The 55558-nt window shown below is 67.5% G+C and carries 55 protein-coding genes and 1 tRNA gene (1 of these 56 cut by a window edge); 27 read left to right on the top strand and 29 right to left on the bottom strand.

The features are described 5' to 3' along the window. Positions 1–270: 270 nt before the first annotated feature. The 3 genes from CVM50_RS10885 to ychF all read right to left on the bottom strand — a co-directional run bounded on the left by CVM50_RS10885 (position 271) and on the right by ychF (position 2626). Positions 271–918, bottom strand: a complete 648-nt coding sequence (locus CVM50_RS10885; protein WP_085888972.1) for a hypothetical protein — start codon at positions 916–918, stop codon at positions 271–273. Further along, positions 915–1124 (bottom strand): hypothetical protein, encoded by a 210-nt coding sequence (locus CVM50_RS10880; RefSeq protein ID WP_085888973.1) that lies wholly within the window; start codon positions 1122–1124, stop codon positions 915–917. Before CVM50_RS10880 ends, CVM50_RS10885 begins: the two co-directional genes overlap by 4 nt. Before the next feature lie 404 nt (positions 1125–1528). Further along, positions 1529–2626 carry a redox-regulated ATPase YchF gene (gene ychF / locus CVM50_RS10875; RefSeq protein WP_085888974.1) on the bottom strand — a complete coding sequence of 366 codons (1098 nt, stop codon included), beginning with the start codon at positions 2624–2626 and terminating at the stop codon, positions 1529–1531. Between the two features lie 127 nt (positions 2627–2753). On the opposite strand from ychF, the gene CVM50_RS10870 reads away from it, so the two are divergent. Continuing rightward, the gene (locus tag CVM50_RS10870; protein WP_085888975.1) at positions 2754–3155 is read left to right on the top strand and encodes a VOC family protein; all 402 of its coding nucleotides are present in this window, start codon (positions 2754–2756) and stop codon (positions 3153–3155) included. A 531-nt stretch (positions 3156–3686) separates the two neighbouring features. Here CVM50_RS10870 and clpB read toward each other — a convergent pair. Then, a complete protein-coding gene (gene clpB / locus CVM50_RS10860) occupies positions 3687–6308 on the bottom strand; it encodes an ATP-dependent chaperone ClpB (protein ID WP_085888977.1) in 2622 nt (873 codons plus the stop codon). Between the two features lie 212 nt (positions 6309–6520). Here clpB and CVM50_RS10855 point away from each other — a divergent pair, with 212 nt between their 5' ends. After that, positions 6521–6853: a hypothetical protein gene (locus tag CVM50_RS10855; RefSeq protein ID WP_143515625.1), complete on the top strand. Its 333-nt coding sequence runs from the start codon at positions 6521–6523 to the stop codon at positions 6851–6853. Between the two features lie 87 nt (positions 6854–6940). Further along, positions 6941–7654, top strand: a complete 714-nt coding sequence (pyrF, locus tag CVM50_RS10850) for an orotidine-5'-phosphate decarboxylase (protein WP_085888979.1) — start codon at positions 6941–6943, stop codon at positions 7652–7654. 30 nt (positions 7655–7684) lie between these two features. On the opposite strand, the gene CVM50_RS10845 is transcribed toward pyrF, so the two are convergent. Continuing rightward, positions 7685–8152 (bottom strand): NUDIX domain-containing protein, encoded by a 468-nt coding sequence (locus CVM50_RS10845; protein WP_085888980.1) that lies wholly within the window; start codon positions 8150–8152, stop codon positions 7685–7687. Positions 8153–8199: 47 nt separating this feature from the next. Here CVM50_RS10845 and CVM50_RS10840 point away from each other — a divergent pair, with 47 nt between their 5' ends. After that, on the top strand, positions 8200–9465 hold the full coding sequence (locus tag CVM50_RS10840) for a DNA polymerase IV (RefSeq protein WP_085888981.1): 1266 nt from the start codon (positions 8200–8202) through the stop codon (positions 9463–9465). 19 nt (positions 9466–9484) lie between these two features. Here CVM50_RS10840 and CVM50_RS10835 read toward each other — a convergent pair whose 3' ends face one another. Next, on the bottom strand, positions 9485–10351 hold the full coding sequence (locus CVM50_RS10835) for an N-formylglutamate amidohydrolase (RefSeq protein ID WP_085888982.1): 867 nt from the start codon (positions 10349–10351) through the stop codon (positions 9485–9487). 191 nt (positions 10352–10542) lie between these two features. Here CVM50_RS10835 and CVM50_RS10830 point away from each other — a divergent pair. From CVM50_RS10830 to CVM50_RS10820, 3 genes are all read left to right on the top strand, one after another. Further along, positions 10543–10617, top strand: a tRNA-Val gene (locus tag CVM50_RS10830). A gap of 78 nt (positions 10618–10695) precedes the next feature. Then, the gene (ykgO, locus tag CVM50_RS10825; protein WP_012177066.1) at positions 10696–10821 is read left to right on the top strand and encodes a type B 50S ribosomal protein L36; all 126 of its coding nucleotides are present in this window, start codon (positions 10696–10698) and stop codon (positions 10819–10821) included. Positions 10822–10949: 128 nt separating this feature from the next. Beyond that, entirely contained in the window at positions 10950–11186 is a 237-nt protein-coding gene (locus tag CVM50_RS10820) for a hypothetical protein (RefSeq protein ID WP_085888983.1), read from the top strand. A 19-nt stretch (positions 11187–11205) separates the two neighbouring features. Here CVM50_RS10820 and CVM50_RS10815 read toward each other — a convergent pair whose 3' ends face one another. The 9 genes from CVM50_RS10815 to CVM50_RS10775 all read right to left on the bottom strand — a co-directional run bounded on the left by CVM50_RS10815 (position 11206) and on the right by CVM50_RS10775 (position 20349). After that, on the bottom strand, positions 11206–12441 hold the full coding sequence (locus CVM50_RS10815) for a phenylacetate--CoA ligase family protein (RefSeq protein ID WP_085888984.1): 1236 nt from the start codon (positions 12439–12441) through the stop codon (positions 11206–11208). A gap of 37 nt (positions 12442–12478) precedes the next feature. Then, on the bottom strand, positions 12479–13315 hold the full coding sequence (locus CVM50_RS10810) for an ABC transporter ATP-binding protein (protein WP_085889263.1): 837 nt from the start codon (positions 13313–13315) through the stop codon (positions 12479–12481). A gap of 94 nt (positions 13316–13409) precedes the next feature. Further along, complete coding sequence (locus CVM50_RS10805; protein WP_085888985.1) at positions 13410–14705, bottom strand: ABC transporter substrate-binding protein; 1296 nt, start codon at positions 14703–14705, stop codon at positions 13410–13412. 138 nt (positions 14706–14843) lie between these two features. Further along, entirely contained in the window at positions 14844–15920 is a 1077-nt protein-coding gene (locus CVM50_RS10800) for a branched-chain amino acid ABC transporter permease (protein WP_085888986.1), read from the bottom strand. A 3-nt stretch (positions 15921–15923) separates the two neighbouring features. Beyond that, a complete protein-coding gene (locus CVM50_RS10795; protein ID WP_085888987.1) occupies positions 15924–16133 on the bottom strand; it encodes a hypothetical protein in 210 nt (69 codons plus the stop codon). Further along, positions 16130–16345: a hypothetical protein gene (locus CVM50_RS10790; RefSeq protein WP_085888988.1), complete on the bottom strand. Its 216-nt coding sequence runs from the start codon at positions 16343–16345 to the stop codon at positions 16130–16132. The genes CVM50_RS10795 and CVM50_RS10790 overlap by 4 nt, the downstream gene beginning before the upstream one ends. 92 nt (positions 16346–16437) lie before the next feature. Beyond that, the gene (locus tag CVM50_RS10785) at positions 16438–17424 is read right to left on the bottom strand and encodes a branched-chain amino acid ABC transporter permease (protein WP_085888989.1); all 987 of its coding nucleotides are present in this window, start codon (positions 17422–17424) and stop codon (positions 16438–16440) included. 100 nt (positions 17425–17524) lie between these two features. Continuing rightward, positions 17525–18376 carry an ABC transporter ATP-binding protein gene (locus tag CVM50_RS10780; protein WP_085888990.1) on the bottom strand — a complete coding sequence of 284 codons (852 nt, stop codon included), beginning with the start codon at positions 18374–18376 and terminating at the stop codon, positions 17525–17527. Then, positions 18373–20349, bottom strand: a complete 1977-nt coding sequence (locus CVM50_RS10775) for an AMP-binding protein (RefSeq protein WP_085888991.1) — start codon at positions 20347–20349, stop codon at positions 18373–18375. Before CVM50_RS10775 ends, CVM50_RS10780 begins: the two co-directional genes overlap by 4 nt. A gap of 263 nt (positions 20350–20612) precedes the next feature. Here CVM50_RS10775 and CVM50_RS10770 point away from each other — a divergent pair, with 263 nt between their 5' ends. Both CVM50_RS10770 and CVM50_RS10765 read left to right on the top strand, forming a co-directional pair. Continuing rightward, positions 20613–22529, top strand: coding sequence for a PAS-domain containing protein (locus CVM50_RS10770; protein WP_232618220.1), 1917 nt, complete (start codon positions 20613–20615; stop codon positions 22527–22529). Continuing rightward, a complete protein-coding gene (locus tag CVM50_RS10765) occupies positions 22526–23230 on the top strand; it encodes a response regulator transcription factor (protein ID WP_085888993.1) in 705 nt (234 codons plus the stop codon). Before CVM50_RS10770 ends, CVM50_RS10765 begins: the two co-directional genes overlap by 4 nt. A 37-nt stretch (positions 23231–23267) precedes the next feature. On the opposite strand, the gene CVM50_RS10760 is transcribed toward CVM50_RS10765, so the two are convergent. Beyond that, positions 23268–24464 carry a hydantoinase/carbamoylase family amidase gene (locus CVM50_RS10760; protein WP_085888994.1) on the bottom strand — a complete coding sequence of 399 codons (1197 nt, stop codon included), beginning with the start codon at positions 24462–24464 and terminating at the stop codon, positions 23268–23270. 153 nt (positions 24465–24617) lie between these two features. On the opposite strand from CVM50_RS10760, the gene CVM50_RS10755 reads away from it, so the two are divergent. Next, positions 24618–25676, top strand: a complete 1059-nt coding sequence (locus CVM50_RS10755; RefSeq protein ID WP_085888995.1) for a saccharopine dehydrogenase — start codon at positions 24618–24620, stop codon at positions 25674–25676. Then, positions 25673–26830, top strand: coding sequence for a saccharopine dehydrogenase family protein (locus CVM50_RS10750; protein ID WP_085888996.1), 1158 nt, complete (start codon positions 25673–25675; stop codon positions 26828–26830). Before CVM50_RS10755 ends, CVM50_RS10750 begins: the two co-directional genes overlap by 4 nt. A gap of 120 nt (positions 26831–26950) precedes the next feature. Here the strand turns inward: CVM50_RS10750 and CVM50_RS10745 are convergent, their stop codons facing one another. The 5 genes from CVM50_RS10745 to CVM50_RS10725 form a co-directional block, all read right to left on the bottom strand. Beyond that, the gene (locus CVM50_RS10745; protein WP_085888997.1) at positions 26951–27277 is read right to left on the bottom strand and encodes a DUF3775 domain-containing protein; all 327 of its coding nucleotides are present in this window, start codon (positions 27275–27277) and stop codon (positions 26951–26953) included. Positions 27278–27360: 83 nt separating this feature from the next. Beyond that, the gene (locus tag CVM50_RS10740; protein WP_085888998.1) at positions 27361–28596 is read right to left on the bottom strand and encodes a DNA recombination protein RmuC; all 1236 of its coding nucleotides are present in this window, start codon (positions 28594–28596) and stop codon (positions 27361–27363) included. Further along, positions 28593–30554, bottom strand: a complete 1962-nt coding sequence (mutL, locus tag CVM50_RS10735; protein ID WP_085888999.1) for a DNA mismatch repair endonuclease MutL — start codon at positions 30552–30554, stop codon at positions 28593–28595. The genes CVM50_RS10740 and mutL overlap by 4 nt, the downstream gene beginning before the upstream one ends. 389 nt (positions 30555–30943) lie before the next feature. Continuing rightward, complete coding sequence (locus CVM50_RS10730) at positions 30944–31279, bottom strand: hypothetical protein (protein ID WP_085889000.1); 336 nt, start codon at positions 31277–31279, stop codon at positions 30944–30946. A 44-nt stretch (positions 31280–31323) separates the two neighbouring features. Further along, positions 31324–32544, bottom strand: coding sequence for a urate hydroxylase PuuD (locus CVM50_RS10725; protein WP_085889001.1), 1221 nt, complete (start codon positions 32542–32544; stop codon positions 31324–31326). A gap of 315 nt (positions 32545–32859) precedes the next feature. Between CVM50_RS10725 and CVM50_RS10720 the strand changes: the two genes are divergently transcribed. Then, positions 32860–33240, top strand: coding sequence for a rhodanese-like domain-containing protein (locus CVM50_RS10720; RefSeq protein WP_085889002.1), 381 nt, complete (start codon positions 32860–32862; stop codon positions 33238–33240). A gap of 140 nt (positions 33241–33380) precedes the next feature. Here the strand turns inward: CVM50_RS10720 and CVM50_RS10715 are convergent, their stop codons facing one another. Further along, on the bottom strand, positions 33381–34715 hold the full coding sequence (locus tag CVM50_RS10715) for an ammonium transporter family protein (RefSeq protein WP_085889003.1): 1335 nt from the start codon (positions 34713–34715) through the stop codon (positions 33381–33383). Positions 34716–34746: 31 nt separating this feature from the next. Next, entirely contained in the window at positions 34747–35085 is a 339-nt protein-coding gene (locus CVM50_RS10710; protein WP_085889004.1) for a P-II family nitrogen regulator, read from the bottom strand. A 266-nt stretch (positions 35086–35351) separates the two neighbouring features. Here CVM50_RS10710 and CVM50_RS10705 point away from each other — a divergent pair, with 266 nt between their 5' ends. After that, positions 35352–37562 carry a transglycosylase domain-containing protein gene (locus CVM50_RS10705; protein ID WP_085889005.1) on the top strand — a complete coding sequence of 737 codons (2211 nt, stop codon included), beginning with the start codon at positions 35352–35354 and terminating at the stop codon, positions 37560–37562. 104 nt (positions 37563–37666) lie between these two features. On the opposite strand, the gene CVM50_RS10700 is transcribed toward CVM50_RS10705, so the two are convergent. Further along, a complete protein-coding gene (locus tag CVM50_RS10700) occupies positions 37667–38278 on the bottom strand; it encodes an MlaC/ttg2D family ABC transporter substrate-binding protein (RefSeq protein WP_085889006.1) in 612 nt (203 codons plus the stop codon). Further along, positions 38268–39116 (bottom strand): MlaA family lipoprotein, encoded by an 849-nt coding sequence (locus tag CVM50_RS10695; RefSeq protein WP_085889007.1) that lies wholly within the window; start codon positions 39114–39116, stop codon positions 38268–38270. The genes CVM50_RS10700 and CVM50_RS10695 overlap by 11 nt, the downstream gene beginning before the upstream one ends. A gap of 512 nt (positions 39117–39628) precedes the next feature. On the opposite strand from CVM50_RS10695, the gene CVM50_RS10690 reads away from it, so the two are divergent. The 7 genes from CVM50_RS10690 to CVM50_RS10660 all read left to right on the top strand — a co-directional run bounded on the left by CVM50_RS10690 (position 39629) and on the right by CVM50_RS10660 (position 46586). Further along, positions 39629–41368, top strand: a complete 1740-nt coding sequence (locus CVM50_RS10690; protein ID WP_232618219.1) for a type I secretion system permease/ATPase — start codon at positions 39629–39631, stop codon at positions 41366–41368. After that, a complete protein-coding gene (locus tag CVM50_RS10685; protein ID WP_085889009.1) occupies positions 41365–42675 on the top strand; it encodes an HlyD family type I secretion periplasmic adaptor subunit in 1311 nt (436 codons plus the stop codon). Before CVM50_RS10690 ends, CVM50_RS10685 begins: the two co-directional genes overlap by 4 nt. A gap of 238 nt (positions 42676–42913) precedes the next feature. Further along, on the top strand, positions 42914–43378 hold the full coding sequence (locus tag CVM50_RS10680; RefSeq protein WP_085889010.1) for a RidA family protein: 465 nt from the start codon (positions 42914–42916) through the stop codon (positions 43376–43378). A 1-nt stretch (position 43379) separates the two neighbouring features. After that, positions 43380–44147: a glycerophosphodiester phosphodiesterase family protein gene (locus tag CVM50_RS10675; RefSeq protein ID WP_085889011.1), complete on the top strand. Its 768-nt coding sequence runs from the start codon at positions 43380–43382 to the stop codon at positions 44145–44147. A 32-nt stretch (positions 44148–44179) separates the two neighbouring features. Further along, a complete protein-coding gene (locus tag CVM50_RS10670) occupies positions 44180–45418 on the top strand; it encodes a GNAT family N-acetyltransferase (RefSeq protein WP_085889012.1) in 1239 nt (412 codons plus the stop codon). Next, positions 45415–45711 carry a 4a-hydroxytetrahydrobiopterin dehydratase gene (locus CVM50_RS10665; protein WP_085889013.1) on the top strand — a complete coding sequence of 99 codons (297 nt, stop codon included), beginning with the start codon at positions 45415–45417 and terminating at the stop codon, positions 45709–45711. Before CVM50_RS10670 ends, CVM50_RS10665 begins: the two co-directional genes overlap by 4 nt. 2 nt (positions 45712–45713) lie before the next feature. Beyond that, a complete protein-coding gene (locus CVM50_RS10660; protein WP_085889014.1) occupies positions 45714–46586 on the top strand; it encodes a mechanosensitive ion channel family protein in 873 nt (290 codons plus the stop codon). 117 nt (positions 46587–46703) lie between these two features. On the opposite strand, the gene CVM50_RS10655 is transcribed toward CVM50_RS10660, so the two are convergent. Beyond that, complete coding sequence (locus tag CVM50_RS10655) at positions 46704–47339, bottom strand: winged helix-turn-helix domain-containing protein (RefSeq protein ID WP_085889015.1); 636 nt, start codon at positions 47337–47339, stop codon at positions 46704–46706. 196 nt (positions 47340–47535) lie between these two features. Between CVM50_RS10655 and CVM50_RS10650 the strand changes: the two genes are divergently transcribed. Continuing rightward, the gene (locus tag CVM50_RS10650) at positions 47536–48051 is read left to right on the top strand and encodes a protein-tyrosine phosphatase family protein (RefSeq protein WP_143515626.1); all 516 of its coding nucleotides are present in this window, start codon (positions 47536–47538) and stop codon (positions 48049–48051) included. A 257-nt stretch (positions 48052–48308) separates the two neighbouring features. Here CVM50_RS10650 and CVM50_RS10645 read toward each other — a convergent pair whose 3' ends face one another. After that, positions 48309–48794: a peroxiredoxin gene (locus CVM50_RS10645; protein ID WP_085889017.1), complete on the bottom strand. Its 486-nt coding sequence runs from the start codon at positions 48792–48794 to the stop codon at positions 48309–48311. Positions 48795–48878: 84 nt separating this feature from the next. On the opposite strand from CVM50_RS10645, the gene CVM50_RS10640 reads away from it, so the two are divergent. Beyond that, the gene (locus CVM50_RS10640; RefSeq protein ID WP_085889018.1) at positions 48879–50090 is read left to right on the top strand and encodes an NAD(P)/FAD-dependent oxidoreductase; all 1212 of its coding nucleotides are present in this window, start codon (positions 48879–48881) and stop codon (positions 50088–50090) included. Continuing rightward, positions 50087–50647 (top strand): 16S rRNA (guanine(966)-N(2))-methyltransferase RsmD, encoded by a 561-nt coding sequence (rsmD, locus tag CVM50_RS10635; RefSeq protein WP_085889019.1) that lies wholly within the window; start codon positions 50087–50089, stop codon positions 50645–50647. Before CVM50_RS10640 ends, rsmD begins: the two co-directional genes overlap by 4 nt. Before the next feature lie 176 nt (positions 50648–50823). Here the strand turns inward: rsmD and map are convergent, their stop codons facing one another. Both map and sfsA read right to left on the bottom strand, forming a co-directional pair. After that, entirely contained in the window at positions 50824–51642 is an 819-nt protein-coding gene (map, locus tag CVM50_RS10630) for a type I methionyl aminopeptidase (protein ID WP_286200624.1), read from the bottom strand. A gap of 211 nt (positions 51643–51853) precedes the next feature. Continuing rightward, a complete protein-coding gene (gene sfsA / locus CVM50_RS10625) occupies positions 51854–52561 on the bottom strand; it encodes a DNA/RNA nuclease SfsA (RefSeq protein WP_085889021.1) in 708 nt (235 codons plus the stop codon). 49 nt (positions 52562–52610) lie between these two features. Here sfsA and CVM50_RS10620 point away from each other — a divergent pair, with 49 nt between their 5' ends. The 4 genes in view from CVM50_RS10620 to CVM50_RS10605 are tightly spaced (at most 16 nt apart) and all read left to right on the top strand, a layout consistent with a single transcriptional unit that may run on beyond the window. Further along, entirely contained in the window at positions 52611–53330 is a 720-nt protein-coding gene (locus CVM50_RS10620) for a competence/damage-inducible protein A (protein ID WP_085889022.1), read from the top strand. Continuing rightward, positions 53327–54082, top strand: coding sequence for a GNAT family N-acetyltransferase (locus tag CVM50_RS10615; protein ID WP_306372316.1), 756 nt, complete (start codon positions 53327–53329; stop codon positions 54080–54082). Before CVM50_RS10620 ends, CVM50_RS10615 begins: the two co-directional genes overlap by 4 nt. A gap of 16 nt (positions 54083–54098) precedes the next feature. Continuing rightward, complete coding sequence (locus tag CVM50_RS10610) at positions 54099–54662, top strand: peroxidase-related enzyme (protein WP_085889023.1); 564 nt, start codon at positions 54099–54101, stop codon at positions 54660–54662. Continuing rightward, positions 54663–55558, top strand: the 5' portion of a protein-coding gene (locus CVM50_RS10605; RefSeq protein WP_085889024.1) for an OmpA family protein. Its footprint extends 133 nt past the window's final position; the window shows 896 of its 1029 coding nt (coding positions 1–896); it begins with the start codon at positions 54663–54665; the stop codon falls past the right edge of the window. It begins immediately after the preceding gene.

The following is a 55558-nucleotide window of genomic DNA, read 5'->3' as shown; positions in this document are numbered from 1 at the left end:
CGCGGCGCCCCTTCGCATCTTGGCTGGCACCGCAGATTGCGAGAACGTCCAACGGGATCTTTGGATCCTCGACCACTGGCCGGCCAGCAATCGAGATCTGGCCCGTGCCTTCCTCGATCAAAACCTCGAGGCCGGGCCACGTCAGGCCCGCGCGCCGTAGGCACGCGCGCAGGCGGAAGAGGCTGTGTGTGCGGAATTGCTCCGGCATATGCTCGGCCGTGAGTGCGCCAAGAGCCGCGATCGAACCAACGCATTGAAGACAAGCCTGCATCAGAGATCCCCCACTTGTGCGAGAGGTTGGATGCGATCGAGAGGCACCCATGAAGGCGCCGGGACACGGCCATCGACGGCGCGCGGCTGCACTCGCACAAAGCGCGCGCCGGCCATATCCTCCGATCGGGCCACCACCGCGCCGCAAAGGGTCGTCACGCGGTCCCGCACCCACGCACCAAACTCGGGGCCCTGAATATCGCCGGCCACGGCGCGCGCATCTGCCGGATCCTCCACCAGACCAGCGCGCGCCCGAGCTTGCGAAAGCGTGACCAGCCGCACCGGACAAGGGGCGCTGATCCGCTTCGGCCAGTGATCGGCCGGAGCGGCAACGTGCAGGGCACCGGGCCGGACCTCCCCTCCGAAGCGCCAGCCCATGACCACGGAGACCAGATCCAGGCGAAAGGCGAGATCCTCATAGTCGATCCCCTCGAGACGCTGGCCGAGGCGGGCGGCGACAGCAACAGGAGAGACCAGAACAAAAGCCGGCATCCGCATCAAAGCCGCCGCCTCGATCGCCTCGGGCGCATCCATCACGCGGCGACCGATCTCGAAGGCGAGGCCAAGGGCCTCCTGATAGCGACCGCAGTTATGCGCCACATCGCGGGCGTGCCGCAGTTCCTCGATCGAGGGCAAAGAGCGCGTCATTCGTCGCCCCCCTTCTGCTCGCCTGCGGTCTCAGGATGCTCGGCCGCGAACGCCGCCACCTGCTCGATCGAGCCGCGAAGCTCCTCGGCCGCCTCGGCCATCTTCACCGCTGCTGCCTCAAGGCCATCCGCCACCGCCCCGACCGCAGCCAGAAAGGCCGGGTCAAAGCTCGGATTGATACGAAAGTCGTAAGTTGCTGCCGCCATGTCCTAGCACCCCATGTTGAAATCGGATGCGGAAAGACTGGCGCGGCAAACGTGCGCGAAACGTGCGCGCGCAAACTGGCGCGCAACTGGCGCACCATTTCCGGAAAGGCCCAGCAAATATTTGATTTTATGGGATTAAATCGGGAAATTCGTTTCCCTTAGCAGGGGAGCGCCTTCGACCACTCGGCCACGTCTCCGCCGACGCGTATATCCAAGCAAACCCGGAGAGTACAAGGCGAAAGTGCCGCGATTGGCAAAAAGTCCCGGGTGCCGAAAAGAGGGGCCGGCAGCAGTCGTAGGCAGGGGCCAGGGACAGACGCCAGGGGCCGGAAACGACGAAGCCGCCCCGGGGCGGGGCGGCTCGTGATATTGCAGGACCTGAGGGCGCGGACCGGTGGAGGTCCTCAGGTGTTGAAGAGGAAATGCAGGACGTCGCCGTCCTTCACCTCGTAGGCCTTGCCCTCGGCGCGCATCTTGCCCGCTTCCTTGGCGCCACTTTCGCCCTTGCAAGCGACGTAGTCGTCAAAGGCGATGGTCTCGGCCCGGATGAAGCCTTTCTCGAAATCACCGTGGATGACGCCGGCGGCCTGGGGCGCCAGGGTGCCCTGCCTGATCGTCCAGGCGCGCGCCTCCTTCGGACCGACGGTGAAGTAGGTTTCCAGGTGCAGCAGATCATAGCCGGCACGGATCAGACGGTCGAGACCAGCCTCTTCCAGCCCCATCTCACCCAGGAACATCTCCGCTTCCTCGGCGTCGAGCTGGGAGATCTCCTCCTCGATCCGGGCGGAGATCAGAACGGTGCCGGCGCCCTGGGCGGCGGCCATCTCTTCCACGGCCCTGGAGAAGGCGTTGCCTGCGGCCGCGTCTTCCTCGTTCACGTTGCAGACGTAGAGGACGGGCTTGGTGGTCAGCAACTGCAGGCCCTTCCAGGCCTTCAGGTCCTCGGCGTCCACCTCGACCACGCGGGCGGGCTTGCCGTCTTCCAGCGCGGCCTGGGCGGCGGCCAGCAGGCGGTCCTGCTGCTGCGCTTCCTTGTCGTTGCCCTTCAGCTTGCGCACCAGGTTGGCGCGGCGCTTCTCGATGCTTTCCAGGTCCGACAGCATCAGCTCGGTCTCGATCACCTCGGCATCGGCCACCGGGTCCACCCGACCGTCGACGTGGGTGATGTCGCCATCCTCGAAGCAGCGCAGCACATGGGCGATCGCATCGGTTTCGCGAATGTTGGCGAGGAACTGGTTGCCCAGGCCTTCGCCCTGGCTGGCCCCCTTCACCAGGCCCGCGATGTCGACGAAGGTCATCCGCGCGGGAATGATCTGTTTCGACCCGGCGATCTCGGCCAGCGTGTCCAGACGGCGGTCCGGCACGTTCACCTCGCCCACGTTCGGTTCGATCGTGCAGAAGGGGAAGTTGGCGGCCTGGGCCGCGGCGGTCTTGGTCAGCGCGTTGAACAGGGTCGACTTGCCGACGTTCGGCAGCCCCACGATGCCCATCCTGAAGCCCATGGCGTTACTCCAATCTAAGGTTCCTGCGCCTCATAAGACCCAAGGGGCTTTGTCGCAAGCCGATCCGTGATATGATGGGCCTTGTTGGGGCTCTCTCCGTTGCGGAGACGAGACCGGGATTTTTCAGATGTCCATTTACCTGTTCTTCAACGGCCAGGCGCGCAGCGCGTTGAATTTCTATGCCGAAGTGCTCGGCGGTGAGGTCGAGCATGTGCTGACCTATGCCGACATGCCGGAACCTCCGCCCCTGCCCCGGGAGAAGCATCACTGGCTGATGCACGGCCACATGACCTCCTCCTACGCCGAGATCATGGTCTCGGACCGGGACGGTCCCGAGGCGGCGGTCGACTACATGGGGTTCGCGATCGAGATCGACGACGAGGACCCCGGCATCGCCCATCACCTGTTCCTGCGGCTGTCGGACCGGGGCGAGGTGATCCTGCCCTTCGCCCCGAATTTCTGGGCCCAGGGGTTCGGCACCTGCCGGGATCGCTTCGGCGTGCCCTGGATGATCAACTGTGATCGCTGAGGCCGTCGATAAAGGCATGATAGCGGCGTGACGCGGAGTCTGCGGCGCGGCCACGTCACTGGCGACGCCGGAGGCCCGGCGGTCTTCGGAAATATGGGCCATCCCGGCGGCCAGGCGTTTCTGGGTGGTCCAGTCGGTGACCTTGCGGTTGTGGTGGCGTTCAGCCCGTCCGTGGGCCTCGACAGACCCATCAGCAGGTTGACCGGCTCGGACTGGCCGTTTCCTTCGACGCCCACCACGGCGACGGACTCGCCCTCCGTGCAACGTCAGGTCCAGAGGGCCCAGGCGGTGACCACCGTCCAAGGTCACGCACGTCGAGGATCAGCGCCCCCCTTGCGGCGCGCGGTCCGGCAGCCCCTGTTCCTGCGGGGCGAGCAGACCTTCGTGGTCTCCGCCTTGGAGGCCGTGCCGATGGAGGTGCTGCGCGACGCCTGACCGCCCGTCCCCACCGGGCACCGGCGCACATCATCCTGCCAAAGAAAGGGGCGGCCCCAGCGGAGTCGCCCCTTCCTGTTTCAGTTTGCCGCCGGATCAGTGCAGCGTGGCCTCGTCCGGCGTATCCCGCTCCGAGGTGCCGACGCGGTTGCCGATGATCAGCCCCTCGGCCCCGGCAGTGACCGGCACCACGGCGCCATCGCCGATCTCGCCGGCCAGCAGGGCCTCGGCCAGCGGATCCTGCAGCGCGCGCTGGATCACCCGTTTCAGCGGCCGGGCGCCGAACACCGGGTCGTAGCCCTCGTCGGCCAGCCACTTGCGGGCATCCGCGTCCAGTTCGAGCCGGATCTTCCGGCCGGCCAGGCGTTTCTCCAGCCGCGACAACTGAATATCCACGATGCCGCTCATGTCCTGCCGATGCAGGCGGTCGAAGACGATGATCTCGTCCAGCCGGTTCAGGAACTCGGGGCGGAAGTGCGCCCGCACCGCGTCCATCACGTCACGTTTGGCATCACCGCTGTCGGCGCCGTCGGGCAGCATCGACAGGGCCTGGGCGCCGAGGTTCGACGTCAGGATGATCAGCGTCTGCTTGAAGTCCACGGTACGGCCCTGACCATCGGTCAGCACACCGTCATCCAGCACCTGCAGCAGCACGTTGAACACGTCCGGATGCGCCTTCTCGACCTCGTCGAACAGCACCACCTGGTACGGGCGCCGCCGTACGGCCTCGGTCAGAACACCGCCCTCGTCATAACCGACGTAGCCCGGCGGGGCCCCGATCAGACGGGCGACGGAGTGTTTCTCCATGAACTCGCTCATGTCGATGCGCACCATGGCGTTGTCATCATCGAAGAGGAACTCGGCCACGGCCTTCGTCAGCTCCGTCTTGCCGACGCCGGTCGGCCCGAGGAACAGGAAGGACCCCAGCGGGCGGTTCTCATCGTTCAGACCGGCACGCGCCCGGCGGACGGCATTGGACACCGCCTTCACGGCTGCGTTCTGGCCGATGACCCGGTTGTGCAGGCCGTCTTCCATGCGCAGCAGCTTCTCGCGCTCGCCCTCCAGCATCTTGGCCATCGGGATGCCCGTCCAGCGTTCGACGACCGACGCGATCTGCTCGGGGCGCACGGCCTCTTCGACCATGACCTCACCCTCGGCTTCGGCGGCTTCCGCCTCGCCCAGCTGTTTTTCCAGCTGCGGGATCACGCCGTAGGACAGTTCCCCGGCCTTCGCCAGATCGCCCTGCCGCTTGGCAATGTCCAGATCGGCCCGGGCGCGGTCCAGCTGTTCCTTCAGCTCGCGCGCACCGGCCAGCTTGTCGCGTTCGGCCTGCCAGCGCGCGGTCAGCGCGTCGGCTTTCTCTTGCAGATCGCCCAGCTCCTTCTCCAGCGCCTCCAGCCGGTCCTTCGATGCAGCGTCGTCCTCTTTCTTCAGGGCCTCGGCCTCGATCTGAAGTTGCAGGATATGCCGATCGAGCTGGTCCAGTTCCTCGGGCTTGCTGTCCACTTCCATCCGCAGACGGCTGGCGGCCTCATCGACCAGGTCGATCGCCTTGTCGGGCAGGAACCGGTCGGTGATGTAGCGGTTCGACAGCGTCGCCGCGGCCACCAGGGCACTATCCGAGATCCGCACACCATGGTGCAGCTCGTATTTCTCCTTGATGCCCCGCAGGATCGAGATCGTGTCCTCGACCGTCGGCTCGTCCACCATGACGGGCTGGAACCGGCGGGCCAGGGCGGCGTCCTTCTCGACGTACTTGCGGTACTCGTCCAGCGTGGTGGCGCCGACGCAGTGCAGCTCCCCACGGGCCAGGGCAGGCTTGATGAGGTTGGCGGCATCCATGGCGCCATCGGTTTTGCCGGCGCCGACCAGGGTGTGCATCTCGTCGATGAACAGGATGATCTCGCCCGCGGCGGCCTCGATCTCCGACAGGATGGATTTCAGCCGTTCCTCGAACTCGCCCCGGTATTTCGCCCCGGCGATCAGCGCGCCCATGTCCAGCGCCAGCAGGCGCTTATTCTTCAGACTCTCGGGCACGTCGCCGTTGATGATGCGCAGGGCCAGGCCCTCGGCAATCGCGGTCTTACCCGTGCCGGGCTCACCGATCAGCACCGGGTTGTTCTTGGTCCGGCGCGACAGCACCTGCATGGCGCGGCGGATCTCGTCGTCGCGGCCGATGATCGGGTCGATCTTGCCTTCCTCGGCGGCCTTCGTCAGGTCGCGGGCATATTTCTCCAGCGCCTCGAAGGTGTCTTCGGCGCTGGCCGTATCGGCGGTGCGGCCCTTGCGGATCTCATTGATCGCGGCGTTCAGTTTCTGCGCACTCAGGCCGCCGGCCTCCAGCGCGGTCTTGGCACCGGATTTCACCAGCGCCAGCGCGGTCAGCAGCCGTTCGACGGGCACGAAACTGTCCTTGGCCTGCTTGGCGACCTTCTCGGCCTCCGACAGAACCTTGACGGTGGCATTGTCCATGTAGGTCTGGCCGGCATCGCCGCTGACCACCGGGATCTTCGACAGGGCCAGGTCACAGGCCTGGGTCACCGCCGCCGGGTCGCCGCCCGCCTTGCGGATGAGGTTGGCCGACAGCCCCTCGTCATCGTCCAGCAGTGCCTTGAGGATGTGTTCCGGGACCAGGCGCTGATGGCCTTCCCGAATGGCAATGGTCTGGGCCGCCTGGATGAACCCCCGCGACCGCTCCGTGAACTTCGACAAGTCCATGGCATTTCTCCTTTTCCCAAGCGTCCCGAGTCGTTTCGCACCCTCTTCGAGGCATGCACAGGTCCGGGACCTCACGAGAATGAGATGGGGATGCGTATGGCCTTGTTCAAGCGGGATTACGCCCATTCCGGCGCAAAAACGGAACCCGGCGCCCGCGCCCTTCGTTTCTTCTGCAAGCGCGCCGGATGTGGCGCCGGATGAAGGAGGCCCAGATGCCCAAGATGGAAAAGGACCAGCCCACCCCCGACTACCTGACCCGGATCGCCACGATCCGCTACAACCCAGCCTCGCGCGCCTTCGAGGCTGCGGTGGCGCTGCATGACGCGGGCGAGGTCTTCACCTACCCTGTCTCCCTGCGGGCCCCGATGGACGCGGATTATGAAACGGTGACGCGCAGCCTGGCCGAGATGGCCTGCCGCCATCACGCCCGGGGCCGGACGGAGTTTCGCGCTCAACGCCGTGAGCAGCTTCTCGATCATGTCCCGCCCAAGGTGCAGGCCGCGACGTCTGCCTTGTGGGATCGGCTGCTCAACCGCGCGGCCTGATCGCGGCGCGCGGTCGCGCTGCGGGCCCTGCATGGCTTGACCTGCGCCGCCCTCTGGCCCAACAGGGGGAAAATCGCGGAGACAGCCATGACCCAGACCCAGACGCCCGCCGACGACCGCCTGATCGTCGCCCTCGACGTGCCCAATGCCCTACAGGGGCTGGAACTGGCCAAGACAATCGGCGACGCGGTCTCCTTCTACAAGATCGGCCTCGGCATGCTGACCGGCGGCGGCATGGCCCTGGCCAACGAGCTGAAGCAGGAACATGGCAAGCGCATCTTCCTGGACATGAAGCTGTTCGACATCGGTCAGACGGTGGAGAACGCGGTGCGCGGCATCGCGCAGTTCGACCTCGATTTCCTGACCGTCCATGGGGACCCCCACGTGGTGCGTGCCGCCAAGCAGGGGGCCGCCGGCAGCAACCTGAAGATCCTGGGCGTCACCATCCTGACCTCGCTTGACCGCGCGGATCTGGACGACGGCATGATGGTCGCCGGGGATGTGCCCGACCTGGTGGTGGAACGCGCCGACCGCGCGCTGGAGGCGGGCGCCGACGGCATCATCTGCTCCCCCAACGAAGCGGCGGCGATCCGCGCCCTGCCCTCCTCCGACGGTCGGCTGATCGTGACCCCCGGCGTGCGCCCGGCGGGCAGTGCCTCGGATGACCAGAAACGCATCGCCACCCCGGCCTCCGCCGTGGCCGCCGGTGCCGATCACATGGTGGTCGGCCGCCCCGTCTGGCGCGCCGAGGATCCCCGGGCCGCGGCCCAGGCCATCGTCTCGGAACTGCGCGGGCTCTGAGTCCCCCCTACGGCCAGATGCGGTGGCGCCTCAGCCGAGGTCGCCCCGCCCCTGCCAGCCCAGATAGAGGCGCAGCCGGGCGCCCAGGGTGGGGATGTGCCGGGGGTGGGACAGGAAGGCCTCGGCACTCATCAACTGCCAGGCCTGCCCTTCATCGCCCAGCCTGAGGTCCGCCGCCCGCCCGGGGGCGAGATGGGCGGCAAAGAACCACACCTCCTGACCGCCGCTGCTTTCGTGCATGGCCCCGTAGTACAGATCACCGGGCACCAGATCCAGCGCCAGTTCCTCCTGCGCCTCGCGGATCACGCAATCCACCGCGCTTTCCCCCGGATCGCGACCACCGCCGGGCAGATCCCACATGGCGGGATAGGGGATGTCGGGCCGGTCGTCGCGCAGCAGCACGGCCATCTGGCCGCCGAAGAAGACCGCCGCCTTGGCCCCCGAGAAGGCCCTTGCGCGATCCAGCGCCGCCGCGGGAATGGCTGTTTCGCTCGTCATGGTGGCGGTCTATCATCTTCCCTCATCCCGTCCCAGCCGAGTCCGCCATGGATGTCCTCTGTCGCGATTGCCTGCACAGTTTCACCGCCAGCGCCTCGGGGCGGCTGCGCTGCCCGGCCTGCGGCTCGCCCCGTTGCCTGGGCCATGAGGAGCTGTTCTCGCTGTCCATCGCGCATATGGATTGCGACGCCTTCTATGCCTCGGTCGAGAAACGCGATGATCCCTCTCTCGCCGACAAGCCCGTGATCATCGGCGGCGGCAGGCGCGGCGTCGTATCGACCGCCTGCTACGTCGCCCGCATCCGCGGCGTCAGATCCGCCATGCCGATGTTCCAGGCGATGAAGCTCTGCCCGGACGCAGTGGTCATCCGCCCGCGCATGGCCCGCTACGTCGAGGTCTCGCGCCAGATCCGCGCGATGATGGAGGAGCTCACACCCGCGATCGAGCCGCTGTCGCTGGACGAGGCCTTCCTCGACCTGACCGGCACCGCCCGGCTGCATGGCACGCCGCCCGCCGTACAACTGGCGCGACTGGTCAAACGCATGCGCGACGAGCTGGGGGTGACCGGCTCCATCGGGCTGTCGCACAACAAGTTCCTGGCCAAGATCGCCTCGGATCTCGACAAGCCGCATGGCTTCGCGGTGATCGGCAAGGCGGAAACGATGGACTTCCTCGGCCCGAAACCCGTCAGCCTGATCTGGGGCGTGGGAGCGGCCGGCCAGGCCTCGCTGGACCGCGCCGGCATCCACACGATCGAGGATCTGCGACGCTGGGAGCATACGGACCTCGTGGCTCGTTTCGGCTCCATGGGCACGCGGCTATACCACCTGTCGCGCGGCGAGGACCGCCGCCGCGTGTCGCCGCATGCGCCGGTGAAATCCGTGTCGAACGAAACCACCTTCTTCGAGGACATCGGTGATCCGGATCTGCTGGACGGGCACCTCTGGCGGCTGGCCGAACAGGTCTCCGACCGGCTGAAGGCGAAGGAGATCGCGGGCCGGACCGTGGTGCTGAAGCTGAAGCGCGCCGATCACTCGCTTCTGACCCGCCGCACCGGGCTGCGTGACGGCACCCAGCTGGCCGACCGGATCTACCGCGAGGCGCGCGGGCTGTTCGACAAGCTGACCGACCGTGGCCCCTACCGGCTGATCGGCGTGGGCGTCACCGACCTGGGCCCTGCCGCCGATGCCGACCGCTCGGGCGACCTGCTGGACCCGGATGCAGGCCGCCGCACTGCCGCCGAACGCGCCTCGGACCAGATCCGCGCGCGATTCGGCAAGGATGCGATCCGCAAGGGCCGGGCGCTGCGCTAAGCGTAGGAGGTGGCGAAGGCTATTCGGCGGCCAGGGGCATGTCGCGCCGGCCCAGTTCCGCCAGATCCGCGATGACACTGCGAATTACCTCGGCGAAAGCGTCGAAATCCGCGCGCGGCTCGATCCGCGCCTCGTCCATGTAGAGCGCGCGGTCGATCTCCACCTGAACGGCATGGCGCCGCCGCGCCGGACGCCCGTAATGCTGCGCCACGTAGGCCCCGGCGAAGGGCGCGTTGCGGATCACCGTCAGCCCGGCGCCGACGAAAGCGCCCTCGATCCGGTCCACCAGCTGGCTGTCCGCCGAGGCGCCGAAGCGGTCGCCGATCACCACGTCGGGCCGCCGGCGCGAATTGCGCCGGATCGAATCAAGCGCCTCATGCGGCATGGAATGGCAATCGATCAGCACCGCCTCGCCAAACCCGCGATGCACCTCCGCCAGAAGGGTCTGCAAGGTGGCATGATAGGGGTGCCAGCAGCGATCCAGCCGCGCTTCGGCCTCCTGCAGGGAGATCTTGCCCTGATAGATCGGCCGCCCGCCCGCCACGACACGGGGAATCACTCCCAGACCGGAGGCGATGCGCGGATTATGCCCGCGCCGCCTGGCGCCTTCGACCAGGGCCGGGTCCAGTTCATCCGCGGAGCGGTTCAGGTCCACATAGGCCCGCGGCACCCGCGCGCACAGCAGCGCCGCCCCATAGTCTACCGCCGGCGTGAAGAGCCGGTCGACGAAGGCATCCTCCGAGCTGCGGATCATCCTGGCGTCCAGCCGGGTTCGCGCCATAAGGTCCGCCGGGTAGTCGCAGCCCGAATGGGGCGAGGCGAAAACCACGCTGGTCGTCAGCCTTTCGGGCCGGTACAGCGCGTAGGATGACGGGTGTTCGGACACGGGCGGGGCACCTCCTGGGCAATGCCGGGAATAGTAGCGCAAAAAAGGATTGCCAAAAGCCCCTTGATCCCCCCGCCGACTCCTTTTATAGGACGCGAACCGGCGCGGTTATCCGCGCTTCTTCTTTGTCAGAGCGGCCCGGAAATGGGTCGGACCGGACCGGGCAGAAGCAAAGATTTTCGAGCCAGTGTGGGCGATTAGCTCAGCGGTAGAGCACTTCGTTGACATCGAAGGGGTCACAAGTTCGATCCTTGTATCGCCCACCATTCTATTCATCGGGACGCCTCCGGGCCTCCCTGCACGAAACCTGGCGCTAGCCGCGCCGCGACATGAGGAGAGAGGCCATGAAGGTCAAGAACTCGCTCCGCTCGCTGAAGCAGCGCCACCGCGATTGCCGCGTCGTGCGCCGCAAGGGCCGCGTCTATGTGATCAACAAGACGCAGCGCCGCTTCAAAGCCCGCCAGGGCTGAGAGCTGCCAGAGCTTTACGCGAAAAGGGTCGCCTTCGGGCGGCCCTTTTTGCGTTCGGGAATCGCGCGCACGGCGACATCTTGCCGCCGCCCCTTTCGCGTCCCGCAGCCCAAGCCTACCCTGTCCCCATGACAGATGAAGAGATTTCCCGCCTGCGCGCCGCGCTGGCCGAGAGGGAGCCGGGCCCTTTTCATTTCCGCGACATCTGCGCGAGCTTCGATGAGATGTGGATCGGCGACAAGGTGAAGGCGGGCCACGCCTTCCTCGATGCCGTCCGCGCCGGACGCCTGCCCGGTGTCAGCGATACGGGCACCAAGAAAGGGGGCGGACGGCTGTACCTCTGGTCGCCGGACCGCGCGCACTAGCCGCGGACCGGCGAAGGGGTCAGTCGTATTTGCGCCGATCCTCGATCACCAGCCCGTCGTTGGGCAGGCTGCCCGGCGACAGGACCTCGATTCGCGCCTTCAGCTTCAGCAGGTCGGTGGCGCTGGCGGCAAAGGCGGCTTCGTCGCCGCCCTCGGCCTCCACCTGCAGGGTCATCACGTCCATCTCGCCTTCGCGGTCGGCCACGACACGGGCGCGGGTGACCTCCGGGTGGCGGGCGACGAAATCGGCCACCTGCTCGGGGCGCACGAACATGCCCTTGATCTTGGTGGTTTGGTCGGCGCGGCCCATCCAGCCCTTGATGCGCAGGTTGGTGCGCCCGCAGGGGCTGATGCCCGGCAGCACCGCCGACAGGTCGCCTGTGGCGAAGCGGATCAGCGGGTAGTCGGGGTTCAAGGTGGTCACCACCACCTCGCCGACCTCACCCGGGGCAACCGGCGTGCCGGTGCCCGGGGTGACGATTTCCACGATGACGCCTTCGTCGACGATCATCCCCTCCATCGCGTCGCTTTCGTAGGCGATATTGCCCAGGTCCGCGGTGGCATAGCATTGCAGGCAGGCGATGCCGCGCTCGGCGTATTCGGCGCGCAGAGACGGGAAAAGCGCCCCGCCCCCCACGGCGGCCTTGGTGATCCGCAGCTCCATCCCCTGCGCCTCGGCGCGGTCCAGGATGACCTTCAGGAAATCCGGCGTGCCGGCATAGGCGGTGACGCCCAGGTCATGGGCGGCGCGGGCCTGCAGGTCGGTCTGGCCGGTGCCGGCAGGCAGCACGGTGGCTCCCACGGCGCGGGCGCCGTTCTCGAACATCATGCCGGCGGGCGTCAGGTGATAGCCGAAGCAGTTCTGCACCAGATCGCCCCGACCGATGCCCGCCGCATGCAGGAAGCGGCCCATGCGCCACCAGTCGTGGCTGGCGCCCCCCGGTTCATAGATCGGCCCCGGGCTCTGGAAGACATGGGCAAAACCCGTCAGCGGCAGCGCCGTCAGCCCGCCCAGGGGCGCCCCGGCCCCCTGCCGCTTCACCAGGTCCGACTTGCGGATCACCGGCAGATCGGCCAGCGCCGCGACGCTTGTCACCGCCCCCGCCTCGACATCGACCAGCGCGGGCGCGGCGCCCGGCAGGGACTGCGCATTGGCCACCTGGCGCGGCAGGTCGCGGGCGATCGCGGCCTCGCGTTCGTCCGGGCTGCGGGTTTCGAGCGCATCGAAATGATGGGTACGGGAATGGCGGGTCATCATGCTCTCCGGGGCGAGAATCGGGATAGGGGCAGGCTCAGCTCAGCCAACGCTTGCGGCGCCGGTAGGAGCGCACATCGCGGAAGGACTTGCGGCCCTCGTCGGACATGCCGAGGTAAAACTCCTTCACGTCGGGGTTCTCCCGCAGGGCGGCGGCCTCGCCATCCATCACCACGCGTCCCGATTCCAGGATGTAGCCATAGTGGGCGAACCGCAGGGCAACGTTGGTGTTCTGCTCGGCCAGCAGGAAAGTGGCCCCCTGCTCCTCGTTCAGGCTTTTCACGATGCCGAAGATCTCCTCGACCAGCTGCGGCGCCAGGCCCATCGAGGGCTCATCCAGCAGGATCGTCTCGGGGCGCGACATCAGCGCCCGGCCGATGGCGATCATCTGCTGCTCCCCGCCGGAGGTATAGCCGGCCTGGGATTTGCGGCGCACCTTCAGGCGCGGGAAGTAGTTGTAGACCATCTCCAGGTCGGCCTCGATCTCCCCCTTGCCGGAGCGCGTGTAGGCGCCGGTCATCAGGTTCTCCTCCACCGTCAGGTGTTCAAAGCAATGGCGGCCTTCCATCACCTGGATCACGCCGGTCTTCACCAGGCTGGCTGGGTCCAGATCCTGAATGCGCTTGCCGCGATAGACGATCGACCCCTTGGTCACCTCGCCGCGCTCGCTGCCCAGAAGGTTCGATATGGCCTTCAGCGTGGTGGTCTTGCCGGCGCCGTTGCCGCCCAGCAGGGCGGTGATGCCGCCCTTAGGCACGGACAGGCTGACCCCTTTCAGCACGAGGATCACATGGTTGTAGATCACCTCGATATTGTTGACCTCCAGAAGCGTCTCGGCGGTCTTCGCGTCTTTCTGCATCGCGGTGTCCAGCATGGGCCCCTCCATCCGATGGCCGGAAAATTCACTCGTTCCGTGGCGTCACGGGGTGGGCGGCCCCCGCCTGGGGGACCGCCCGGATCTGTCGCGATTACTCGCAGCCCGGCGTGATGCCGTTTTCCTCGGCATAGGCCATGCTGTCGGCGGAGATCAGCGGATCGAGGACCGAACCGTCCGACGGGCCGTAGTCGGTGATCAGCGACCAGCTGCCGGCCTCCGCATCCCACTGCGCCACGGCGCCCAGGCCGTCGCCGCCATGATTGGAACAGGAGACGTTGAAGGTCGGGCCGAAGTTCGGCAGGCCGAGACCGGCCATCTTCTCCTCGGTCATCTCCAGGGCTTCCATGCCGTCGCGCATCATCGCGGGCGTGATCTGGGCGGTGCCGTGGATTTCCTGCGCGGTGCGCGCGGCCTCGGCGGCCAGCATCGCGGCATACATGCCGCGGTTGTAGAGCGCGGTGCCCAACTGATCGCCGGCCCCGGCGGCCATGCCCGCGTCGACCACGTATTCCTTCAGGTCGTCGTAGACGGGGTAATCCATCCCGAGGTTGTGGAAGGTCAGCGCCTTGTAGCCGTCGGCGCCATCACCGGCGGGCAACACGTCATTTTCAGACCCGGACCACCAGATGCCGATGAAGTTCTCCATCGGATAGCGGATGTTCACCGCTTCCTGGATGGCGACCTGGTTCATCACGCCCCAGCCCCACATGATCACGTTGTCCGGCTTCGCCCGGCGGATCTGGAGCCACTGGCTCTTCTGTTCCTGGCCCGGGTGATCCACGGGCAGCAGCAGCAGTTCATAGCCATGCTTCTCGGCCAGCTCCTCCAGCGTGCGGATCGGCTCCTTGCCGTAGGCGGAGTTGTGATAGACCAGCGCGATGGTCTTGCCGCTGATGTCGCCGTCATTCACGTCAAGGATGTGGTTGATGGCGTGGCTGGCGCCGTCCCAGTAGTTGGCCGGGTAGTTGAAGACCCAGCGGAAGACCTCTCCGTTCTTGGCGGAGGTGCGGCCATAGCCCATCGTGTGCATCGGGATGCCGTCAGCGGTGGCCTTGGGGATCAGCTGATAGGTGATGCCGGTCGACAGCGGCTGGTAGATCAGCGCGCCCTCGCCCTTGGTCGCCTCGTAGCACTCGACGCCCTTCTCGGTGTTATAGCCGGTCTCGCATTCGATGACCTCGATCATCTCGCCACCGATGCCGCCGTCACGCTCGTTCAGCAGGGTCAGGTAATCCTGGTAACCGTCCGAGAACGGGATGCCGTTCGCGGCATAGGGGCCGGTGCGGTAGCTCAGGTCCGGGAACACCAGCTCGGCGGCGGCCGGGCCCGCGATCACCCCTGCGGCCAGCAGGGCGGCACCCGCGACACTCATCTTCGTCTTCGCCATCTCAATCTCCTCCCTTGGAACGATGGTCCATCTGCCGGGGCTCCTCTGTCCCGGCGTCGCGACGCCTGCCTCTTCCGGGCTTGCGTCCTCGGCGCATGCAGGGCTCCTCTTCCCCGCAGCGCGCCGGTCAGGCCCGCCCTAGTGCGGGAAAGGCCAAAGTCTCAGCTTCTCCTTGGCGACGCGCCACAGCTGCGCCAGCCCGTGGGGTTCGGCCACCAGGAAGGTGACGATCAGGGCGCCCACGATCATGAATTCCAGATGCGCCGCCAGGTCCGTGGGCCAGCCCAGGCTGCCCACCAGCACGTTCTTCAGCAGCACCGGCAGCAGCACCAGGAAGGCCGCACCCATCAGGGACCCGCCGATCCGGCCCAGCCCGCCGATGATGATCATGAAGAGCACCAGGAAGGACTTGTTGATGCCGAAGGCCTCGCCCACCTCGACCGCGCCCAGGTAGACCGCGAAGAACAGCGCCCCGGCGATGCCGATGAAGAAGGAGCTGACCGCGAAGGCCGACAGTTTCGCCGACAGCGGGTTCACCCCGATGATCTCGGCGGCGATGTCCATGTCGCGGATGCCCATCCAGCTGCGCCCCATGGTGCCCCGCGTCAGGTTCCGCGCCACCACGGCGGCGAAGATCAGGAACAGCAGACAGAAGAGGTAGGTCACCCAGGCCTCGGCATTGGGGCCGGTGACGGCATAGCCCAGCACCTCGCGTTCCGGCGCGCTGATCTGGCCGGAGGCGGAGTAGTTGTAGAACCACGGCACCCGGTTGAAGAGCCAGACCAGGAAGAACTGCGCGGCCAGCGTGGCCACGGCCAGGTAGAAGCCCTTGATCCGCAGCGATGGCAGACCGAACAGCACGCCCACGCCCGCGGTGATGCCGCCGGCCAGCAGCACGTGAATGATGATCGACACCTCGGGGAAAGCCGTCATCAGTTTATAGGTGGCATAGGCGCCGACGGCCATGAAGCCGCCGGTGCCCAGCGAGACCTGCCCGCAGAAACCGACGAGGATGTTCAGCCCGATCGCCGCGATGGCGTAGATCAGGAAGGGCAGCGCCACGGCGTTGGCCCAGTAGTCGTTGATGAAGAAGGGCACCACCCCCAGAGCCAGCACCAGCACGACGCGCAGACCCACCCGGTCGAACCGGATCGGGAAGGTCTGGTTGTCAGCCTGGTAGCTGGTCTTGAAATCCCCGGCTTCGCGGTAAAGCATTGATCAGACCTCGGCTTTCGGTGCGATGCGCTGTGTCGGCGCGATACGGTTGCAAAGCCCGAGGTGGCAGGCGACGCCCACCAGGAACCCCAGGCCGGCCAGCAGGGCGGCGATCAGGACCTCCCCCCGTGCCAGCTCGACGAACAGCGCGATCAGGCCGAAGGTCCAGAAGGCGCCCCAGGCGACCACGTTGGAAATGGCCAGCAGCTTCATGCGTCCTCTCCCTTCATCGCCCAGGTGATGCGGCGCGCGGCCGTCAGGTAGGTCAGCCAGGCGGCGACCAGGCCGATCACGACGATCACGGCATTGATCAGGTGATGCTGCCCCTCCAGGTGCCCCGGGCGCGCGGCCCAGAAGACAAAGCCCCAGTAGGCGACCCAGAACGCGGTTGCGGCGACCAGGCGGATTCCCTTCACGTCTTTCATGTCAAATCTCCTCCATGATGCCCCCCGGCTCCTCTTTCCGGGGGCCCCGGCCCGACACCGCGACAAAGACGCGCAGCGACGGGATGGGGTCTTTACACTCTTTCGATAATCCGTTCGCCGAACAAGCCCTGAGGACGGAAGACGAGGAACAGAAGGGCCAGCACATAGGCGAACCAGTTCTCCGTCGCGCCGCCGACCAGCGGGCCGATGGCGAACTCGAACAGTTTCTCCCCCACCCCGATGATCAGACCGCCGACGATGGCGCCCGGGATCGACGTGAAGCCCCCCAGCATAAGAACCGGCAAAGCTTTCAGGGCGATGAGCGACAGCGAGAATTGCACGCCCGACTTGGTGCCCCACATGATTCCCGCGACCAGGGCGACGAAGCCCGCGATCGACCAGACCAGCACCCAGATGTAGTTCAGGCTGATGCCCACGCTCAGCGCGGCCTGGTGGTCATCGGCCACGGCGCGCAGGGCGCGGCCCTGCTTGGAATACTGGCTGAAGATGGTCAGCGCGATCACCAGCGCCGCGGCGATGCCGGTGGCCCAGAGGTCCAGGTTGTCGATGAAGAAGCCGTAACCGAAGATCTCGTAGGTGCTTTCGTCGATCCAGGTGTTGATGCCCTGGGGCAGACCCACGTCCAGCTTCTTGATGTCGGCGCCCCACATGATGTCGCCGACGCCTTCCATGAAATAGGCCAGCCCGATGGTCGCCATGAAGAGGATGATCGGCTCCTGCCCGACAAGGTGGCGGAAGATGAACCGGTTCACCGCCCAGGCGAGCGCGATCATCACCACGCCGGTCAGCACAATGGCGACCACCGCCGGCAGGTGCCAGCCGAAGTGATGGATCTCGGTCCCGAAGACCGCGTTGATCAGGTGGCTGAAGGGCACCTGCCCTTCCATGATCCCCACCAGGGTCAGCGCGGCAAACAGCGCCATCACCCCCTGGGCATAGTTGAAGATGCCGCTGGCCTTGTAGATCAGCACGAACCCCAGGGCGACGAGGGCGTAAAGCACGCCGGCCATCAGCCCGTTGAGGAAGACTTCCATTGCAAAGAGCAACTGATCGGGCATGGCTCAGACCTCCGGTTGCGCTGCGGGGCAGCAGGTGTTTTGGACGGGACGGCAGGCGGCGGTCAGGCGCGGCTTGGCCAGGAGGGGCTCAGTCACGACATCAGTCATGGGCCACCCCCAGGTAGGCGTCGATGACGTCCTGGTTGTTGCGCACCTCGTCGGGGGTGCCGTCGCCGATCTTCTTGCCGTAATCCATCACCACCACGCGGTCGGACAGGTCCATGACCACGCCCATGTCGTGTTCGATCAGGGCGATGGTCGTGCCGAACTCGTCATTCACGTCGAGGATGAAGCGGCTCATGTCCTCCTTCTCCTCCACGTTCATCCCGGCCATGGGTTCGTCCAGCAGCAGCAGCGACGGCTCCGCGGCCAGGGCGCGGGCCAGTTCCACCCGCTTTTTCAGACCGTAGGGCAGGCTGCCGACGGGCTTCTTGCGGATGTTCTGGATCTCCAGGAAGTCGATGATCTTCTCGACCTTCTCGCGGTTCTCGATCTCCTCGCGTTCGGCGCGGCCCTTCCACAGGGCCTGGGCCAGGACGCCCGCCTTCATGTGGTTCAGACGGCCGGTCATGACGTTGTCCAGCACCGACATGCCTTCAAACAGCGCGATGTTCTGGAAGGTCCGGGCGATGCCCTGGCGGGCCACCTCGTAGGGGCGCATCTTCGGACGCTTTTCGCCCAGGTAGAAAACATCGCCCTCCTGCGGATTGTAGAAGCCGCTGATGACGTTCAGCATAGAGGACTTGCCGGCCCCGTTCGGCCCGATGATCGCGCGGATCTCGCCCTTGCGGATGTCGAAGGAGATGTCCTTGATCGCCACCACGCCACCGAAGCGCAGGGTGATGTTCTTCATCTCCATCATCACCGCGCCGATCTGGCGCCCGTCGGCGGTGATCCAGCCACCGTCCTCGTTGTCACGCTCGTGACCAAGTACTTGTTCTGCCAGGCTCATTCCGCTGCCACCTTCTTGCTTGCCACCGGTTGCACCGCCGCATCGCACAGCGTCAGCGTGGCCGAGATATGGCCCTTGCGCCCGTCCTCATAGGTCACCTCGGTCCGGGTCGAGATCCTGTCCGTCCCGTCGTAGAGCGCCGTGATCAGGTCGTGGAACTTCTCCTCGATGACCTTGCGGCGCACCTTGCGGGTGCGGGTCATTTCGCCGTCATCGGCATCCAGTTCCTTGTGCAGGATCAGGAAGCGGTGGATCTGGCAGCCCGAGAGCATCTCGTCCTCGGCGACACTGCGGTTCACCGCCTCGACATGCTCGCGCACCGTTTCCAGAACCTGGGGATGCCCCGCCAGTTCCTGATAGCTGGAATAGGCGATGTTGTTGCGCTCGGCCCAGTTGCCCACGGCCGTGAGGTCGATGTTGATGAAGGCGGTGCACATCTCGCGGCCATTGCCGAAGACGACGGCCTCCAGGATGTTGGGGTAGAACTTCAGCTTGTTCTCGACGTACTTCGGCGCGAACAGGCTGCCATCGGCCATCTTGCCCACGTCCTTGGCGCGGTCGATGATCCGCAGGTGCCCGCTGCCCTCTTCTATGAAGCCCGCATCGCCGGTGGCCACCCACCCTTCGGCATCCTTGGTCGAGGCGGTGCTATCGGCGTTCTTGTAGTAGCTCTGGAAGACGCCGGGGCTGCGATAGAAGACCTCGCCGCTCTCGGCGATCTTCAGCTCCACCCCAGGAGAGGCCACGCCCACGGTATCGGAGCGCACCTCGCCATCGGGTTGCTGGGTGATGAAAACGCTGGCCTCGGTCTGGCCGTAAAGCTGTTTCAGGTTGATGCCCAGCGAGCGGTAGAAATCGAAGATCTCCGGCCCGATCGCCTCACCGGCGGTATAACCCACGCGGACACGGCCCAAGCCCAGGGTGTCCTTCAGCGGGCCGTAGATCAGGAACTCCCCCAGGCGGTACTTCAGCCGGTCCATGCCGCCCACGGGGCGCCCGTCCAGCAGGTCGCCCCCCACCTTGCGGGCATGGGCCATGAAACGGTCGAACAGCCATTTCTTCAGCCGCCCGGCATCCTCCATGCGGATCATCACGTTGGTCAACTGTGTCTCGAAGATGCGCGGCGGGGCGAAGTAGTAGCTCGGCCCGATCTCGCGCAGGTCGGTGGCCAGGGTCTCCACGCTTTCGGGACAGTTGACGCAGAAGCCGGTCCAGTAGGCCTGCCCGATGGAGAAGATGAAATCGCCGACCCAGGCCATGGGCAGGTAGGCCAGGACCTCCTCCCCCGCGCCCAGCTTGTCGAACTCGGCCGAGTTCTTCGAGGTCTCGATGATGTTGCGGTTCGACAGCACCACGCCCTTGGGCTTGCCGGTGGTGCCGGAGGTGTAGAGCATGACGCAGATGTCGTCATAGGTGATGGCAGCGGCGCGCCGGTCCAGCTCCGGCGTCAGCTCATCGCGCAGGGCATGGCCCTGTTCCTGCACATGGGTGAATTCGTGCAGATGGGTGTGATCGTATTTCCGCATGCCACGCGGGTCGAGATAGATGATGTGCTCCAGCGCGGGCAGTTGCGCCTTCACTTCCAGCACCTTGTCGACCTGTTCCTGGTCCTCGGCGATCACCACCCGGGCGCCGCAGTGGTCCAGCACATAGGCCATCTCCTCGGCGGCGCTGTCGTTGTAGACGGGCACCGGCACGGCCCCGACCATCTGCGCCGCCGGAATGGACCAGTAGAGGTGCGGCCGGTTGGCACCGATGATGGCGACGAACTCGCCCGGCCCCACCCCGAGGTTCAGAAGACCCCGCGCCAGGTTGCGGATCTCGGTCCGCGTCTCGGCCCAGCTCCAGCTTTGCCAGATGCCGAATTCCTTTTCGCGATAGGCCGTTCTGTCCGGCCAGGCTTGTGCATTCCGGTCCAGCAGGGCGGGCACGGATGTGACCGGCCCGCCCGCGTCGCGCGAGAGTTCTCCCACGATGTTCTCCTCCCTTGGGTCCGGTCCTCCCCGACCGGGCAACCGCCCTCATCAAGGCGGGTCATCGGGGTCATCCCCCGGGGCATCCGACCCGGACGCTCCTGACAAGTCAAACTTTGCTGCGAAGTTTTGCCGCATCATTTCCGGATCCTTTCGAATTGTTACAGGTGCCGCAGGCGCGAAATCCACGCTGCAACTGCAAAGCGAACCCCTTCCTCGAAGGCCCGTTTCCCGGTAGGTCTGACCCGGGGAGTGGAGGAATTATGCCGAGCCATCAGGCACGTACCGACCGGATGACCATGGCCGGGCTGAACATGATTCAGCAGGCGCTGTCGATCTACGACCAGGATCTGCGGCTGGTGCAGTGCAACCGGCGCTTCCGGTCGATGTTCGATCTGCCCGCCGAACTGACCCGCCCCGGCGCGGGTTTCGAGGACACGATCCGGTTCTTATGCGAATCCGGCGAATACGGCCCCATCGACGACCTGGAGGAGGCGATCCGCGTGCGGGTCGAAAAGGCCCTGGCGTTCGAGCCGCATTACCTGGAACGCCCCCGCGCCAACGGCCGCGTGATCTCGGTCGAGGGGGCGCCCCTGCCCGAGGGCGGCTGGGTCACCGTCTACACCGACATCACCGAGACCAAGCGCCAGGAACGCCTGCTGCGCGCCCGCTCGGCCGAGCTGTCGGCGGAACTTCTGACCCGCGCGGAGGAGCTGGCGGCCACCAACCGCGCGCTTCAGGCCACCAACTCGGCCCTCGAAGAGGCCAAGCGCGAGCTGACGGAGATGGAGGCGCGCACCCGGCTGACCACCGAGATGCTGCCCGCCCACGTGGCCCATGTGAACCCGGACCGGATCTACACCTATTCCAACCGCCGCCTCAGCCGGATCATGCCGGGGCGCCCGGCGCATATCGTGGGGCTGCACATTGCCGATGTGCTGGGACGGCAGGCCTACGAGGCGGTGCGCCCCTACCTCGATGCCGCCTTGGCGGGGCAGCCGGGTACTTTCGAGTTCACCGATGAGGCCAGTTCGCGCCGCATCCGCACCGCGCTGACCCCCAACGGGGCCGACGGGGCCTACATCATGTCGATGGACGTGACCGAGGAAACCCAGACCCGTGCGGCGCTGACCCAGACCCGGCGGCGGGAACTGGCGGCGCAGATGACCTCGGGGATGGCGCATGATTTCTCCAACCTGCTGACCATCATCCTCGGCCTGCAATCCCAGCTGTCGCGCATGGACCTGCCAGAGCCCGCCCAGGGCCTGGTTGGCGCCACCCTGGCGGCGGCGAAACGCGGCGGGCGCCTGCTGGACCGGATCGCCGATACCACCAGCGGGCGCGATCACACCCCCGGCCCCGTCGTCTGGTCCGACTTCCTGCGCGACTTCGCCACCCTGGCACGCTCGGCCCTGACCGAGGACATCGCGCTGGTGCTCGACGATGACCTGGGCGCGCGCCGGTTGTGGCTGGACAGCGGGCTTTTGCAGGACAGCCTACTGAACCTCGTGCTGAACGCCCGCGACGCCCTGGCCGGCCAGCCGGGCGAGATCCGCCTCGAAAGCCGCTGCCTGAAGGACACCTGGCTGGAGATCACCGTCTCGGACACCGGCCCCGGCTTCACCGACAAGGCGCTGGACAAGGCGCTGACCCCCTTCTTCACCACCAAGGGCGCCGAGGGGTCGGGGCTGGGCCTGTCGATGGTCTACGACATGACGCAGCGCGCCGGCGGGCGGATGCGCCTGGCCAATGCGGGCGGCGCGCAGGTCACGCTGGACCTGCCGTGGCGGGAGGCGCCGCAGCCGGTGACGCCGGGCCTCGCGCTGCTGGTCGAGGACAGCCCCGAGCTGCGCCGTTCGATCCGCGACATGCTGGTCGCCATGGGCTATTCGGTGATCGAGGCCAGCGCGGCGGAGGAGGCCCGCGCCATCGCCCATGACCTACCGGATCTTGTGATGATCCTGTCGGACCTGACGCTGGAAGGCGGATCGACCGGGCTGGACCTGCTGGAGGCCCTGCCCGAGGCACCGCTACAAGACCGGCCGCCGCTGTTCTTCATGACCTCGCTGCGCCCCGACCACCCGCTGCACCGTCGCGCCGCCGCCCGCGCGCCGGTGCTGCAGAAACCCTTCGACCAGGAGGCCCTCACCGGCTTCCTCTCTCTGGGAGGAGAGCCATGACCGCGCCCCTGATCGCCATCCTTGATGACGAACCGGACATCCGGACCATCCTGTCCTCGGCGCTGGAGGAGGCGGGGTTCCGCAGCCAGGCCTTCGGTCGCGCGACCGAGTTCGAGGCGGCCCTGCGCCACATGACGCCGGACCTGTGCCTGGTGGACCTGTCGCTGCCCGACCGCGACGGGCTGACCCTGGTGCACCGGCTGGCGCTGGAAAAGGGCGCGACGGTCATCATCATCTCGGGGCGCGCCCAGGTGCAGGACCGGGTGACCGGGCTGGAACTGGGCGCGGATGACTACATCATCAAGCCCTTCGATCCGGCGGAGGTGGTGGCCCGCGTCCGCGCCCGCCTGCGCCGCGACCGTCCCGGCGCCGGCGAGGCCAGCCAGACGGCGCGTTTCGCCGGCTGGACCGCCCATTTCGACCGGTTCACGCTGGAAGATGCCGAAGGCGCCGAGACGCCGTTCAGCCAGGCCGAAGGCGAGGTGCTGCGCCTCTTCCTCGACCGCCCGAAACGGCTGGTCAGCCGGGCGACGATGCAGGAGGTGCTGGGGGGCGCGGCCGGCGAAAGCTTTGACCGGGCGATGGACGTGCGCATTTCGCGGCTGCGCACCAAGCTACGCGAGGATCCGAAGAACCCGCGCCTGATCAAGACGATCTACGGCGCGGGCTACATCTTCCTCGGTGACGTGACCTGGGACTAGGCGGTCAGGCCCGGATCAGACGAGGATCAGGCCAGAGTCACGCCAGTCGCGTCGCGGCTTCGGCCAGCACCTTCAGCCCAGCGACCAGGTCCGCTTCGTCGGTATCCTCGGCAAAGGCATGGCTGATGCCGCCTATCGAGGGCACGAACAGCATTGCCACGGGCATCAGACGACCCACACTGGCCGCGTCATGCAGGGCGCCCGACTGCATCTTGCGCCAGCGGCCCGGCACCTGGTCCTCGGCGGCCCCTTCCAGCGCGGCACGTAGGGAGGCGTCCATCGGCACCGGCTCCAGCCCCAGCATGTCCGAGGTCGACAGGGTCATGCCGGTCTCCTCCGCCACTTCGGCAGCGGCGGTGCGGATGATCTCCGCCATCCGGTCCAGACGGTCCTTGTCACCGTCGCGCCACTGCATGGAGAAGCTGCAACGCCCCGGCACGATGGAATGCGATCCGGGGTGCAGTTCCACGTCGCCGGTGGTCCAGACGGTCTGCGGCGTGACCACGTTGCGAAATCGCTCTGCGATCAGCGCCTGGAAGCGCAGCATGGCCTGGAAGGCGTCCTTGCGACGGTGCATCGGCGTGGTGCCGGCGTGGTTCTGTTCCCCCTCGAAGGTCATGGTCATGTCGCGGATGCCCACGATGTCGCTGACCACGCCCACGGCCTCCCCTGCCTCGTACAACCAGGGGCCCTGTTCGATGTGGCATTCCAGGAAGCCGGTGAACCGGGTGGGATCCACCGGGCCCGTCACCATGTCAGCCATCCGCGCGCGCGCCTCGTCAAAGGACACGCCGTCACGGTCGACCAGCTGATCCGCTTCCTCCAGCGAGGTATTCCCCGACCAGACCCGGCTGCCCGTGGTCACGCCGAAGCGACCCTCCTCGTCCTGGAAAGAGACGGTGGAGATCGGCACCCCGGCGGCGGCGCCCGCGCGGGCCAGTTCCAGCCCGCAGATCACCCCAAGCGCCCCGTCCAGCCAGCCGCCCTCGGGCTGGCTGTCGGAATGGCTGCCCACCAGCAGCGAGCGGCCCGGCGCCAGGCCGAAGACCGACCCGCAGGGATCCACCGCGACCTCCAGCCCGGCGTCGGCATATTGCTGGGCCAGCCATCGGCGCGCGGCGATGTCGGGATCGGAATAGGCCGGACGCACGACACCCTTGCCGACACCGGCCGCGCCGAAGCTGCGCAGGGTGTGCAGGTCTGCCAGAAATCGCTCCGGGTTCACGGGAATCATGGGGGGCCTCCTGTCTGTGTCCGGTCCGAGACAACAGCTTTGCGCCGCGAAAGGCAAATCACGGCGCATGGGGGTCGGACCCGCCGATACGGCACCGCTTTGATTGCATCCCAGAGGCGGCCCGCTATACCGGGTGACCGAAAGGATCCTGTCATGACCCACATCTGGCTGCGCGCCGAACAGCGCCCCAACGAAGACCGGGCCGGCCTGACGCCCGAGGGCGCGCGCGCGCTGATCGAGAAGGGCTTCCGCCTGAGCGTCGAGGAAAGCCGCACGCGCATCCTGGACATCGAGGGCTACCGCGCGGCGGGGGCCGCGATCGTGGCCGAGAACAGTTGGCCCGAGGCGCCCGAAGAGGCGATCATCTTCGGCCTGAAGGAGCTGCCCGAGGACGGCACGCCCCTGCGCCACCGCCACATCATGTTCGGCCATGCCTACAAGGGTCAGCCCGCGGGGCAGGAGTTGCTGAAGCGGTTCCGCTCGGGCGGCGGCACGCTCTATGATCTGGAGTACCTGGTGGATGAAACCGGGCGCCGGGTCGCCGCCTTCGGCTACTGGGCCGGTTACGCCGGGGCCGCCGTCTCGCTGATGTGCTGGGCCGCGCAGCAACAGGGCACCCTCTGCCCGCCCGTCGGCGCCTACCCCGACAAGGAGGCCCTGCTGTCGGACCTCTCCGAACGACTGACGCCCTACGACCGGCAACTGCCGCGCGCCATCGTCATCGGCGCCAAGGGCCGCGTCGGCACCGGCGCCTCGGACCTCTGCGCCGAAATGGGTTGTGACGTGACCAAGTGGGACATGGCCGAAACCGCATCGGGCGGCCCCTTCCCCGAGATTGCGGAACACGAGATCTTCGTGAATTCGATCCTGGCCATGCCGGGCACGCCCGTCTTCGTGCCCGTCGAGATGGCCGATGGCCCGCGCAAGCTGACCGTCATCGGCGACGTGGCCTGCGACCCGACATCCGATTTCTCGCCGATCAAGGTCTATGACCGCACGACCAGCTGGGCCGCGCCCGCCCTGCGGGTGCGCGACACGCCGCCCCTGGACGTGATGGCGATCGACAACCTGCCCTCGATGCTGCCCAAGGAAAGCAGCGAGGATTACGCGGCCCAGCTGCTGCCCTCCCTGCTGACGCTGGATGCGTTGGACGCAGGGGTCTGGGGGCGCGCTAAGGCCGAATTCGATAAGCATATGGAGGCATTGGCATGAAGATTCATTGGTGTGGCACTGGCCTGTCGGCCGTCCCCGGCCTGCGGCGCCTGCTGACGGGCAACTACCCCGTCGTCGTCTGGAACCGCACGGTGGCGAAGGCCGAAGCCGAGGTGGGCGACCTGACCCAGGACATCCGCCCCTTCACGCTGGAGGCCGTGACCGCGGCGCTGGAGCCCGGCGACATCGCCGTCTCGATGCTGCCCGCCGACCTGCACGTCCCACTGGCCAAGGCCTGCCTGGAGAAGGGCGCGCATTTCGTCTCCTCCTCCTATGTAGCGCCCGAAATGGCGGAGCTGGACCAGGCGGCGAAGGACAAGGGCCTGAGCTTCGTCAACGAGGTCGGGCTGGACCCGGGCATCGACCACATCCTGGCCGATGACCTGGTGGCCCGGCTGAAGGACAGCGGTCTGGGCGAGGGCGCCGAGATCTCCTTCACCTCCTATTGCGGCGGCTTCCCCAAGGTCGCCAACGACTTCCGCTACAAGTTCAGCTGGTCGCCCTTGGGCGTGCTGAAGGCGCTGCGCTCGCCCTCCAAGTCGCTGAAGGGCGGCGAAGAACTGAACGTGGCGCGCCCCTGGGATGCGATCACCCGCTACGAGAACCCGCTGCCCGGCGGCGAGGTCTTCGAGGCCTACCCGAACCGCAACTCTCTGCCCTTCATCGACCAGTACGGCTTCGACCCGGCGTGGAACGTGCAGGACTTCGTCCGCGGCACCCTGCGACTGGACGGCTGGTCGACCGCCTGGGCGGATCTCTTCAAGGAAGTGGAAACGCTAGAAGGCCCCGAGGGCGACGCGCGCCTGCGCGAGATCTCCGAAGGGCTGTGGAACGATCATGCCTATGACGAGGGCGAGGCCGACCGCGTGGTGATGTTCGTGCGCCTGACCGCCACCAAGGACGGCGCGCCGGTCTTCGATCAGGCCTGGGCGATGGATGCGTCGGGCAAGGACGACGGCAGCGCCATGGGCAAGCTGGTGTCGATCACCGTCGCCATGGCGATCGAGGCACTTGTCGCCTCGCGCCTCGCGACCGGCGTCGTCACCGCCTCGAATGCCGCCGACCCGATGTTCGCCGAGGACATCCGCCGCGAGTGGATCGCCGAGGTTGAGGGCATGGCCGACACGCTGGAACGCATCGACTACCTGGGGTGATCCGCGCCAGATGGACAAAGGAAAGGGGCGCTGCATTGCTGCGGCGCCCCTTTTGCATTGCGAAGACCACAGGAGGGGCCACCCCCGCGGGGCGGCGGCCCACGCCCCGAAGGACAGGCGTCAGCCGCCGCGCACCAGGTCGTCTTCCTCGTCCGAGGCCGACAGGCCAAGCGCGTCGAGGCCGTTTTCCAGGTGATCCGACAGATGCGGCGTGCCCAGCAGGTAATCCGCCGTGGGCGTCGTCGCCTCGGCCTTGGCGGTGGAGATGGCTTCTTCCAGGTCGTCGGCATCGAAGCTTTCGCGTCCGATCCACATGATCGCGACCAGGCTGGCCAGTTCATCCTCGTTCAGGTTTTCGAGAAAGGCGCGCAGCTCTCCCTCGGCGCGATTCAACTCCCGCGCCATGAGGATGACATTGGCGACCTTGGAGATGGAAATTTCTAGCATGGCGTTTCCTCCTGTTCGTCGCGGAGCATGCAGGCAAAAGCCTACGCCCTTCCTTGATTTGCCGCAAACTCAGGTTTTTCGCCTCAGCTTTTCGGCGGATCCTGGGTGAGGCTCTCCAGCGGGCTGTCGGCCTCCGGCGCCAGCTCCTCGAAGTCGAAATTGTCGAGCTTCAGCGCCCGTTTGCCGGCCCGTTCGGCGGCGGTGCCGATACCGTCCAGGTCCTTGCGGGCCTGGGTGAAATGAGTATCCAGCTTGGCCACCCGTTCCACCACCAGCTCCACGTCGCGGTGCAGCAGCGACAGGGTCTTGCGGATAGCGCCGGCCTGCTCGCGCATGCGGGCGTCCTTCAGGATGGCGCGCATGGTGTTCAGCGTCGCCATGCAGGTGGTGGGCGAAACGATCCAGACCCGGGCGGTGAACCCCTCGCGGACGACCTCGGGGAAATTGGCGTGCAGCTCGGCATAGACCGCCTCCGAGGGCAGGAACATCAGCGCGCCGTCGGCGGTTTCCCCCTCGATGATGTAACGCTCTGAGATTGCCTTGATGTGGGCGCGCACCGCCTGGCGGAACAGGGTCTGGGCGCGGGCCTTCTGGTCCTGGGTCTGGGCGCCGCGCAGGGCCTCGTAGGCCTCCAGCGGGAACTTGGCGTCGATGACGAGGGGGCCCGGAGGGTTGGGCAGGTGGATCAGGCAGTCGGCGCGGCGGTCGTTCGACAGCTTCGCCTGCACCGTGTAGCTGTCCGAGGGCAGCGCCTTGCCCACGATGTCGTTCAGCTGGATCTCGCCAAAGGCGCCGCGGGTCTGCTTGTTTGACAGGATGTCCTGCAACGACAGCACGTCGCCCGACAGCTTGGTGATGTTCTCCTGCGCGCGGTCGATCACCTGCAGGCGCTGTTGCAGCTCCGCCAGGCTTTTCGTCGTCTTCTCGGACCCGCCGCGCAGCTGTTCACTCATCTTCTCCTGCATCTCGGCCAGGGCGCGGGCCTGCTGCATCGCGTTGGCATGCAGGCGGTCGTTCATCTGGCTTTGCACATGGGCCAGCCGCGCCTCCATGGTCTGCACCATCCGGGTCTGGCCGTTGGTCTGCGCGTCCGACACGGTCCCCAGGCGCCCCGCCAGCTGCTCCTGCCCCGAGGCCAGCCCCTCGACCGTGCGGGCCAGCTGGCTCATCTGCCAGATCACCGGCTCGGACGAGCGACCGGCGACGCGGATCGCGAAGACGATCAGGACCAGCAGCACCAGAAAAGCCACGCCGCCGATGACGGCGGCGAGGGCAAGAGGGTCGGACAGGTCGATCTGGGTCGTGCCGATCTGGATCATGTGCGGCCAAACAGCCTTTCGATGTCGGAGAGCTTCAGCTCTACGTAGGTGGGCCGGCCGTGGTTGCATTGCCCGGAATGGGGGGTCGCCTCCATCTGCCGCAGAAGTTCGTTCATCTCGGCCACCTGCATGCGCCGGCCCGAGCGGATCGAGCCGTGGCAGGCGACGCGGCTGAGGATCGCCTCGATGCGCGCCTGCAGGGTCAGGCTGTCGTCCTGGTCGGTCAGCTCGTCCAGCACGTCCCGCAGCAGGGCCTCGGCGTTGATCTCGCCCAGGATGGCCGGCGTTTCACGTACCGCGATGGCGCCGCCGCCGAAGGGTTCGATCACCAGCCCCATGCGCGCCAGATCGTCAGCGGCCTCCAGCAGTCGCTGCGCGTCGCCCTGCGACAGCTCGATGATCTCGGGGATCAGCAGGGCCTGGGCCGCGACGCCGTTCTCGGCCATCTGCCGTTTCAGCTTCTCGTAGACCAGCCGTTCGTGGGCCGCGTGTTGATCGACGACGACCATGCCGCGGGTGGTTTGGGCGACGATGTAGTTCTCGTGCAGCTGTGCGCGAGCCGCGCCCAGGGGGTGTTCTTCCAGCGGGGTCTCGTTGGTGCCCTGCGGCAGATCCTCGACCACCGGCTCGAACCGGGCGGAGGGGCCGGCGTCGAGGCTGGGCAGCCCCCAGTCGGGCGCCGAAGTTTCCGCGAACCCTGCCTCGCGCTGGCCGCCGAAGGTCGGGCGCACCGGCGCCTCCCGACGGTACTGGCTGTCGTATTGGTAGACCCGGTTGGCGCTGCCCTCGGTCGGCTGCGGCGCGGGCCCGAGCGCGCCCATCGAGGGCCTGCTGCCCGCCGCGGGTTCGGGCCGGAAGGCCCCCAGCGTGGCGCCCGCGACGGTGGTCGAGGCGCGATGCCCGGCCTCGGCCAGCGCATGGCGCAGGCCCGAGACGATCAGACCCCGCGCCGTGCCGGGGTCGCGGAACCGCACCTCGGATTTCGCCGGGTGGACGTTCACGTCGACCAGATGCGGATCGCAGTCGAGGAACAGCGCGGCGGCCGGGTGCCGGTCCCGCGACAGGAAATCGAAATAGGCGGCGCGCAGGGCGCCGGTCAGCAGCTTGTCCTTCACCGGGCGGCCGTTGACGAAGAGGAACTGCGCCACCGCCGCGCCGCGCGAATAGGTGGGCAGCGCCGCATAGCCGGTCATGCGGATGCCGTCGCGCGTGGCGTCGATGGCCAGAGCGTTCTCCGCGAATTCGCGCCCCAGGATGGAGGCAAGGCGCCCGTGCAGTGCGTCGAACAGGTCCCCGGTCTCGGGATCGGCGCGGAAGGTCACCCGCGCGTCCCCGCCCTTGCCCGAGGCGCCGGAGGCGTCGCGAAGGGTGAACCCCACGTGCGGTTCCGCCATGGCCAGACGTTTGACCACGTCCGACACCGCCTGCATCTCCGCCCGGTCGGTGCGCAGGAACTTCAGCCGCGCCGGCGTGGCGTAGAAGAGATCGCGCAGTTCGACCACAGTGCCCTTGTTCAGGGCCGCCGGTTTCACCTCCCCCAGCTGACCGCCGGAGACCCGCACCTCGGCCGCGTCATGGCCCTTCGCGCGCGAGGTCAGGGACAGCCGCCCCACGGCCCCCAGCGAGGGCAGCGCCTCGCCCCGGAAGCCGAAGGAGTGGATGTTCAGCAGGTCGGTCCCGTCGATCTTCGAGGTGGCATGGCGCGACAGGGCCAGCGGCAGCGCCTCCGGCGTGATGCCGCAGCCGTCGTCGGCCACGCGGATCAGGGTCTTGCCGCCATCGGCCACGGTCACGTCGATCCGCGTGGCCCCCGCGTCGAGGGCGTTTTCCACCAGCTCCTTCACCGCCGAGGCCGGGCGTTCGACCACTTCGCCGGCGGCAATACGGTTGATCGCGGCATCGTCGAGCTGACGGATGACGGGCTGAGAATCGAGGATATGGGGGTCGGGACGCTGCATGCCGCCAAATGTAGCAGGTGCCGAATGAGTCGGGAATGGGGGCTGCGCCTCGGAGAAGGGTGGTCAAAGGGCCCCTCTCCCGCACAGGCTCTTTTTCCCAACATCGCCCTCCCCGCATGCCATGCCTCCCCCCGAAGCCGGGCTGCGCCCTCCCCTGGGTGGGCGCGCAAGCGTGCAAGCGAAGCGATCCACCCGCCAGGCCAGGGTCCGTTCCGCAATCCACACGCCGTGCAGAAGGGGGCCATAAGCGGGCGCTTTGAGCTACGCGGCATGCAGCCCAGAACCAGAGCCTGTCGCATTCCGACGATCTCTCGCAAGAAAGCGCCCCCAAGCCCTCCGCGTCGGGTGAAAGAGACGCACGGCATGCAGTCGCTGCTATGAACGGGCCATCACTCCCGCGCCTGCGGCCAGGCGTCGGGATTGGTCAGGCAGATCGTCCGGTGCGCCTTCTCGGGGGCGTCGGTCAGGTAGATGGTCAGGTCGGCCAGGGCGGCAAAGGCGACAAGCCTTACCCGCGCCGGATCTTCGGCGGCCGAACAGGCGCCCGCCACATGCCAGATCTCCTGCGCCTCGGCGCGGAACGGGCGGATCGACACCGCCAGAGGGGGGCCAAGGCTGCTGCTGGTCACGGTCACCGGCGCGGCCAGGATCTCGGCCCCGGCCTGCCCCGCCGGCAAGAGCGACAGGAGCGCCCAAAGTAGACCCAGACGAAACCTGCGGCGCATTCCGGCCTCCTGTAACCTCGCGGTCAGGGCGACTCGAGAGGTCCTCAGCCCTTGATCGCCGCCTTGTACCAGTCGCGGATGGCCTGACGTTCGTCCTCTTCGATGAAGGAAACGTTAGCGGGCGGCATGGCATGGGTCAGCCCGGCCTGCATGTAGATGCCGCGGGCGTTGCGCACGATGTCGGCCTCGGTGTCCAGGCGTACGCCCTTGGGCGCCCAGAGGATCCCGTCCCAGAAGGGTTCGGCGCCGTGGCACATGGAACAGCGGCCCATCACGATGTCATGCACATCCTCGAACCCCTCGGCCTGGGCAAAGCGGCTGAGGTGGGCCGAGGCCTCCTCCTCGTAGACATCCGAGCGGAACAGCGGCGCGGTGGACAGCCACATGATCAGCAGGAAGATCAGCGCGGTCAGCAGCCAAGTCCAGTAGGGCATTCCCTTCTTCGCGTGCATGCTGTTGAAGAAATGCCGGATGGTGACGCCCATCAGGAAGACAAGGCTGGCGATGATCCAGGTGTACTCGGTCGAAAACGCCAGCGGGTAGTGGTTGCTGAGCATCATGAAGATGACCGGCAGCGTCAGGTAGTTGTTGTGGGTCGAGCGCTGCTTGGCGATCTTGCCGTACTTGGCATCCGGCGTCCGGCCCGCCTTCAGGTCGGCCACCACGATCTTCTGGTTGGGGATGATCACCATGAAGACGTTGGCCGACATGATCGTCGCGGTGAAGGCGCCCAGGTGCAGCAGCGCGGCGCGGCCGGTGAAGACCTGGGTGTAGAAATAGGCCAGCGCCACCAGGATCGCGTAGAGCAGCAGCATCAGCCGGGTGTTGTTGTCGCCGAACTTCGATTTGCAGATCGTGTCATAGGCCAGCCAGCCGAAGCCGAGCGAGGCCAGGGAAATGGCGATGCCGCCCCAGGCGGGGATGTCCAGCACGTTGGGATCGACCAGGTAGAAATCGGCGCCCAGGTAATAGACCAGCCACAGCAGGGCGAAGCCCGACAGCCAGGTGGCGTAGCTTTCCCATTTGAACCAGACCAGATGGTCGGGCAGCGCCTCGGGCGCCACGAGGTACTTCTGGATATGGTAAAAACCACCGCCGTGCACCTGCCATTCCTCGCCATCGGCAGGGCCGGGGATTGACCGGTTCAGGCCCAGGTCCAGCGCGATGAAATAGAAGGACGACCCGATCCAGGCGATCGCCGTGACCACGTGCAGCCAGCGCACGGCGAATTCCAGCCAGGCCCCGATGGCCACCAAATCGTACATATGTCCCGTCCCCCGGTTCTTGTCTTTTCGTCAAAGCATAAGCACGGATCCCGGAGCGCGGCAATCGGACGAGGCCCTGCGGTGCGGAATGGACGCAGCGGCGCCCAGCGACAAGGCATAGGGAAAAGCACTCCTTTTGAGGAGACGAGTCCGGTCAGCGGCTTTCTGCACTGCGGCGAGGCGACACGGGCACCGCCCCTCCCCGCAGCCTGGGAACCACCCTACATCGGTAGGGAGCGCGGCCCGAAGACAGATCCGGGCCCCAGAGGTCCGGCCGGCGCGCGAGACAAACCAACCCTATCGCAGGAGAGAGCAATGGAATCGGAAACCGTGGACGGCGTCACCCTGGAGACCTGGACCCCGCAGGAGGTGCATGACGCCCTGGCCGAGGGGCAGATCGTGCTGATCGACGTGCGCACGCCGCAGGAATACATGTTCGAGCACGTGGTCGGCTCGCTGTTGATGCCCATGTCCTTCTTCGCGCCGCGCTACCTGCCCTCCCAGGGCACGAAACGGATCGTGCTGCACTGCGGCTCCGGCGTGCGGTCGGAAAAGATGGCCCGCGCGGCGATCGCGGCCGGCATCGACAAGATCGCGCACATGGGCGGTGGCTTCGGCGCCTGGAAAGAGGCCAAGCTGCCTTACATGGGCACCGACATGGGCACCGGCGCGCCCAGCATGGTGAACCCGGAATAGGAACCGGGGACGGTTCCGCCTCGGATCGAAAAGGGGTCTGCCGCAAGGCAGGCCCTTTTTCATGCGGCGCCGCCCTGTCGGCAAAGAAAAAGCCCGGGCGCGAACGCCCGGGCAGGTAGTGGCTGAATATGGAAGGAGGATCAGCCTTTCGAGAACTCGGGGTAGGCTTCCATGCCCAGTTCCGCCATGTCGAGGCCTGTGATCTCGTCTTCTTCCGAGACGCGGATGCCCACAACGGCCTTCAGGATGATCCAGACCAAGGCCGAGGCGACAACGGTGGCCGCGCCGACGACGACGATGCCGTAGAGCTGGGCGCCGATGGTGGCGTCGGAGTTCGACAGGACCACGGCGATGGTGCCCCAGATGCCGCAGACCAGGTGGACCGGGATGGCGCCGACGACGTCGTCGATCTTCAGCTTGTCCAGCAGCGGGACAACGAAGACCACGATGATGCCGCCGATCATGCCGATGATGGTGGCCAGACCCAGGGTCGGGGTCAGGGGTTCGGCGGTGATGGACACCAGGCCAGCCAGGGCGCCGTTCAGCACCATGGTCAGGTCGACCTTCTTGTACATCAGCTGGGTCAGGATCGCGGCAGCCACGGCACCACCGGCCGCAGCCGCGTTGGTGTTGGAGAAGATGCGCGACACGTCGGCCACGTCACCGACAGAGCCCATAGCCAGCTGCGAACCACCGTTGAAGCCGAACCAGCCGAGCCACAGGATGAACGTACCCAGGGTGGCAAGGGTCAGGTTGGAACCGGGGAAGGCGTTGACCTTGCCGTCCTTGTACTTGCCCAGGCGCGGGCCGAGGATCAGCGCACCGGTCAGAGCGGCCCAGCCACCCACGGAGTGCACGACGGTCGAGCCTGCGAAGTCCAGGAAGCCAGCCGCATCCAGGAAGCCGCCGCCCCATTTCCAGGAGGCGGTGATCGGGTAGATGATCGAGGTCAGGATGACCGTGAAGATCATGAAGGGCCACAGCTTGATCCGCTCGGCCAGGGTGCCCGAAACGATCGAGGCGGTGGCGGCGCAGAACATCAGCTGGAAGAAGAAGTCGGAGCCGGTGGAGGCATAGCCGTAGTCGTCGGCGGCATCGGCGGTCACGCCGACGGCTTCCAGGACGCCGGGGCCGAAGACGCCGGAGAGGACGCCATCCACCGACCAGGTGCCCAGCGGGTACATCAGGTTGTAGCCGATCAGGTAGTAGAAGATCGAGGCGACGCCGAAGAGCATGACGTTCTTGGTGCACTGCATGGCCACGTTCTTGGAACGGACCAGGCCCGCTTCGAGCATGGCAAAGCCGGCGGCCATGAAGAAGACCAGGAAGCCACCGATCAGGAAGAGCAGCGAGTTCAGGATGAAGACGGTGTCGGTCGGCACGGCGGCCGGCACGGCAGCTTCGTCTTGAGCAAGGCCCAGGCTCGGCAGCGCGATCACGGCTGCGGCAAGACCCAGTTTTGCGAAGGTTTTCATTGGATTAGTTCCCTTTCCCTGTCGGAGCGTCTCAGAGCGCGTCGTCGTTGGTTTCGCCGGTCCGCACCCGAACCGCCTGCTGGATGTCCAGCACGAAGATCTTGCCGTCGCCGATCTTGCCGGTCTTGGCGGTGGAGGTGATGGTCTCGACCACCTGGTCGGCCATGGCCGCGCTGACGGCGATCTCCAGCTTGATCTTCGGCACGAAGTTCACCGCGTATTCCGCCCCGCGGTAGATCTCCGTGTGACCCGACTGGGAGCCGAAGCCCTTGATTTCGGTCACCATCATCCCGCGCACGCCGATCTCGGTCAGCGCCTCGCGGACCTCCTCCAGCTTGAACGGTTTGATTGTCGCAATGATGAGTTTCACTACTATCCCCTTCCTTCTTCCGGGCTATCGCGCAGTCCACGCCCGCCCTTTGGCACCGGCAGCTAAGCCGTGGAGCCCCCTTTTTCGGAACAGAAGGCCGCCCTGACCAGTGCAAAACGGGCGACATATGCCTTCAAAATGCGCACATCCCATTTTTCGCCCACTATTTAGGCATTATGATAACCGCGTGAGGTGCACAGGGTCCCTCAACATTCCGGCGCGCAGGCTGTATCCTGACCAAAATCAAGAAGCACCGGGCAGGCAGCATGAGTGATTCACGACGGCGCAAACCGCCATTGGTGGCGGACAAACGCTATGGGGGAAAACCCCGGGCGAAACCGCCGACGCGCGGCAAGAAGACCGCGCGCAAGGGCAGCGGTGGTGGCGGCGGCAAACGGCCGGGCCCGCCCCGCAAGCCCGCGCGCCGCAAGAGCCCGCAGAAGCGCCGCAACCCGATGGTGGCCTTCGTGCTGGGCCTCTTCGGCTGGAGCTTCGGCCTGATCTGGCGCGTCACCTGGCGCCTGGGCGCGGTGACCGTGGCCCTGGTGGTGCTGGCCGCCGGCATCAGCGGGCTGACCATGCCGCCGATCGACGATCTCTACGATGGGCGCGCGCGTGGCTCGGTGACCATCCTGGATGACCAGGGGGAGGTCTTCGCCTGGCGCGGCGACCAGTTCGGCGGCGTCGTCACCGCTGACACCGTCAGCCCGCACCTGAAGAACGCCATTGTCGCCACCGAGGACAAGCGGTTCTACCGTCACTGGGGCGTCAGCCCGCGCGGCATCGCCAGCGCCATCCGCATCAACCTCAGCGAAGGGCGCGGACCGCTGTCGGGCCACGGCGGCTCGACCATCACCCAGCAGACTGCGAAACTGCTGTGCTTCGGCCAGGCTTACGACCCCGAGGAATGGGACAGCGAAGCCGCCTATGAGGCCGATTGCCGCGAGAGCACCCTGCTGCGCAAGGGACGCGAGGCGATCTATGCCCTGGGCATGGAGATGCGCTATTCCAAGGACGAGATCCTGGGCCTCTACATGAACCGCGTCTACCTGGGCGAAGGCACCCGCGGCTTCGAGGCCGCCAGCCAGCGCTATTTCGGCAAGTCCGCGGCCAACGTGACCCCGGCCGAGGCCGCCATGCTGGCCGGCCTGCTGGTCGCCCCGACCCGCTACGCGCCGACCAACGACCTGGCCCGCAGCCAGAGTCGCGCCTCCACGATCGTGCGGCTGATGGAAGAGCAGGGCTATCTCTCGGCCAGCGCCGCGCAGAACGCCATCGACCACCCCGCGCAGTTGTCGAAACGGGCACAGGACCAGTCGGGCGGCTATTTCGCCGACTGGATCATGTCCTCCACCCCGGACTTCCTGACCTCGAAGACTACCGCCGACGTGATCCTGCGCACCACCCTGGATCAGCGGATCCAGACCGCCGCCGAGGATGCCCTGAAGTGGGTCTTCGACCAGAAGGTCCGCGACGGCTCCGAGGCGCAGGCCGCTGTCGTGGTGATGAGCGCCGATGGCGCCGTGCGTGCAATGGTGGGGGGCCGTGACGTGCAGGCCTCGGGCGTCTTCAACCGCGCCACCCAGGCGCTGCGGCAGACCGGGTCCAGCTTCAAGCCCTTCGTCTATGCCACCGCGCTGGAACTGGGCTGGCATTACAACGACATCGTCGAGGATACGCCGCTGACCATCAACATCCCCGGCTCCGGCCCCTGGAGCCCGGAAAACTATGACCACCAGTACCGCGGCCCCGTCACCCTGGAACAGGCGCTGATGAAGTCGCTGAACATCCCGGCGGTGCGCGTGGCCGACGCGGCCGGCCTCGACAACGTGCGCAAGATCGCCAGCGACTTCGGCATCGAAAGCGACCTGGCCGCGGGCCCGGCGCTGGCGCTTGGTGCCTCCGAAAGCACGCTGATCGAGATGGTCGGCGCCTATGCCGGCATCCTGAACGGCGGTTCCTCGGTGACGCCCTACGGGCTGCAGGAGGTGCGTCTGCAGGGCGACGCGGAGCCCCTGATGGGCAGCGAGGGCGGCATCGGCGAACGGGTGATCCGCGAGGATGCCGCGCGCGAGCTGATCTACATGATGCGCCAGGTCGTCACCCGGGGCACCGGCGGCCGCGCCGGCCTGCCGGACCGTGAGATCGCGGGCAAGACCGGCACCACCCAGGCGGCGCGCGATGCCTGGTTCATCGGCTTCTCCGCCGACTATGTCGCGGGCGTCTGGATGGGCTACGACGACAACACGCCGCTGACCGGCGTGACCGGCGCCGGCCTGCCGGCGGAGATCTTCCACGAGGTCATGGCCCGCGTCCACGACGGTCTGCCGGTGCATGCTCTTCCGATGCTGCACCCCGCCCCGGAACCCGCGCGGACCATCGCCGACAACGGACGCGGCGGCAGCTCCGGCGGCGGGGGTGGCGGCCTGGAAACCGCCATTGAACGCGCGCTGAAGGACATCTTCGGCCTGAACTGAGGCGCCTGCCGGCATCGACAAACGCAAAGGCCCCGCGACATCTGCCGCGGGGCCTTTTCACATCCTGAACCAAGTTAGGGCCCGGCCGGGCGCCCCTGGGGGGCCTAGCCCGCGCGCCGCAGATGCGCCGTCAGCGCGCCCACGTCGCCGCGCTGCGCATCCAGCATGGCGCCGATCTCGGACCGTTCGGTGGCCAGCATCGACACGCCCTCGATGATCATCTCGTAGAAGAGCCTGTTGCCGCCGCGTTCCGCCACCAGGAAATCCACGTCGAAAGGCGCCTGGCCGCGCAGGTTGAACACCGTCTTGACGATGAAGCGATCACGGTAGGGTTCGGCGCCGGTCACGGTGATCTGGGCACCGATGAATTCGCGGAACCGCTTGCCGTACTTGCGGGCGATGTAGCCGGTGAAGGCCTCGGTGAAGGCCGCCAGCTCGCCGGAGGACAGGCTGCGCGCCTCCGGCCCGAGGCAGGTGCGCGCGATGGCCGTGACATCGGCATAGCGGCGCAGCATCGCCTCGAACTGAGGGATCATCTGCGCCTCGGAGCCGCCCGAGTTGATCACGACGTTGATCTCCGCCACGACGCGGTCGACCAGCTGCGTGGCCTGCGACGCGCTTAGCGCGCGGGCCGGTGCCGCCGGCAGAAGCGCTGCCGCCGAGAGACCGGCCAGGCCGGTCAGCACCGCCCGGCGCGAGATCCGCTCACTCCGCATAGGGGTCAATGTAGAGGTCATCCGCATAAGGGTCGATATAGGCCGCATCGCTGTCCGTCCCGTTCTCATCATAGGGGTCCACATAGGCCTCCTCCTGCGCATCGCCAAGTTGGTGGCGACGATTTTGCAGGTAGATCAGGCGCAGCTGTGAGTAGCTGTCGGCGCTGTTCTGGAGGATCGAATCAACCGTTTCGGCCCGGTAGCCGCGTTCCCCCACCCGGCTGACAACGGCGCTGCCGCGCTTCAGCCGTCGCTGCGAGGCATCCAGCGCGGTGTTCAGCGGGTTGGTCGCCAGGTCGACGATCATCCCCGCGGTTGCCCGCTCGGTCGAGGGGCCGAGGACCGGCAGCTCCTGATAGGCGCCCTGGGGCACGCCCCAGATGGCCAGCGTCTCGCCGAAGTCGGTGTCGCGCGGCGCGATGCCGAAGGCGGTGGCCGCATCCAGCAGGCCGCCGACGCCGATGGTCGAGTTCATCACGAAGCGGACCGTGTTCACCGCCGCATTCTCGAACCGGGCCTGCAGCAGGTTGTTCACCACGTCCGCAGGGGTGCCGAGGTTGTTGGCGAAATTGCCCACCATCTCGTTCACCGGCTCGGGCACGACGGTCGCATAGGTCACACCCACGGGACGGACCACGGCCCGGTCGAGCCCCTTGTTGAAGGCATGCACCTGGCGGTTCTGCGCCTCGTAGGGGTCATAGGGCTCCCCCGCGCGGGTCACGCTGCCCGGCTCCGGCGTGCTGCAGCCGGCAGCAGCCAGCAAGGCGAGGCCGGCCAGGGAGGGCGCTAGAGACCGCAGGGCACGGCGCGCGGCGGGGGTCGGGCTTGGCTGTGTCATGAATGGCGATCTCGTTTCAATGGTATCGACTGGCGGGCAATAGGGCGGGCCCGGGCGCAGGATGCCGGACAGGCTTTATCTATTCTTTAAAGGCTCAGGTGCCATAGCTGCAAATACCCCGAACGCGGGGTTGTGGCCGCAAAGCGACAAGCCGCCACTCGCGGACCGGGCCGAAACGCCGGTATCGCAGCGTGTCGTCCATGGATCTGCACCGTGGTGCCGGGCTGGTGGGCCAACTCTGACTGCACCCCGAGCTTACAGGCCGGAGGTAAGGCACGGGCGGCGCGAGGGAAACCGGGCATTTCCGCGCAACGCCCTGCGCGGGCGTGCGCAAGGCAGGATTGAAGGGGTGCCCCGGCGCGCTCCGGATTGCGGACCTCGCAGCCTGCGGCGTCGGTCGACGGCCCGAGAGGACGCAAATGGCAGCGTTTCGCGACAGATGCCTGCGCAGCAGGCACCTGGAGAACAGACACCTGGAGAACAGGCAGCCCGCAATCAGAAAGGAGCGGCGCGTGACGACAGACCAGCGGCAGGCAGGCGCGAGGGAACTGCGCCGGATCAGGGCCGAGAACAGGCACCTCTACTGGCTGGTCGGACTGTTTTCCGTCTTCTGCAACCTGCTGATGCTGACAGGGCCGCTCTACATGCTGCTGGTCTATGATCGGGTGCTGTCGTCCCGCTCGGTCGAGACGCTGATCGCGCTGACGGCGCTGGTGGCCTTCCTCTTCGCCGTCATGGGCGTGCTCGACGGGGCGCGGGCGCGGCTAATGGCGCGGATCGGTGCGCGCTTCCAGGCACGCCTGGACCGGCGGGTCTACGAGGCGGCCCTGCTGCGCGCCTCCGACCGGCGCGATCCCCGGGCGGAGACGGCGCTGCAGGATCTCGACGCGATTCGCGCCCTTCTCAGCTCGCCGGTGCCCGCCGCCCTTGCCGATCTGCCCTGGACACCGGTCTTCCTCGGCGGCATCGCCCTCTTCCACCCGGCCCTCGGCCTGCTGGCCCTTGGCGGCGGCGCGGCGCTGGTGGTGCTGGCGGCCCTGGGCCAGGGCTTCGGCCGCGAGCGCCAGGCGGCGGGGCTGTCGGCAGGGTTCGCCGCACAGGCCCAGGCCGACCAGATGCGCGCCGAGGCCGGTCTGGTGCGCGCCATGGGCATGCAGGGCGCCGCCTGGCGCCGCTGGCAGCACCTGCGATCGGACGCGCTGTCGCAGATGACCGGCGCCGCCGATCTGACCTCCGCGCTGACCGCGATGAGCCGGGCGCTGCGCCTCTTCCTGCAATCGGCAATGCTGGGCCTGGGCGCCTGGCTGGCCCTGCAGGAACTGCTGTCGCCGGGCGCCATGATCGCCGGGTCCGTCCTGCTGGGCCGGGCGCTGGCCCCGGTGGAAACCCTGGTCGGCCAGTGGCCGCTGATGAGCCGCGCGCGCCGGGGCTGGGTCTCGCTCGCCACCCTGCTGGGAGAGGCGCCGCCAGCGCCGCCGCAAACCGCCCTGCCCCGCCCCAGGGCCCGGCTGGAGGTCGCCCAGGCCAGCATCGTGCCCCCGGGCGACCGGCAGGCGGCCCTGCGCATGGTCTCCTTCACGCTTTCCCCGGGTCAGGCCTGCGGCGTCATCGGCCCCTCCGGCGCGGGCAAGTCGACGCTGGCGCGCGCCCTGACCGGCGCATGGCCCTGCGCGGGCGGCACGATCCGGCTGGATGGCGCGACGCTGGATCAATACGATCCCGAAACGCGCGGCACGCTGATCGGCTACCTGCCGCAACGGGTGGAACTGTTCGAGGGGACGATCGCCGAGAACATCGCGCGCATGGCCGAACACCCCGACGATGTCGCTGTCGTCGCCGCGGCGCAGAAGGCCGATGCTCACGAGATGATCGTCAAGATGCCCGAGGGCTACGACACCCGGGTCAGCCCCCGTGGCGGGCGGCTGTCGGGCGGGCAGATCCAGCGCATCGGCCTGGCCCGCGCCCTTTACGGCAGGCCGGTCCTGCTGGTGCTGGATGAACCCAATTCCAACCTCGACAACGAGGGCAGCCAGGCGCTCAACCAGGCGATCCGCGCCCTCAGGGACGAGGGGGGCGCGGTGCTGATCATGGCGCACCGGCCGGCGGCGATCCAGGAATGCGACCTGCTGCTGATGCTCGACCACGGCCAGCGGGTCGCCTTCGGCCCCCGCGACGAGGTGCTGCGCAAGGTGGTCGCCAACCACAGCCAGATCCAGGCCAGTGCCGGCAGCGGCGCCGGGGGCCTGCGATGAGCCGCCGCGACGGGCAAGGCCCCGATCCCCTGGTCGTCCGCGGCCCGGTCATCGCAGGGCTGTTGACCCTGGCGCTGCTGATCGGCGGCTTCGGCGGCTGGTCGGTGCTGACCCAGATCGCCGGCGCGGTAATCGCCCCGGGCCAGATCGAGGTCGAAAGCAATCGCCAGGTCGTGCAGCACGCCGATGGCGGCCGGGTCGACCAGATGCTGGTCGAAGAGGGCCAGACGGTCCGGCGCGGCGCCACGCTGGCGCGGCTCGACGCCGGGGCGCTGCGTTCGGAGCTGGCCATCGTCGAGGGGCAGCTGCATGAGCTGATGGCCCGGCGCGCCCGGCTGGAGGCTGAACGGGACGGGCTGGACGTCCCCCGTTTCGATCCCGAACTGACGACCAGCGCCACCCCGGAGGTCCGTGCGCTGATGGAAGGTCAGCGCCGCCTGCTGCTGACCCGGCGCGAGGCCGCCGCGCAGGAGGTGGCCCAGCTGGAGAAGCGTCAGGGCCAGATCCGGGCCCAGCTGTCGGGCCTGCGCGCCCAGGAAGCGGCGCTTGGCACCCAGGCCGCGCTGATCGGAGAAGAGCTGGCGGTGCAGCAGGACCTGCTGGACCGCGGGTTGAGCCAGCTGGCCCGCGTTCTGGCCCTGCGCCGCGAGGCCGCCCGGCAGGAGGGCCAGCTGGGCGAGCTGGCCGCGGCCCGCGCCGAGGCCGAGGGACGCATCACCGAGATCGAGCTGCAGATCCTGGCCCGCGCCACCGCCCGCCGCGAGGAGGCCATCGCCACGCTGCGCGACCTGCGCGTGCGCGAACTGGAGCTGGCCGAGCGCCGCCGCGCCCTGCGCGATCGCCTCGACCGGCTGGAAATCACGGCGCCGGTCGCCGGCGTCGTCCACGGGCTGCGCGTCTTCGGCCCCGGCGCGGTCATCCGCCCGGCGGAACCGCTGCTCTACCTCGTGCCGCAGGACCGGCCGCTGCTGATCGCCGCCCGGGTCGAACCGATCCACGTCGACGCCCTGCACCTGGGCCAGGAGGTGCGGCTGCGGTTTTCCGGCTTCGACCGACGTACCACGCCCGAGCTGTCCGGCACGCTGACCCGCATCTCCGCAGACGCCTTCACCGACGAGGTCACGGGGCGCAACTTCTACCGGGCCGAGATCCGCCTGGCCGAGGGTGAGCGCGACCAGCTGCCCGAGGGGCTGGTGCTGATCCCCGGCATGCCGGTGGAGGCCTTCCTGCGCACCGAGGACCGCACGCCGCTGGCCTACCTGGTGAAACCCTTCGGCGACTACCTGGCCCGCGCCTTTGTCGAATAGCCATTCCGTCGCGCTAAAGGAGACTGCCCGCCACGACACGCGTCCGGTTCGGGCGCTCCGGCCATGGGCACCGCCTCGGCGGATCACCTGCTTCGGCCAGTCAGCCACCGCGCGCCAGCCCCCCTCCCTTCGGCGGCGCATGGCCGATCCGCAACGCCTCGCCTCAGACGGGCCTTTGGGCTTGCAATCGCAGGTTCGCCCGCTAGCGTCGCGGCCGACAGCCTGAGAGGAGCTACCCATGAGCAATGCGATCGAAACCCGCCTGGCAGAGCTGGGCGTGACCCTGCCCGACGCCGCCGCCCCGGCCGCCAACTACGTGCCCTTCGTGCAGGTCGGCAACCTGCTGCACATCTCCGGCCAGGTCAGCATGGACGCCAGCGGCCTGGTGAAGGGCAAGCTGGGCGACAACATGGATGTCGAGGCCGGCGCCGCCGCCGCCAAGCTGTGTGCCATCGGCCTTCTGGCCCAGGTGAAAGCCGCCTGCGGGGGCGATTTCACCAAGCTGAAGCGCGCGGTGAAGCTGACCGGCTTCGTCAACTCGACGCTGGACTTCGGCGACCAGCCCAAGGTGGTCAACGGCGCTTCCGACTTCCTGGTCGAGGTGCTGGGCGACGCCGGCCGCCACGCCCGCTCTGCCGTCTCCGCCGCATCGCTGCCCTTCGGCGTCGCGGTCGAGATCGAAGGCATCTTCGAGATCGAATGACATGACGGCCCTGCCCCAGGACTTCCTGCGCCTGCCGATCGCCCACCGGGCCTACCATGACCGGGACGCGGGCCGCCCCGAGAACAGCCGCGAGGCGATCGAGGCGGCCGTGGCGGCAGGCTACGGGATCGAGATCGACCTGCAGCTGTCGTCGGACGGCGAGGCGGTGGTCTTTCACGACTACACGCTGGACCGGGTAACGGCGGAGACGGGCGACGTGGACGCCCGGGACGCGGCGACGCTGTCCGCCATCCCGCTGGCGGGCGGCAAGGCCGGCATTCCGACCTTCGCCGAGGTCCTGACCCAGGTCGCGGGCCGTGTGCCCCTGCTGGTGGAGCTGAAGGACCAGGACGGGCGCAGCGCCCATGCCCCCGGCACGCTGGAGGCCCGCGCCGCCCAGCTGGTCGAAGGCTATGACGGGCCGCTGGCCTTCATGTCCTTCAACCCCCGCATGGTCGGCCGCCTGGCCGAACTGGCCCCCGACTGGCCCCGCGGCCTGACCACCTGCGCCTACGAGGGAGAGCATTTCGCCCATCTCTCGGCGGAGGAGAAGGCCTACATGCAGGCCCTGGGCGCGGTCGAACCGACGGGGGCGTCCTTCATCAGCCACGAATGGAAGGACCTGACCCGCGACAGTGTCACGGCCCTGCGCGCGAAGGGCCTGCCGGTCTTCTGCTGGACCATCCGCTCGGCGGAGGAAGAGGCACAGGCGCGGATGCATGCCGACAATGTGACCTTCGAGCACTACGCGGCCGAAGTTCCCGCTTGAACACCGGGCGGGGCGCGCCAGATTATCGCGAAATGGAACGCCCCGACCCCACCCAGGACCCGACCGCTGCCGACACCGCCCCCGACGCCGCGGCAGAGATCGAGATTAGCACGCTCAACAGCCTTGGCGGCATTGCCGAGGCCGAGTGGGACGGCTGCGCCTGTCCCGAGGCCGCGGACGGCGGCCCGCCTGTCGATCCCTTCACCACCTGGCGCTTCCTGAAAACGCTGGAAGACAGCGGATCCGTCGGCCCCGGCACGGGGTGGGAGCCGCACTACCTGCTGGCCCGCCAGGGCGGCGAGCTGATCGCCGTGGCGCCGCTTTATGCCAAGGGGCACAGCCAGGGCGAATACATCTTCGATTTCAACTGGGCCCATGCCTATGAACAGGCCGGCGGCGCATATTACCCCAAGCTGCAGATCGCCGTGCCCTTCACCCCCGCCACGGGCCGCCGCTTCCTGGTGAAACCGGGGCATGAGGCGGCGGGCATGGGGGCGCTGGTCCAGGGCGCGGTGCAAATCGCCGCCGACAACGGGCTGTCCAGCCTGCATGCCACTTTCTGCACGGAAGGAGAGGCGCTGGCCGCCAAGGCCATGGGGCTGATGCACCGCACCAGCCAGCAGTTCCACTGGCTGAACGAGGGCTACAGCGATTTCGACGACTTCCTGTCGCACCTCAGCTCGCGCAAGCGCAAGAACATCCGCAAGGAACGCGCCCAGGCCCAGGCCTTCGGCGGCGAGATCCTGGCCCTGACCGGCGACGCCCTGCGCCCCGAACACTGGGACGCCTTCTGGGACTTCTACCAGGACACCGGCGCGCGCAAATGGGGCACGCCCTACCTGACGCGCGCCTTCTTCGACCTGGTGCAGGAACGTATGCGCGACGACGTGCTGCTGGTGCTGGCCCTGCGCGACGGTGCGCCCGTCGCGGGGGCGCTGAACTTTATCGGGCGCGAGGCGCTCTTCGGCCGCTACTGGGGCGCGCTGGAGCACCATCCCTGCCTGCATTTCGAACTGTGCTACTATCAGGCCATCGACGCCGCCATCGCCCGCGGGCTGAAACGGGTCGAGGCCGGAGCGCAGGGCGAACACAAACTGGCGCGGGGCTACATGCCCAGCGTCACCCATTCGGTCCACTGGGTTGCCGATCAGGGCTTTGCCCGCGCCATCGCGCAATACCTGGAGGCCGAAGCCCGAGCCGTGGACGAGGACATCGAGGTCCTGACCGCCTACGGCCCCTTCCGCCGCGACAGACAGGAGGAACAGGAGTGACTGAAATTCTCGACGAATCCGTAAGGGCAACCCTGCTGGGGCCCCTCTTCGACACCGGCTGGGAGGTCGAGCGTGACGGCGATGTGCTGGTCAAGACCTTCACCTTCGCCGATTTCACCGAGGCCTTCGCCTTCATGACCCGGGCCGCCCTCTGGGCGGAGAAGTGGGACCACCACCCGGACTGGAGCAATGTCTACAAGACGGTCACTGTGCGCTTGACCACCCATGACATGGGCGGCATCACGGCAGCTGACGCGAAACTTGCACGAAAAATGGATCAATTGGCGCAATGAACATGGATAGCCTGAACGGCCTGCTGCAAACCGAAATCTGGAACGGACGAACCCTGGGCGATCTTCTGACCCTGGATTTCCTCGCCGGCATCGTCGGCAATGTGCTGGCCGCGCTGGTCATCCTCTTCGTGGGCCTCTTCATCGCCGGCTGGGCGAAGCGGCGGATCACCCATATCTCGGAACGCTACGAACAGTTGGATGACACGCTGTTCGAGTTCCTGGGATCGATCCTGCGCTATGCGATCATCGCCTTTGCCTTCCTCTTCGTGCTGAACACCTTCGGGGTGCAGACCACCAGCGTCGTCGCCGTCATCGGTGCCGCCGGCCTGGCCATCGGTCTGGCCCTGCAGGGCACCCTGTCGAACGTGGCCGCGGGCGTGATGATCATCTTCTTCCGACCGATCAAGAACGGCGACTTCGTCGAGGTAAACGGCCAGATGGGCACGGTGAAGAATATCAGCCTGAACTTCACCGAGCTGGCGAGCCTGTCCAACACCCAGATCATCATTCCCAACAGCGAGGTCTGGGGGAACACGATCGTCAACTACTCGATCTACCCGACGCGCCGCGCGGAATGGACCTTCGGCGTGGGCTACGGCGCCAACCTGAAGGATGCCGAGCAGATCATCCGCGACACGATCCTGTCCGATCCCCGCGCCCACAAGACGCCCGAGCCCTTCATCCAGGTGAACAACCTGGGCGATTTCAGCGTCGATTTCCTGGTGCGCGTCTGGTGCGACAGCGGCGAATTCTTCGCCTTCCAGGCGGACATGAAGCGCAAGGTGAAAGAGGCGCTGGACGAAGGCGGTGTCGACATCCCCTTCCCCACGCGTACCCTGCTGCAGCCCGATGTCGAGGCTGGCAAGAAGGACTGAGCCAGGGCGGCTTTGCACCTGCGACAAACGAAAGGGGGCCATCGCGGCCCCCTTTTTCGTTGCGCCTCGCTGTCAGGACGAGGCGCGGATGCGCGGCGCCCCGCGTCCGGCCCGCCCTCAGCCCTGGGGGGCGAGTCCCGTCATGTGCGACACCGGCAGCTCGGTCAGCTTGGCCAACAGCGGGGCAGGATCCCCGGCCTCCGCCAAGGCTACGCAATCGTCCAGCCTGTCCCGGAAGATCACGAAGCGATCATCCAGCTTCGGCCGGTCGGGATGCAGCCCCCAGCGGACCTGCCGCCAGTAGGCGGATCGCAGGGCGGTGGCCAGGATATGATCGCCCACCAGCCAGACCGTCGCCTCCAGGTAGGCTGACAGCGCCCGGATCAGCGCGGAATCAGGACCCGCCGAGCGGTCCAGAAAACGCCGTGCATCCCGCAGCCGGTCCAGGACCTGCCCCGCGACGTGTTCCTGATCGGTCGGGCATTTGCCGCAGGCGGTGAGGATGGCAGCGAAGGCGCGGAAATCGGCCTCCATCTTGCCGGGATCCAGCGGGGTGGCGATGGTGCCGATGCCGGAGCGGGTCTCGACCAGGTTTTCATAGGCCAGCATCTGCAAGACCTGGCGGATCGGCGTGCGCGACACCCCGAACTCCGTGGCCAGCTGTCCCTCGTGCAGCAGAATTTCGCCGGCGCCCCCGTTCAGGCAGATCCGTTCTCGGACCTCGGCGGCGATCTCGGCGTTGGTCTTGCGCATCGTTCAGGTCACTCGTACGCGGCCACGCGGCCCGTTCCTTCGAAAAAGCGTTCACAGCAGGGGATATTTATGTCCCTTTGGGTTGAGCTTGGCAAGCAATGGGCAACTTTTGAAGGAGATTTCAGTGCGGATTGCCACTCGTGACAGCTCTGCCGTCAGGGCCGCCATTCCCATGCCCCGGGGGGGCGCCTGCCTGATGACCGGGTTTCCGGGCCTGGAAACCGGGGTGGACGGCAGCGGCTACATCGACCCGATCGCGCTGGAGGACACCTTCGCCGATCTGGCCGATCACGGGGTCCGTCTGCTGCTGGTCCTGCCCGAGGAACGCGAACTGCCCGGGGGCAGCTTCGCCTTGCTACGCGCGCAACTGGCGCGCCACGGGATCGAGGGGCTGTTCCTGCCGGTGGTGGATTTTCACGCGCCCGATGCCGGCTTCCTGCAGGAGTGGGCCGACCTGGGCCCCACCCTGCACCGCATCATGGCCGAGGGCGGACGCATCGCCGCTTGCTGCCAGTATGGTGCCGGGCGCAGCGGGCTGACTGCCGCCTGGCTGCTGATCGAACAGGGGCTGGACGCCTCTGCCGCCGTTGCGCTGGTCCGCAGCCATTTCGAGGACGCCGTTGAAAGCGAGGCGCAGCTGCAGTTCCTGCAATCGCGCGCCCCCGCCGCCGTCGGCACGACCCCTGGCCAACATTCGCATTCAAACAAGTGATTGACCATCCACCTGTATACAGTTTAGCCTGATCTTGCGTCACGCTTCTGGGCACACCGGGAGATGGCGGACCGCACCGATCCATTTGCAAGGGCCTGCCGGGGAGGGGACATACCCGCGCGCCCAGGTGCGGACGGGGTAGAAGCGCCGTATCGGGACTGCGGCCCTTCAAAAGCGCCCGGAGCCTCCACCAAGGCTCCGGGTGTTCTCATTTCATGCAGCTCTGTCACCGCGCCCGTCGGGAGCGGCGCGCAGAGTTACAGCTCGGCCAGAAGGGTCTCGCCGGCGGAAATCTCGCAGGCACCGGGGTTCTCTTCCAGGTGCAGCACCTTCACCACGCCATCCTCGACCAGCATCGAGAACCGCTTGCAGCGGTCGATCAGGCCCGCTGGCGGGGCGGAGAAGTCCAGGCCCAGGGCCTTGGTCAGCTCCGACTGGGCATCGGCCAGGAAGGTGATCGCCTCGTCCGCGCCGGTGGCACCGGCCCAGGCGGCCATCACGAAGGGATCGTTGACCGAGATGCAGATGATCTCGTCCACGCCCTTTTCGGCGAAGGCGGGCGCGTTGCGCAGGAAGCTGGGCACATGGGCGGTGGTGCAGACGCCGGTGAAGGCGCCGGGCAACCCGAAGAGCGCGACCTTCCGGCCCTTGGTCTTCTCGGCCAGGGACACGGGCGTCGGGCCCTGATCGGTCATGATCAGCAGGGTCGCCTCGGGGAGCGTATCGCCGGTGGAAATGGTCATCTGTCCGTCCTGTGGTTGATTTGCGTTTTCCCTGCGAAGGACTATAGCTGCCTGCGCGCCGACAACCAGCGGGGAGGTGAAAAAGTGAGCCATTTTGCCGTGATCGGGGCCGGTCAGGCTGGCGCCAGCCTGGTGGCCCGCCTGCGCGCGCAGGGCTTCGACGGCCAGATCACCCTGCTGGGCGATGAACCCGTGCCCCCCTATCAGCGCCCGCCCCTGTCGAAGAAGTTCCTGCTGGGCGAGATGGCCGAAGAGCGGCTCTACCTGCGGCCCGAGGCCTGGTACGCCGAAAACGGCATCACCCTGCGCCCCGGATGCCAGGTCCAGGCCGTCCTGCCCGCCGCCCGCGAGATCGTCCTGAAGGACGGCGAGGTCGTGACCTACGACAAGCTGGCCCTGACCACCGGCGCGCGGCCGCGCCCCCTGCCCGGCGCCATCGGGGGGGACCTCAGCAACGTTTTCAGCATCCGCACCCTGGATGACATCCGCCGGCTGGCGCCCCATGTGGTGCACGGCGCCCGCGTCCTGATCGTCGGCGGCGGCTACATCGGGCTGGAGGCCGCGGCGGTGGCCGCACAGAAGGGCCTGCAGGTCACCCTGATCGAACAGGCCGAGCGGATCCTGGGCCGTGTCGCCGCGCCCGAAACCGCCGCCTATTTCCGCGCGCTGCACCTGGCCAACGGCGTGAGCATCCGCGAAGGCACCGGCCTGGAACGTCTGCTGGGCGAGGGCGCGGCCAGCGGCGCCATCCTCAGCGACGGCACGCATCTGGATCTGGACCTGGTGATCGTCGGCACCGGCATCCTGCCCCGGACGCGGTTGGCCGAAGAGGCGGGCCTGTTGCTCGACAACGGCATCGCCTGCGACGCGACGGGCCGCACGTCGGATCCGCATATCTGGGCGGCGGGCGATTGTGCCAGCCTCCCGCGCGGCACCGGGCGGCTGCGGCTGGAAAGTGTGCAGAACGCGATCGACATGGCCGAATGTGTCGCCGACAACATGCTGGGCGCCGGGCGAGACTATGCGCCCCACCCCTGGTTCTGGTCCGACCAATACGACGTGAAGCTGCAGATCGCGGGCCTGTCGACCGGCTATGACCGGCTGGTCACGCGCCGCGACGACCGGGGCGCGCGGTCGCACTGGTACTACGCCGGTGACCAGCTCCTGGCCGTCGACGCGATGAACGACCCGCGCGGCTACATGGTGGGCAAGCGCCTGATCGAGGCGGGCCGCAGCGCCGACCCGACGCGCATCGCCGATCCCGCCACCAACCTGAAGGAGCTTCTGACCCCATGAGGATCATCGCCGGAGAGTTCCGCGGCCGCCGCCTGGCGGCGCTCGGCAAGGGCGACGCGGGCGCCCATCTGCGCCCCACCACGGACCGGGTGCGCGAAAGCCTGTTCTCGATCCTGACCGGCGGCCGCTTCGGCGACCCGCTGGAGGGGGCGGTGGTGCTGGATCTTTTCGCCGGCACCGGCGCCCTGGGGCTGGAAGCCCTGTCGCGCGGCGCGGCGCAGGCCACCTTCGTCGACGATGGCCGCGTCGCCGGGCGCCTGCTGGCCGAGAATATCCGCGAACTGGGGGTGAAGGACCGCACGAAGATCCTGCGCGTCAACGCCACCCGCCTGCCCCCCCATACCGACGCCCCCGCGACTATGGTCTTCCTCGACCCTCCCTATGGCAAGTCGCTGGGCGAACCGGCCCTGGCCAGCGCGCTCTCCCAAGGTTGGATCGACGACAGTGCCCTGATCGTCTGGGAAGAAAGCGCCGAGATCACCCCGCCCGAGGGTTGGGACATCCTCGATCGCCGCCGCTTCGGCGACAGCGCGATGACCTTCCTCGAAAAGGCCTGAGACGCGCGCAGCCTGCCCGCCAGGCCCCCCGACCCTGCCTTCACTTCGTCAAAAATACTCCGGGGGTGAATTGAGCCGCAGGCTCAAGAGGGGGCAGCGCCCCCTCCCCCTCTCCAGACGCAAAACGGCCCGCCCCACAGGGACAGGCCGCCGTCTCAGGCCAAATTCGCCGAGTCTCAGCTCTGCGCGTAGGTTGGGTGGAACAGGCCACCGGGCGAAAGGGTGAAGATCTCGCAGCCGTCCGCGGTCACGCCCAGCGAATGCTCGAACTGCGCCGACAGCGACTTATCGCGGGTAACTGCGGTCCAGTCGTCCGACAGCACCTTGGTCTCGGCGCGGCCCAGGTTGACCATCGGCTCGATGGTAAAGAACATGCCCTCCTCCAGCACCGCGCCGGTGCCCGGACGGCCATAGTGCAGCACGTTCGGCGGTGCGTGGAACACCTGGCCCAGCCCATGGCCGCAGAAGTCGCGCACCACCGACATGCGGTGCGCCTCGACATAGGTCTGGATCGCATGGCCGATGTCGCCGAAGGTATTGCCGGGCTTCACCGCCTCGATGCCGATCATCAGGCTGTCGTGGGTCACCTGCAGCAGCCGCTCCGCCTTGCGGGACAGCTTGCCGGCCACGTACATGCGGGAACTGTCACCGTACCAGCCGTCCAGGATCACCGTCACGTCGATGTTCAGGATGTCGCCATCCTTCAGCTTCTTCTCGCCCGGGATGCCGTGACAGACCACATGATTGATCGAGATGCAGGAGGCGTGCTGATAGCCGCGATAGCCGATGGTGGCCGAGGTGGTGCCGTATTCCGTCACCTTGTCCTCGATGAACTTGTCGATCTCGGCGGTGGTCCGGCCCGGTTCGATCATCGGGATCACGTCATCGAGGATCTGCGCCGCAACGGCGCCTGCCTTGCGCATGCCCTCGAAATCCGAGGCGTCGTGAATCCGGATGCCTTCGCGCGTCGTGCGGCCTTTGTGTTCCTGTTCCAAAACCATATTCCCTGAAATCTTGCCCATAGGGCGCGCGGACCCGGGCGACCGGCCCCCGAAGGGCGGCGCGGGGCGCTATGCGCGTCGGGGGCAGAAATAAGCGCTTTTGCCCGGAAAGGCCAGAGAGCGGAGCCAGCTGCGACGCCGGCCATGAGCGGTTGACGGTAGCGCCGCCCCGTCCGAGGGGGGCGATTGGATCAAGGCCGCCCCCTCAGTCCTCTGGCGCAGGCAGGGGCGCCCCCAGGGTGATCTCCTGCGGAGAAATGTTGCAGCCAAAGGCCAGCACCTCGACGCCTGCGGCGCGGGCGGCGGCGAAACCGGCGGCATAGGCCGGGTCGATGTCGGCCGCCAGGCCCGTGCGTTCCGCATCTGTGCGCTGCACCAGGAACAGCATCACCGCGCGGTGCCCCGCCTGGGCCATCTGCGCCAGTTCCTGCAAATGCTTCAGCCCGCGCGCAGTCACGCTGTCGGGGAACTCGGCCAGGCCGGGCTGGCGCGACAGGGTCACCGACTTCACCTCGACATAACAATCGGCCCGCGCCGGATCGCTCAGCAGGAAATCGATGCGGCTCTTCTCGCCGTACTTCTGTTCCGGGCGCACGCTGGCGTAACCGTCCAGCCCCGGCACGCCGCCCGCCAGCAGCGCCTCGCGCAGGGCGCGATTGGGCACGGCGGTATCGACGCCGGTGAAATGGCCATCGGCATGTTCCACCAGCCGCCAGCCGTATTTCAGCTTCTTTTTCGGATCGTCGTTGGGCTCCACCCAGATGCGGCTGCCGGGTTCCGCCAGCCCCATCATTGAGCCGGGGTTGGCGCAATGGGCCGTCACCTCCTGCCCGTCCTCCAGCCGGATATCGGCCAGGAACCGCTTGTATCGGCGCACTAACGTCGCGGGCAGAAGAGGGGTTTGAAAGCGCATGGTGCGGGCCTATAGCTTTGTCCACCCACCAGAAGCAAGGAGAGGTGTCATGGGCAACCCCACAGCCGCGATGATCGTGATCGGCGACGAGATCCTGTCGGGCCGCACCCGGGACGCGAACATGCACCACCTGGCCTGCGAACTGACCAAGGTGGGGATCGACCTGATGGAGGTGCGCGTGGTCTCCGACGATCAGGCCGCCATCGTCGGCGCGGTGCGGGATCTGTCGGACAGGTACGACAGCGTCTTCACCTCCGGCGGGATCGGACCGACCCATGACGACATCACCGCCGATTGCGTGGCTGAGGCCTTCGGACGCAGCATCGACGTGCGCGACGATGCCCGCGACCTGCTGGTGGCCCACTGGGAAGCCCGCGGCGTCGAGGTGAACGAGGCCCGCCTGCGCATGGCGCGCATCCCGGCCGGCGCCCGGCTGATCGACAACCCGGTCTCCATCGCGCCCGGTTTCACCATCGAGAACGTGCATGTCATGGCCGGTGTGCCCGCCGTCTTCGAGGCGATGGTGGCCACCGTGCTGCCGACGCTGACCGGGGGCACGCCGCTGATGTCGCAGAACCTGCGCATCGAGCGCGGCGAGGGGGAGATCGCGGGGCCACTGGCGGCCCTGGCGGAACGCTACCCGGATCTGTCCATCGGCAGCTACCCCTACCAGCGGGACGGGGTCTACGGCGCCAATATCGTCATCCGTGGCACCGATGGCGCCCGCGTCGATGCCGCCATGTCCGAACTGGCCGGGATGTTCCCGTGACCGGGACCGACCCCGCGCAGGCCCCGGACCGCACCGAGGAGATGATGTCGGTGGTTGATACCACCTGGCCCCCCGCCGAGATCCGCCGCGCCGATCCCTTCCTGCTGCGCCGCGGCGGTGGCGGGGGCAAGCGTGTCTCCTCCGCCTCCGCCCTGCGCGGCGAGGTGACGGCGGCCCAGATCGACGCCGCCGAGGCGGCAATGCGCGAGATGAGCCAGGTGCCGCTCTTCTCCCTCCGACCGGGGGATGCGGCGCTGGACGCGGCGCTGGAGGCGCGCGGCTATACCGTCGTCGACCCGGTGTGGATCTATGCCCGCGCCACGGCCGAGCTGGCGGAGCTGGGCAAGGGCGCCAGCCCCGAACGGGTCAGCCTGACCGCCTGGGAGCCGCTGGCGATCCAGCGCGAGATCTGGGCCGCCGGCGGCATCGGCCCGGCCCGGCTGGAGGTGATGGCCCGCGCCACCTGCCCCAAGACTTCGCTGATCGGACGCTACGACAACAGCCCCGGGGGCACGGCCTATATCGGGATCGACGGCGATATCGCCATGTTGCACGCGCTGGAGGTCGCCCCGGAGGTGCGCGGGCGCGGCATGGGCCGCGCGATGATGATCGACGCCGCCCGCTGGGCCCGCGATCATGGCGCGCGCGAGCTGGCCGTGGTGGTGACCCGGGCGAATACCGGCGGAAACGCACTTTATCGCGCGCTCGGCATGGCGCAGGTCGGCACCTATCATTACCGTCAGGGGTCATGAGGAGAGGAGACACCCCATGACCGACCAAGTGACCGCGCTCGACCTGCCGATGGTGGACCCGCTGCCCGAACGGACGCAGAAATATTTCGACGTCTGCCAGGACAAGCTGGGCATGGTGCCCAACGTGCTGAAAGCGCATGCCTTCGACATCGCCAAGCTGGAGGCCTTCACCGGCCTATACAATGACCTGATGCTGGGCGAGAGCGGGCTGTCGAAGCTGGAGCGCGAAATGATCGCGGTGGTGGTCAGCTCGATCAACAGCTGCTTCTACTGCCAGACCGCCCATGGCGCCGCCGTGCGCGAGATGGGCACGCCCGAGCTGGGCGAGATGATGGTGATGAACTATCGCGTGGCGGACCTGGAGCCGCGCCAGCGCGCCATGCTGGATTTCGCCGTGAAGGTGACCGAGGCCAGCGCGCGGATCGAGGAGGCCGACCGGCAGATCCTGCGCGACGCAGGGTTCAGCGATCGGGACATCTGGGACATCGCCAACGTGGCGGGCTTCTTCAACATGACCAACCGGATCGCCAGCGCCGTCGACATGCGCCCGAACCCCGAATACCACGGCCAGGCACGCTGAATGGCGGCGGGACAGGGACAGCGGCGGTGGCGCCTGGTGGCGCTTGCGCTCGGCCTGCTGGCCGTCCCGCTGGCCCCGCCCGGCAGGGCGCGCGCCGAGGTCCTGCCCGATGACCTGCCCTATGCCGCGCGCCAGACTGCCACCAGCCGGCGCGCGCCCGACAGCTACGCCTTTCCCACAGGCCCCGCCACCGGCGCCGCCGCGCCGCCCTTGCAGGCCATCGAGGGCGCCATCAGTCGCCGCGCCTGGGTCGTCCCGGCCTCCGACGTGACCAGCCTGCAATTGCTGCGCCCGTTGCGCGAGCGGCTGCAGGACGACGGCTTCGAGGTCGTGCTGGACTGCGCCGCGCAGCGCTGCGGCGGTTTCGACTTCCGCTTCGCGCTGGAGGTGATCGAACCGCCGGCGATGAACGTCGATCTGTTCGACTATCGCGCCCTGACCGCCCGCCGCAGCGGCACGGCGGAGGCGCCCGCGCAGATGGTCTTCCTCCTGGTCAGTCGCAGCAGCAGCGCGGGCTATGTGCAGGTGGTGGAGGCCGACACGACGGCTGCGGCGACCACCCCCGAGCCGGACGATGACCACGACGACGCTCTGACCAAGGGCCTGCCCGCCCTGCCCCCGATCGGCAGCGTCACGCCTGAGTTGGGCACCGCCGCTGCCGATGTCATCGCCACGCTGGACCGCGACGGGCACGTGGTATTGTCGGACCTGCGGTTTGCCACGGGCGCCGTGCGGCTGGAGGACGGTCCTGCCGCCTCGCTGGATGCGCTGAAAGAGGTTCTGGCGGCGCGCCCGGCGCAACGGCTGGTGCTGGTCGGGCATACCGACAGCGAAGGCAGCCTGGACACCAACAGCACCCTATCGCGCCAGCGGGCCGAGGCCGTGCGGCAACGGCT

This window comes from Pseudooceanicola marinus (genome assembly GCF_002786295.1).
Lineage (GTDB): Bacteria > Pseudomonadota > Alphaproteobacteria > Rhodobacterales > Rhodobacteraceae > Pseudooceanicola > Pseudooceanicola marinus.
The sequence above is the reverse complement of the archived record's forward strand: the minus strand, read 5'-3'. Positions and strand labels throughout refer to the sequence as shown.

Bases quoted from the DNA above. Each gene is read 5' to 3' on its own strand.
- CVM50_RS10885 (WP_085888972.1), bottom strand. From the start codon at position 918: ATGACGCGCTCTTTGCCCTCGATCGAGGAACTGCGGCACGCCCGCGAT.
- CVM50_RS10880 (WP_085888973.1), bottom strand. From the start codon at position 1,124: ATGGCGGCAGCAACTTACGACTTTCGTATCAATCCGAGCTTTGACCCG.
- ychF (WP_085888974.1), bottom strand. From the start codon at position 2,626: ATGGGCTTCAGGATGGGCATCGTGGGGCTGCCGAACGTCGGCAAGTCG.
- CVM50_RS10870 (WP_085888975.1), top strand. From the start codon at position 2,754: ATGTCCATTTACCTGTTCTTCAACGGCCAGGCGCGCAGCGCGTTGAAT.
- clpB (WP_085888977.1), bottom strand. From the start codon at position 6,308: ATGGACTTGTCGAAGTTCACGGAGCGGTCGCGGGGGTTCATCCAGGCG.
- CVM50_RS10855 (WP_143515625.1), top strand. From the start codon at position 6,521: ATGCCCAAGATGGAAAAGGACCAGCCCACCCCCGACTACCTGACCCGG.
- pyrF (WP_085888979.1), top strand. From the start codon at position 6,941: ATGACCCAGACCCAGACGCCCGCCGACGACCGCCTGATCGTCGCCCTC.
- CVM50_RS10845 (WP_085888980.1), bottom strand. From the start codon at position 8,152: ATGACGAGCGAAACAGCCATTCCCGCGGCGGCGCTGGATCGCGCAAGG.
- CVM50_RS10840 (WP_085888981.1), top strand. From the start codon at position 8,200: ATGGATGTCCTCTGTCGCGATTGCCTGCACAGTTTCACCGCCAGCGCC.
- ykgO (WP_012177066.1), top strand. From the start codon at position 10,696: ATGAAGGTCAAGAACTCGCTCCGCTCGCTGAAGCAGCGCCACCGCGAT.
- CVM50_RS10820 (WP_085888983.1), top strand. From the start codon at position 10,950: ATGACAGATGAAGAGATTTCCCGCCTGCGCGCCGCGCTGGCCGAGAGG.
- CVM50_RS10815 (WP_085888984.1), bottom strand. From the start codon at position 12,441: ATGACCCGCCATTCCCGTACCCATCATTTCGATGCGCTCGAAACCCGC.
- CVM50_RS10810 (WP_085889263.1), bottom strand. From the start codon at position 13,315: ATGCTGGACACCGCGATGCAGAAAGACGCGAAGACCGCCGAGACGCTT.
- CVM50_RS10805 (WP_085888985.1), bottom strand. From the start codon at position 14,705: ATGGCGAAGACGAAGATGAGTGTCGCGGGTGCCGCCCTGCTGGCCGCA.
- CVM50_RS10800 (WP_085888986.1), bottom strand. From the start codon at position 15,920: ATGCTTTACCGCGAAGCCGGGGATTTCAAGACCAGCTACCAGGCTGAC.
- CVM50_RS10795 (WP_085888987.1), bottom strand. From the start codon at position 16,133: ATGAAGCTGCTGGCCATTTCCAACGTGGTCGCCTGGGGCGCCTTCTGG.
- CVM50_RS10790 (WP_085888988.1), bottom strand. From the start codon at position 16,345: ATGAAAGACGTGAAGGGAATCCGCCTGGTCGCCGCAACCGCGTTCTGG.
- CVM50_RS10785 (WP_085888989.1), bottom strand. From the start codon at position 17,424: ATGCCCGATCAGTTGCTCTTTGCAATGGAAGTCTTCCTCAACGGGCTG.
- CVM50_RS10780 (WP_085888990.1), bottom strand. From the start codon at position 18,376: ATGAGCCTGGCAGAACAAGTACTTGGTCACGAGCGTGACAACGAGGAC.
- CVM50_RS10770 (WP_232618220.1), top strand. From the start codon at position 20,613: ATGCCGAGCCATCAGGCACGTACCGACCGGATGACCATGGCCGGGCTG.
- CVM50_RS10765 (WP_085888993.1), top strand. From the start codon at position 22,526: ATGACCGCGCCCCTGATCGCCATCCTTGATGACGAACCGGACATCCGG.
- CVM50_RS10760 (WP_085888994.1), bottom strand. From the start codon at position 24,464: ATGATTCCCGTGAACCCGGAGCGATTTCTGGCAGACCTGCACACCCTG.
- CVM50_RS10755 (WP_085888995.1), top strand. From the start codon at position 24,618: ATGACCCACATCTGGCTGCGCGCCGAACAGCGCCCCAACGAAGACCGG.
- CVM50_RS10750 (WP_085888996.1), top strand. From the start codon at position 25,673: ATGAAGATTCATTGGTGTGGCACTGGCCTGTCGGCCGTCCCCGGCCTG.
- CVM50_RS10745 (WP_085888997.1), bottom strand. From the start codon at position 27,277: ATGCTAGAAATTTCCATCTCCAAGGTCGCCAATGTCATCCTCATGGCG.
- CVM50_RS10740 (WP_085888998.1), bottom strand. From the start codon at position 28,596: ATGATCCAGATCGGCACGACCCAGATCGACCTGTCCGACCCTCTTGCC.
- mutL (WP_085888999.1), bottom strand. From the start codon at position 30,554: ATGCAGCGTCCCGACCCCCATATCCTCGATTCTCAGCCCGTCATCCGT.
- CVM50_RS10730 (WP_085889000.1), bottom strand. From the start codon at position 31,279: ATGCGCCGCAGGTTTCGTCTGGGTCTACTTTGGGCGCTCCTGTCGCTC.
- CVM50_RS10725 (WP_085889001.1), bottom strand. From the start codon at position 32,544: ATGTACGATTTGGTGGCCATCGGGGCCTGGCTGGAATTCGCCGTGCGC.
- CVM50_RS10720 (WP_085889002.1), top strand. From the start codon at position 32,860: ATGGAATCGGAAACCGTGGACGGCGTCACCCTGGAGACCTGGACCCCG.
- CVM50_RS10715 (WP_085889003.1), bottom strand. From the start codon at position 34,715: ATGAAAACCTTCGCAAAACTGGGTCTTGCCGCAGCCGTGATCGCGCTG.
- CVM50_RS10705 (WP_085889005.1), top strand. From the start codon at position 35,352: ATGAGTGATTCACGACGGCGCAAACCGCCATTGGTGGCGGACAAACGC.
- CVM50_RS10700 (WP_085889006.1), bottom strand. From the start codon at position 38,278: ATGCGGAGTGAGCGGATCTCGCGCCGGGCGGTGCTGACCGGCCTGGCC.
- CVM50_RS10695 (WP_085889007.1), bottom strand. From the start codon at position 39,116: ATGACACAGCCAAGCCCGACCCCCGCCGCGCGCCGTGCCCTGCGGTCT.
- CVM50_RS10685 (WP_085889009.1), top strand. From the start codon at position 41,365: ATGAGCCGCCGCGACGGGCAAGGCCCCGATCCCCTGGTCGTCCGCGGC.
- CVM50_RS10680 (WP_085889010.1), top strand. From the start codon at position 42,914: ATGAGCAATGCGATCGAAACCCGCCTGGCAGAGCTGGGCGTGACCCTG.
- CVM50_RS10675 (WP_085889011.1), top strand. From the start codon at position 43,380: ATGACGGCCCTGCCCCAGGACTTCCTGCGCCTGCCGATCGCCCACCGG.
- CVM50_RS10670 (WP_085889012.1), top strand. From the start codon at position 44,180: ATGGAACGCCCCGACCCCACCCAGGACCCGACCGCTGCCGACACCGCC.
- CVM50_RS10660 (WP_085889014.1), top strand. From the start codon at position 45,714: ATGGATAGCCTGAACGGCCTGCTGCAAACCGAAATCTGGAACGGACGA.
- CVM50_RS10655 (WP_085889015.1), bottom strand. From the start codon at position 47,339: ATGCGCAAGACCAACGCCGAGATCGCCGCCGAGGTCCGAGAACGGATC.
- CVM50_RS10650 (WP_143515626.1), top strand. From the start codon at position 47,536: ATGACCGGGTTTCCGGGCCTGGAAACCGGGGTGGACGGCAGCGGCTAC.
- CVM50_RS10645 (WP_085889017.1), bottom strand. From the start codon at position 48,794: ATGACCATTTCCACCGGCGATACGCTCCCCGAGGCGACCCTGCTGATC.
- rsmD (WP_085889019.1), top strand. From the start codon at position 50,087: ATGAGGATCATCGCCGGAGAGTTCCGCGGCCGCCGCCTGGCGGCGCTC.
- sfsA (WP_085889021.1), bottom strand. From the start codon at position 52,561: ATGCGCTTTCAAACCCCTCTTCTGCCCGCGACGTTAGTGCGCCGATAC.
- CVM50_RS10620 (WP_085889022.1), top strand. From the start codon at position 52,611: ATGGGCAACCCCACAGCCGCGATGATCGTGATCGGCGACGAGATCCTG.
- CVM50_RS10610 (WP_085889023.1), top strand. From the start codon at position 54,099: ATGACCGACCAAGTGACCGCGCTCGACCTGCCGATGGTGGACCCGCTG.